Source organism: Neisseria sp. Marseille-Q2251, from assembly GCF_940793045.1.
In the GTDB taxonomy this organism is placed as follows: Bacteria; Pseudomonadota; Gammaproteobacteria; order Burkholderiales; family Neisseriaceae; genus Neisseria.
Genome location: NZ_CALNWV010000019.1, coordinates 1 through 40,958, shown reverse-complemented (window position 1 = coordinate 40,958; position 40,958 = coordinate 1). Strand labels below are relative to the sequence as shown.

The 40,958-nt window shown below is 52.6% G+C and carries 36 protein-coding genes, 1 pseudogene and 1 riboswitch; of the genes and pseudogenes, 20 read left to right on the top strand and 17 right to left on the bottom strand.

The genetic code is table 11. The features are described 5' to 3' along the window. Positions 1-1,457: YadA family autotransporter adhesin (locus AAG834_RS08010; RefSeq protein ID WP_342031813.1), on the top strand; the 1,457-nt coding region annotated here is incomplete at its 5' end. A 609-nt stretch (positions 1,458-2,066) separates the two neighbouring features. Here AAG834_RS08010 and AAG834_RS08005 read toward each other — a convergent pair. Continuing rightward, a complete protein-coding gene (locus AAG834_RS08005) occupies positions 2,067-3,323 on the bottom strand; it encodes an AmpG family muropeptide MFS transporter (protein ID WP_342031816.1) in 1,257 nt (418 codons plus the stop codon). A 455-nt stretch (positions 3,324-3,778) separates the two neighbouring features. Between AAG834_RS08005 and AAG834_RS07995 the strand changes: the two genes are divergently transcribed. Continuing rightward, entirely contained in the window at positions 3,779-4,729 is a 951-nt protein-coding gene (locus tag AAG834_RS07995; RefSeq protein WP_342031812.1) for a bile acid:sodium symporter family protein, read from the top strand. 104 nt (positions 4,730-4,833) lie between these two features. Here AAG834_RS07995 and dapB read toward each other — a convergent pair whose 3' ends face one another. Both dapB and AAG834_RS07985 read right to left on the bottom strand, forming a co-directional pair. Then, positions 4,834-5,643 carry a 4-hydroxy-tetrahydrodipicolinate reductase gene (dapB, locus tag AAG834_RS07990; protein WP_342031811.1) on the bottom strand — a complete coding sequence of 270 codons (810 nt, stop codon included), beginning with the start codon at positions 5,641-5,643 and terminating at the stop codon, positions 4,834-4,836. 15 nt (positions 5,644-5,658) lie between these two features. Then, on the bottom strand, positions 5,659-6,042 hold the full coding sequence (locus tag AAG834_RS07985) for an outer membrane protein assembly factor BamE (RefSeq protein WP_016686935.1): 384 nt from the start codon (positions 6,040-6,042) through the stop codon (positions 5,659-5,661). A 210-nt stretch (positions 6,043-6,252) separates the two neighbouring features. Between AAG834_RS07985 and fur the strand changes: the two genes are divergently transcribed. Together fur and aat are read left to right on the top strand one after the other, a co-directional pair. Further along, positions 6,253-6,687, top strand: a complete 435-nt coding sequence (gene fur / locus AAG834_RS07980; protein WP_003742777.1) for a ferric iron uptake transcriptional regulator — start codon at positions 6,253-6,255, stop codon at positions 6,685-6,687. A gap of 123 nt (positions 6,688-6,810) precedes the next feature. Continuing rightward, entirely contained in the window at positions 6,811-7,536 is a 726-nt protein-coding gene (gene aat / locus AAG834_RS07975) for a leucyl/phenylalanyl-tRNA--protein transferase (protein WP_342031810.1), read from the top strand. A gap of 257 nt (positions 7,537-7,793) precedes the next feature. On the opposite strand, the gene xth is transcribed toward aat, so the two are convergent. Both xth and AAG834_RS07965 read right to left on the bottom strand, forming a co-directional pair. Continuing rightward, positions 7,794-8,564, bottom strand: a complete 771-nt coding sequence (gene xth / locus AAG834_RS07970; protein WP_342031809.1) for an exodeoxyribonuclease III — start codon at positions 8,562-8,564, stop codon at positions 7,794-7,796. Positions 8,565-8,752: 188 nt separating this feature from the next. After that, positions 8,753-9,034 (bottom strand): ArsR/SmtB family transcription factor, encoded by a 282-nt coding sequence (locus tag AAG834_RS07965; protein ID WP_003766347.1) that lies wholly within the window; start codon positions 9,032-9,034, stop codon positions 8,753-8,755. A gap of 797 nt (positions 9,035-9,831) precedes the next feature. On the opposite strand from AAG834_RS07965, the gene AAG834_RS07960 reads away from it, so the two are divergent. Next, positions 9,832-10,452, top strand: a complete 621-nt coding sequence (locus AAG834_RS07960; protein WP_003780289.1) for a nuclease-related domain-containing protein — start codon at positions 9,832-9,834, stop codon at positions 10,450-10,452. Positions 10,453-10,582: 130 nt separating this feature from the next. Here the strand turns inward: AAG834_RS07960 and queA are convergent, their stop codons facing one another. Continuing rightward, positions 10,583-11,614, bottom strand: a complete 1,032-nt coding sequence (gene queA, locus AAG834_RS07955) for a tRNA preQ1(34) S-adenosylmethionine ribosyltransferase-isomerase QueA (protein ID WP_342031808.1) — start codon at positions 11,612-11,614, stop codon at positions 10,583-10,585. Positions 11,615-11,989: 375 nt separating this feature from the next. Here queA and accB point away from each other — a divergent pair, with 375 nt between their 5' ends. The 4 genes and pseudogenes from accB to prmA all read left to right on the top strand — a co-directional run bounded on the left by accB (position 11,990) and on the right by prmA (position 15,308). Then, complete coding sequence (gene accB / locus AAG834_RS07950; protein ID WP_003766308.1) at positions 11,990-12,451, top strand: acetyl-CoA carboxylase biotin carboxyl carrier protein; 462 nt, start codon at positions 11,990-11,992, stop codon at positions 12,449-12,451. 70 nt (positions 12,452-12,521) lie between these two features. Further along, positions 12,522-12,712 (top strand): annotated as a pseudogene (locus tag AAG834_RS07945) (YqaE/Pmp3 family membrane protein). A gap of 35 nt (positions 12,713-12,747) precedes the next feature. Next, positions 12,748-14,109, top strand: coding sequence for an acetyl-CoA carboxylase biotin carboxylase subunit (gene accC, locus AAG834_RS07940; protein WP_003757186.1), 1,362 nt, complete (start codon positions 12,748-12,750; stop codon positions 14,107-14,109). A gap of 311 nt (positions 14,110-14,420) precedes the next feature. Further along, entirely contained in the window at positions 14,421-15,308 is an 888-nt protein-coding gene (prmA, locus tag AAG834_RS07935) for a 50S ribosomal protein L11 methyltransferase (protein WP_070514205.1), read from the top strand. Between the two features lie 76 nt (positions 15,309-15,384). Here prmA and AAG834_RS07930 read toward each other — a convergent pair whose 3' ends face one another. Continuing rightward, positions 15,385-15,726 carry a hypothetical protein gene (locus AAG834_RS07930; protein ID WP_342031815.1) on the bottom strand — a complete coding sequence of 114 codons (342 nt, stop codon included), beginning with the start codon at positions 15,724-15,726 and terminating at the stop codon, positions 15,385-15,387. A gap of 159 nt (positions 15,727-15,885) precedes the next feature. Between AAG834_RS07930 and AAG834_RS07925 the strand changes: the two genes are divergently transcribed. Continuing rightward, positions 15,886-16,206 (top strand): hypothetical protein, encoded by a 321-nt coding sequence (locus AAG834_RS07925; RefSeq protein WP_342031807.1) that lies wholly within the window; start codon positions 15,886-15,888, stop codon positions 16,204-16,206. Between the two features lie 160 nt (positions 16,207-16,366). Here AAG834_RS07925 and AAG834_RS07920 read toward each other — a convergent pair whose 3' ends face one another. The 4 genes from AAG834_RS07920 to AAG834_RS07905 all read right to left on the bottom strand — a co-directional run bounded on the left by AAG834_RS07920 (position 16,367) and on the right by AAG834_RS07905 (position 21,570). Beyond that, positions 16,367-18,640: a Tex family protein gene (locus AAG834_RS07920; RefSeq protein ID WP_342031806.1), complete on the bottom strand. Its 2,274-nt coding sequence runs from the start codon at positions 18,638-18,640 to the stop codon at positions 16,367-16,369. Positions 18,641-18,759: 119 nt separating this feature from the next. Beyond that, a complete protein-coding gene (locus tag AAG834_RS07915; RefSeq protein WP_342031805.1) occupies positions 18,760-19,782 on the bottom strand; it encodes an FRG domain-containing protein in 1,023 nt (340 codons plus the stop codon). Between the two features lie 56 nt (positions 19,783-19,838). Beyond that, positions 19,839-20,816 (bottom strand): virulence RhuM family protein, encoded by a 978-nt coding sequence (locus AAG834_RS07910; protein WP_342031804.1) that lies wholly within the window; start codon positions 20,814-20,816, stop codon positions 19,839-19,841. Positions 20,817-20,865: 49 nt separating this feature from the next. Further along, complete coding sequence (locus AAG834_RS07905; RefSeq protein WP_342031803.1) at positions 20,866-21,570, bottom strand: SMI1/KNR4 family protein; 705 nt, start codon at positions 21,568-21,570, stop codon at positions 20,866-20,868. Between the two features lie 129 nt (positions 21,571-21,699). Between AAG834_RS07905 and recG the strand changes: the two genes are divergently transcribed. Continuing rightward, a complete protein-coding gene (recG, locus tag AAG834_RS07900) occupies positions 21,700-23,742 on the top strand; it encodes an ATP-dependent DNA helicase RecG (protein ID WP_342031802.1) in 2,043 nt (680 codons plus the stop codon). Positions 23,743-24,049: 307 nt separating this feature from the next. Here the strand turns inward: recG and AAG834_RS07895 are convergent, their stop codons facing one another. Beyond that, positions 24,050-25,456 carry a DEAD/DEAH box helicase gene (locus AAG834_RS07895; RefSeq protein ID WP_342031801.1) on the bottom strand — a complete coding sequence of 469 codons (1,407 nt, stop codon included), beginning with the start codon at positions 25,454-25,456 and terminating at the stop codon, positions 24,050-24,052. Between the two features lie 459 nt (positions 25,457-25,915). Between AAG834_RS07895 and AAG834_RS07890 the strand changes: the two genes are divergently transcribed. Next, entirely contained in the window at positions 25,916-26,164 is a 249-nt protein-coding gene (locus AAG834_RS07890) for a hypothetical protein (RefSeq protein WP_003757173.1), read from the top strand. A gap of 185 nt (positions 26,165-26,349) precedes the next feature. Here AAG834_RS07890 and AAG834_RS07885 read toward each other — a convergent pair whose 3' ends face one another. The 3 genes from AAG834_RS07885 to AAG834_RS07875 form a co-directional block, all read right to left on the bottom strand. Then, the gene (locus tag AAG834_RS07885) at positions 26,350-26,991 is read right to left on the bottom strand and encodes a GrxB family glutaredoxin (RefSeq protein WP_342031800.1); all 642 of its coding nucleotides are present in this window, start codon (positions 26,989-26,991) and stop codon (positions 26,350-26,352) included. 106 nt (positions 26,992-27,097) lie between these two features. Next, positions 27,098-28,921 carry a hypothetical protein gene (locus tag AAG834_RS07880; RefSeq protein WP_234396124.1) on the bottom strand — a complete coding sequence of 608 codons (1,824 nt, stop codon included), beginning with the start codon at positions 28,919-28,921 and terminating at the stop codon, positions 27,098-27,100. A 31-nt stretch (positions 28,922-28,952) separates the two neighbouring features. Continuing rightward, entirely contained in the window at positions 28,953-29,702 is a 750-nt protein-coding gene (locus AAG834_RS07875; protein ID WP_342031799.1) for a hypothetical protein, read from the bottom strand. A 221-nt stretch (positions 29,703-29,923) separates the two neighbouring features. Between AAG834_RS07875 and AAG834_RS07870 the strand changes: the two genes are divergently transcribed. Further along, the gene (locus AAG834_RS07870; protein WP_342031798.1) at positions 29,924-32,137 is read left to right on the top strand and encodes a RelA/SpoT family protein; all 2,214 of its coding nucleotides are present in this window, start codon (positions 29,924-29,926) and stop codon (positions 32,135-32,137) included. Positions 32,138-32,501: 364 nt separating this feature from the next. Here AAG834_RS07870 and nqrM read toward each other — a convergent pair whose 3' ends face one another. Both nqrM and AAG834_RS07860 read right to left on the bottom strand, forming a co-directional pair. After that, positions 32,502-32,723, bottom strand: coding sequence for a (Na+)-NQR maturation NqrM (gene nqrM, locus AAG834_RS07865; protein ID WP_003744568.1), 222 nt, complete (start codon positions 32,721-32,723; stop codon positions 32,502-32,504). Positions 32,724-32,761: 38 nt separating this feature from the next. Continuing rightward, positions 32,762-33,811, bottom strand: coding sequence for an FAD:protein FMN transferase (locus AAG834_RS07860; protein ID WP_342031814.1), 1,050 nt, complete (start codon positions 33,809-33,811; stop codon positions 32,762-32,764). 92 nt (positions 33,812-33,903) lie between these two features. Next, positions 33,904-34,013, top strand: a riboswitch (SAM-I-IV-variant riboswitch). A gap of 190 nt (positions 34,014-34,203) precedes the next feature. On the opposite strand from AAG834_RS07860, the gene metK reads away from it, so the two are divergent. From metK to AAG834_RS07825, 7 genes are all read left to right on the top strand, one after another. Further along, complete coding sequence (gene metK, locus AAG834_RS07855) at positions 34,204-35,373, top strand: methionine adenosyltransferase (RefSeq protein WP_342031797.1); 1,170 nt, start codon at positions 34,204-34,206, stop codon at positions 35,371-35,373. A 175-nt stretch (positions 35,374-35,548) separates the two neighbouring features. Continuing rightward, on the top strand, positions 35,549-36,613 hold the full coding sequence (locus tag AAG834_RS07850) for a DUF1176 domain-containing protein (protein ID WP_342031796.1): 1,065 nt from the start codon (positions 35,549-35,551) through the stop codon (positions 36,611-36,613). Between the two features lie 199 nt (positions 36,614-36,812). Next, entirely contained in the window at positions 36,813-37,133 is a 321-nt protein-coding gene (locus AAG834_RS07845; RefSeq protein ID WP_016686683.1) for an accessory factor UbiK family protein, read from the top strand. A gap of 13 nt (positions 37,134-37,146) precedes the next feature. Further along, on the top strand, positions 37,147-38,643 hold the full coding sequence (locus AAG834_RS07840; RefSeq protein WP_342031795.1) for a YifB family Mg chelatase-like AAA ATPase: 1,497 nt from the start codon (positions 37,147-37,149) through the stop codon (positions 38,641-38,643). 302 nt (positions 38,644-38,945) lie between these two features. Continuing rightward, the gene (locus AAG834_RS07835; protein ID WP_342031794.1) at positions 38,946-40,040 is read left to right on the top strand and encodes an SPOR domain-containing protein; all 1,095 of its coding nucleotides are present in this window, start codon (positions 38,946-38,948) and stop codon (positions 40,038-40,040) included. Between the two features lie 10 nt (positions 40,041-40,050). Next, a complete protein-coding gene (locus AAG834_RS07830; RefSeq protein ID WP_342031793.1) occupies positions 40,051-40,695 on the top strand; it encodes a thiol:disulfide interchange protein DsbA/DsbL in 645 nt (214 codons plus the stop codon). Positions 40,696-40,866: 171 nt separating this feature from the next. Beyond that, on the top strand, positions 40,867-40,958 hold a 92-nt coding region (locus tag AAG834_RS07825), incomplete at its 3' end, for an IS630 transposase-related protein (RefSeq protein ID WP_218965968.1).

The window sequence follows — 40,958 nt, the reverse complement described above, 5'->3', positions numbered from 1 at the left end:
TCGGCAGCAACGGCGGCAACGTCAACACCGCACCGCCGTCAGTCGAAGCAGACGGCAAAGCAGGCTTGGGTAATATCAAAAACATTACCCTGGTGGACAACAGCACCAATCCGAACGTGACCAACGTCACGAACGAGACCAAGATTGCCCAGTCCAACGGTTACAGCCTCGTGACCTACAACGTCGAAGACCAAGGCATGTACGTGACCAACAACGTCATCGAAGCCGTAGGCCGTATGAACGAACAAGGTATCAAGTTCTTCCATACCAACGACGGCGAAGTGAACCCCGACGTACAGGCACGCAACGGCGAAGACTCCAGCGCGAGCGGCGCATACGCCACGGCGGTCGGCTACCAGGCCGCTTCCAAAGGCACCAACGCCATCGCCATCGGTAAAGGCGCCAAAGCCAACGCCGAGAACACCATCGCCATCGGTACCGGCAACATCGTCAGCGGCAAAAACTCCGGCGCCATCGGTGACCCGACTGTAGTAAGCGGCAACAGTTCTTACTCCATCGGTAACAACAACAACGTATCCGCCGACAACGCCTACGCACTGGGCAGCAACATCAAAGCCACGGTTAAAGACTCCGTCTACCTCGGCGACCGCGCCCAAACCCAAGGCATCCGCACGGCTGATGCGGCCAAAGGCGAAGCCTACACCTACGGCGGCTTGAACGACAAAGCCGTGGCAGGCAAAGCAGGTTCGGCTGCCGCAGCGAACAAAGTCGCAGGCGTCGTGACCGTCGGCAACGGTACGGACGAGACCCGTCAGGTACAAGGTGTGGCGGCAGGTGTGGTATCGGCGGATTCGACCGATGCGATCAACGGCAGCCAGTTGTATTACACCAATCAGGCGATTGCCAACGTAGCGACACAAGCGACGGCGGCGAAAACCGAAGTTACCGCAGGTAAGAACGTCGTCGTTAACCAAATGACCGGCAACAGCGGTCAGACCGTGTACAACGTTGCTACTACCGATAAACTCGACGTAACCAGCGTGACCGCAGGCGGCGTAACCGTTAACGCGCAAGGTGTCAGCATTGCTGCTCCGACCGCTAACAATCCGGCGAATACCGTCAGCCTCAGCCCGATTGGTCTGAACAACGGCGGACAACGCATCACCAACGTTGCTCCAGCGAAAGAAGGTACCGATGCGGTCAACCTGAACCAGCTTGCCGGCGTGGGTAACGCCCTGCAAAACAACATCGAACGCGTCGGCAAAAAAGCCTACGCAGGTGTAGCGGGTGCGATTGCACAAGGCTCGATTCCGCAAGTAACCCGTCCGGGTGCGACCGGTATCGGCGTGGGTAGCGGCTACTACGGTGGTCAATCCGCCATGGCAATCGGCGTGTCTGCGATGAGCGACGGCGGTAACTGGGTTGTTAAAGGCAACTTCTCTGCCAACACAGACGGCCACGTCGGTGTCGGAGCAGGTGCGTTGTACCAGTGGTAAGCTAACGGCTCTTAGCTGAAGCAAAGGTCGTCTGAAATCCAAAACAGGGTTTCAGACGACCTTATATATTGCGCTCCATCAGGGGCGCATATTTTTAATTCTTTTTATATGAACGAAGGGAGTGTGAAGAAAGCAATTGCGAATAGAGCGGATTCGTATATTGTGGATATAAGACGGCGGGCATCAAGCAAAACTAAAAACTATTTGCAGAAGGGCGGTAGCGTTATGGAGAAAGTTGGGCAAGGGTAAACCGAAGTGGAAATATCTGTGCCAGAAATGGCAGCTCATGGCTTGGCTTGTTTGTATTTGAATCCACGACAGTCCAGCATATCTGCTGTTTGCCGTCTTATATAGTGGATTAACTTTAAATCAGGACAAGGCGACGAAGCCGCAGACAGTACAGATAGTACGGAACCGATTCACTTGGTGCTTCAGCACCTTAGAGAATCGTTCTCTTTGAGCTAAGGCGAGGCAACGCCGTACTGGTTTATAGTTAATCCACTATATTTGCTTGACTGTTTTCTCTATTCTTGATTTGCATCGTTGTAAAAAAGGTCGTCTGAAACCGAATACATTGGTTTCAGACAACCTTTCATTTTGGTGTCGTGTTTAAGCAGATTGTTCTTTTTTATCTCCGTTCCAAGGCGCAACTTTAAACAGCAGCAACATACCCGGAATCCCCAACATAAAACACAGCCAGAAGAAATTGACATAGCCCATCTTTTCAATCAGAAAACCTGCTGACGCATTCATAAACGTACGCGGTACGGCGGATAGGCTGGACAGTAGCGCAAACTGTGTGGCTGTAAATGCAGTATTGGTTTGTTGCGCCATGTACGACACAAATGCCACGGTACCCAAGCCCACGCCCACTGCCTCGGCAGCAATGACGACTGCCAGCATGGTTCGTTCTGATGCGCCCACATGCTCGAAATGCCCGAAACTTGCTAGCCATGCAAAACCTAAAATCGTGACCCATTGCACCAAGCCGAACAGCCACAATGCACGGTTCACCCCCAACTTAGTTACCCAAATACCGCCGATAATCCCGAAAATTACCGCCGGCCACAGTCCCGCGTTTTTCGCAATCAGGCCCATGTCAGTTGGTGAGAAGCCCATATCGATATAAAACGGGTTTGCCAGCGCAGTTGCCATACTGTCACCCAGTTTATACAGCACGATAAAAGCCAAAATAATCAACGCCTGTTTAACGCTTTGACGGGTAAAGAAATCACGGAAAGGCTCGATAACGGTATCTTTCAAGCCTTTTGCACCGATGGGTTGTTGTGCCGGTTCTCGCGCGACAAATAAAGTAGCCAATAAACCCGGAATCATGAATAGAGCGGTAATGACGAATACAGATGACCAAGGCATCCTATCGGCTAAAATCAGACTTAATGAAGCTGGAATCAGCGAGGAAATACGATAGGCATTCACATACAGCGAGTTACCTAAAACCAACTCTTCATCGGACAACACTTCGCGACGGAAAGCATCAATCACAATATCCTGACTGGCAGAAAAAAATGCTACTACCAAAGACAGCCCCAAAATAATCGACAAATGTTCTTGTGGGCGGACAAACGCATAGGCAGCCAAAAGCAGCAAAAGCGCGATCTGCATCACCAACATCCAACCGCGTCGCAAACCTAAAAACGGCAGGCGTACAGAGTCCAGAAGCGGAGACCAGATAAATTTCCAAGTGTAGGGAAAACCAATCAGAGCAAACAGCCCGATGGTTTTCAAATTAACCTCGTTGAGGCGCAGCCACGCAGGAATCAGGCTATATAGGAAATAAAGCGGCAGCCCCGATGTGAAGCCCGTAAAAATACAAATCAGCATATTGCGCGAAAAAATCCGCTGCATCGTGCTTGGTTGGGAATCAGTCATAATGAATGAGCAGTACAAAAAGAAAGGCACATTGTAACAAATCCTGAGAAGCAGGGCGGTATTGCCTACTGTAAGGGTTTAAAAACAAATGAGAGGGCATGAAGTGCCGCAATGTGTGTCAAAGAGCTGCTTGGTATCTGGATGGGGTCGTCTGAAAATTTAGATTCCGTCAGTAAGAGACAAGCGGCAATATAGTGCCGACTATTCATTTATAGTGGATTAACTTTAAACCAGTACGGCGTTGCCTCGCCTTGCCGTACTATCTGTACTGTCTGCGGCTTCGTCGCCTTGTCCTGATTTAAATTTAATCCACTATATTTATTCAATTGCCGATTGTTTCCACTATCGTTGCCAGAGTTGCATAGAAAAGTTAATATCCGTTAAATTATGGCAATCGCCGTCATACATAACAACCTACAAAGGAGCAAACTATGAACTTTCTGACTGCCGTCAGCCGACAAATGACCCGATTCACCGCCCTGATTATCGTCCTTGCCTCTATCGTCGCCTTTATCGAACCCGCTACCTTTTCATGGGTGAAAGGCGACACTCAAGTCGTCGTACTCGGCATCATCATGCTCGGTATGGGCATGACTTTGGGCAAAGAAGACTATCAAATTTTGGCTAAACGTCCGCTCGATATTTTCATCGGTGCAGTCGCCCAATACACCATCATGCCGCTGCTCGCCATCGGTATTGCCAAAGCCTTCAACCTCTCGCCCGGATTGACGCTGGGTCTGGTTTTGGTCGGTACTTGCCCTGGCGGTGTTTCGTCCAACATCATGAGTTTCCTTGCCAAAGGCGATGTTGCCTTCTCAGTCGGCATGACCACCGTCTCCACCGTCCTTGCGCCCGTTATGACCCCGCTGTGGATGACTTACCTTGTCGGACAAACCGTCGAAATGGACGGCTGGGGCATGTTCAAGTTTATGTTGCTCGTTACCCTGTTGCCCGTTGTTATTGGCTCTGCCGCCAATATTTTGCTGCACAAAAAACACTGGTTTGAAGATGTTCGCGCCATCATGCCCGCCGTCGCCGTGGTTGCATTTGCCTGTATCGTTGGCGGTGTTGCCGCCGTTCATGGCCACCGCTTCGCCGAATCGGCCCTCGTTATGGTCCTTGCCATTGCCGCCCACAATATCGGCGGCTATATCCTCGGCTATTACAGCGGCGCACTGGTTGGTATGAACACAGCCAAAAAACGTACCCTCGCCATTGAAGTCGGCGTACAAAACGCCGGTCTCGCCACCGGTCTGAGTGCCAAATTCTTCCCGGGTAACGCCGAATCCGCCGTTGCCACCGCCGTCGCCTGCGTCTGGCACTCCGTATCGGGAACCGTCTTGGGCAATTTGTTCGCTTGGTGGGATAAGCGCAAGCAATAATCTGCGGTATTCGGTTGCAAACCTTACACAATAATCAAAAGGTCGTCTGAAAAACATTTTTCAGACGACCTTTTTGTATCATGCGGATGAAAACGGCTTTAGCTTTAGCTGTTTTTCAATCCCAAGACGTCCTGCATATCGTATAAACCCGTTTTGCCGTTGACCCAAATTGCGGCGCGGACGGCGCCGGCGGCGAAGGTCATGCGACTGCTGGCTTTGTGGGTGATTTCGACGCGTTCGCCGTCGGTGGCGAAGAGGGCGGTGTGGTCGCCGACGATGTCGCCTGCACGGACGGTTGCAAAGCCGATGGTGGACGGATCGCGCGGGCCGGTGTGGCCTTCGCGGCCGTAAACGGCGCATTGTTTGAGGTCGCGGCCGAGTGCGTCGGCGATGACTTCGCCCATGCGCAGGGCGGTACCGCTGGGGGCGTCGACTTTGTGGCGGTGGTGGCCTTCGATGATTTCGATGTCGTAGCCTTCATTGAGGACGCGGGCGACGGTGTCAAGAATGTGGAAGGTAAGGTTGACGCCGATGCTGAAGTTGGCAGCGAAGACAACGCCTGTTTTTTCGCCTGCGGCTTGGATGGCGGCTTTGCCTGCGTCGTCGAAACCGGTGGTGCCGATGATGATGTTGACGCCTTTTTCAACACATTTTTGCAGGTGTTTCAGGGTCGGCTCGGGGCGGGTGAAGTCGATGAGTACGTCGCTTTGGGCGAGGACGGCATCAACGTCGTCTGAAATGGTGATGCCGGTTTTGATGCCGGAGGCGAAACCTGCGTCCAAGCCTAAGACTTCAGAGTCGGAGTGTTCGAGTGCGCCGGAGAGGACGGTGTCGGGATGGTTGTTGACGGCTTCAACCAGTACGCGCCCCATGCGGCCGTTGACGCCGGCGATGGCGATTTTTAATGCGCTCATGCGTTTTCCTTGTGATTATTGTGCGGTTTGGGCTGCTCTTTGTTCGGCTTGCAGGGTTTCGATGGATTTTTGGATGGCATCGCCTTCCGCGCGGACAAGGACGTCGTTTTCAAAATAAACGGTGAGGTTGCTGCGGTCTTTGATGATGCCGTTGCGGCTGGTATTGAAGGTGTAGTCCCAGCGGTCGGCATGGAATGCGTCGCGCAGCAGCGGGGTGCCGAGCAGGAGTTGGACTTGGTCGCGGCTCATGCCTGCTTGGAGGGAGACGACGGCGCGGGGATCAAGTTCGTTGCCTTGGATGACTTTGAGTTTGTAAGAGGGGAACAGGGAAACGCGTTCGGCGCTGCATGCGGAAAGTCCGATGAGGGCGGCGAGGGCAAGACAGAGGGTTTTGTTCACAGATATGCCTTTCTGTTCGAATTCGGGTGGAAGGGTATCATTGCTTGAATATTTCGAAAAAGCAAACGATAATCATCTCTTTGATTATAATTTCAGCCAACTATCGTTTGTATGCAAATAGGACTTGTGGTTTTATTGCAAACCGCTATGGTGTAATGGGCTGAAATTGCGTATTATAACGTCTATTACTTTACAGGGATATTGAATATTATGGAAAAATTCAGCAATATTGCGCAATTGAAAGACAGCGGTTTGAAGGTTACCGGTCCGCGTTTGAAAATCTTGGATTTGTTTGAGTCTCATGCTGAAGAGCATTTGAGTGCTGAAGATGTGTACCGTATTTTGCTGGAAGAGGGTGTGGAAATCGGCGTAGCGACGATTTACCGCGTATTGACCCAGTTCGAGCAGGCAGGCATTTTGCAGCGCCACCATTTTGAAACCGGCAAGGCGGTTTACGAATTGGACAAAGGCGACCACCACGACCATATCGTCTGTGTGAAATGCGGCGAGGTAACGGAATTCCACAATCCCGAAATTGAAGCCTTGCAAGACAAAATCGCGGAAGAAAACGGCTACCGCATCGTTGACCATGCGCTTTATATGTACGGCGTGTGCGGCGAATGCCAAGCGAAGAGCAAACGCTGATTCCCGTTTTAAAAGATGTTTGATGTTCAGGCGACCTCGGATGAGAATTTGGGGTCGTCTGAAATTTTTTGCGGAACATGAATAGCGTACTACTGAGAACTAGAAAATATTTTAGGATTTCCGATGAGTATCCCCTTGCTTTACCCTAATGATTATACTTTTCCCGATCCGTTTTACGCGCTGGAAGAATGCGACGGCGTGGTCGGTATCAGCCGCGATTTGGATACGGGACGGCTGCTGTCGGCGTATCGGCAGGGGATTTTCCCGTGGTTCAGCGAAGACGGCTGGTTTTTTTGGCATACCATAGATCCGCGCGCCGTCATCGTGCCTGAAAATCTGCATATCGGGCGTTCGTTGGCGAAAACCTTGCGCAACAAACCCTATCGGGTAACGGTCAACCAATGTTTCGAAACCGTCATTGCGCATTGCGCCGCCTTTCCGCGCCCCGGTCAGGACGGCACATGGATTGTTCCCGAATTCCAAGCCGCTTATACCGAGCTGCACCGCTTGGGGCACGCGCATTCGTTTGAATGTTTCTATCCCAATGAAACAGGTCGTCTGAAACTGGCGGGCGGCTTTTACGGCGTACAAATCGGACGGGTGTTTTACGGAGAATCCATGTTCGCCCTTGAGTCGGATGCCTCCAAAGTCGCCTTCGCGCGCGCCGTCCCGTTTCTTGCTAAGTTGGGCATCGAGTTGATTGACTGTCAGCAAGATACCCTGCATATGCATCGTTTCGGTTCGGAACCGATACCGTTCGCCGAATTTCAGACGACCTTGCAACGCTTGAACGCTTTGCCTTTGAAGGAAGAACTGGGTGCACGGATAGTAGGTGGAACGTTGGAATAGCGGCAAGATATATAGTGGATTAACTTTAAACCGGTACGGCGTTGCCTCGCCTTAGCTCAAAGAGAACGATTCTCTAAGGTGCTGAAGCACCAAGTGAATCGGTTCCGTACTATCTGTACTGTCTGCGGCTTCGTCGCCTTGTCCTGATTTAAATTTAATCCACTATAGAATCGGCTTCGAGCCAGAAGCGAATAGCAAAAGGTCGTCTGAAAACTCAAAAATGAAGTTTTCAGACGACCTTTTTTAAAGATTACGCCTTACAAAGCAAATTCAGCCACGACCGGCGCATGGTCGCTGGGACGTTCTTGCGCGCGCGCGTCCAAATCGACATAAACGTCTTTCAACACGGCAGACAGGGCGGGGCTGATGAGCTGATGGTCGATGCGCAGTCCGAGTTTGCGTTGAAACATTGCGCCGCGATAGTCAAACCAAGTGTAAAACGCGCCTTCGGGGTGGATTTGGCGTAGGCTGTCGGTCAAGCCTAAATCCAGCAGATTTTTGAACCACTGTCTCTCGATGGATGAGCAGTGGATTTTTTCATGCCATTTTTCGGGGTCGTAGCAGTCGGCATCGGCAGGCGCGATATTGAAGTCGCCGAGCAAGACCAGTTTTTCGTGGCGCGTCATTTCGTCGCGGACAAATTCGGTCAAAGCGGCAAACCATTGTTCTTTATATTGGAATTTTGGGCTGTCGAGGGCTTCGCCGTTGACGCAATAGACATTGATGACGCGCACGCCGTTGACGGTTGCAGCGATGACGCGGCGTTGCGGGTCGTCGGGCAGAGTGGGTAGACCGACGTGCACGTCTTGCGGTTCGCTGCGGCTGATGATGGCGACGCCGTTGTAGGTTTTTTGTCCGCTCCAAACGCTGTGCCAGCCCATCATTTGCAGGGCGGCGGCGGGAAATTTGTCTTGGTCTAGCTTGAGTTCTTGCAAAACAAGGACATCGGGCTGATGGTCAGCAAGCCAGTTTTGCACCTGCGGCAGGCGCACGTTGAGGGAATTGACGTTCCAAGTGGTGATTTTCATGCGGATTCCGTGTGTGAGGGTCGTCTGAAAAGCATTTCGGGCTTATCGGGCAGAATAAGGACAAAACAAAAGCGGTTCATGAAAACCGCTTTGTTGGGTAAACGGGACGCTATTGTATCATCAGGGGATTTCGGCGGCTGCCGGTTTTGAAACAAAAATCCGTTTGAGAAAACAAGGCTCAACAGCCTTTAGGCGGCTTTACGGTTTTCCAAATTGCGCAACGTATCGAGGATGACGGCGGCTTCTTCGGATACCAGCCGGTATTCGATGATGCGGTGGTAGCGGGTGAAATCGATCAGACCTTCGGAACGCAGGCGCGCGAGATGGTTGGAAACGGCGGTCGCAGGCTGTCCGAGCGCTTCGGATAATTCGGCGATGCTGCGTTCGCTGTCCATCAGCATGAACAAAATGGTCATGCGGTCGGGGTTGGCGATGAGTTTGAGAAGGGAAGAGAGACGTTTGGTTTCCATAGTGAGGCTTTCTTTATCAGTAAGATTGGTTTTTAGGGGCTGAAACGGTAGGGCAAAATGAGTTTGATTCTTTTTGCGTTTATCCGTAAATTCAACCGTTTATATCGGGTAAGTATAAAGCAAGCAGCGTGAAAAAGGAGTATGTCCGTTAAAATTTATCGTAAATAATTGTTGTTTCGCCGTCTTTTGAGACAGTAACCGAATCGGGTAAATATGTTTTTGGAATGTGGATAAAGGTTCTTATTTTATTTTTGTGTTTATAAAAACTAAAGAAACTATTTCTATACAAAGTGTTATCGGCGGTGTCGTATTTGGGAACTGTGTTGGGAGGTTGGAAATATTATTGGGGTCGTCTGAAAACAGAGGCAGGGAAGGGCTGTCGGGGAGTGTGATATTTTGCCGACACTTAAAGAGGTGTGGCGGATTGATGTCACAGATTATTTTTGTAGCGGGATTGGGTTTTTGGAGATTTGCGCGTCGGTTTCGGATTAATTTATGATGAATGCTTGAGATTGAATAATCAGGAGATTTTTTGGATTTGGAAAGTGAAGGGATGGAAACGGTCAGGCAATGTCAGTCTGAAGAATGACTGATTCAAAAAATGATAAGCGGTGTAAATTTTATACAAATGGTATTTTTTATTGTAAATAATATAAATTGCGTTATAATCATAAAAAATTACATTAGCATTATAAATAAGCTAATACATTATAAAAAATAACATTTTTGCCGTCTGTATGGGGTATGGGGAGTGCTGTTCATGCAGGAGCGGCAGTATTTGCGGGAAAATATCATTTATGGATACCGACTTTCTGTCTTCGGGCGGTCTTGTGCTGACGGGCTGTGCAGCGGCATTTGTGCTGGCAACCTGCCTGTCTAAAAATACGCCTGTCAAACAATTTATCAGCCGTTTCGCCGTCAATGTCCGTGCGGATTGCAGCTTGGACGAATCTGTCTATCATGAGTTTCGCGGCTTGGATATTTATCGGGACGGGCAGCATGAACAGATTGATTATGTTTATGTGTCCTGTTTCGGGATTTTCGTGGTTGCCACGCCGAATTATCAGGGCAGGATTTGGGGCGACGACGGCAATGGGATGTGGACGCAGAAGTTTCACAAAAGCAAGACGCTGTTCCCGAACCCTTTGTTGAAAAACCAGCAATACATTCGGATTTTGTCCGAGAAGCTCCACCTGCCGACGCGGGCGTTTTCTTCGGTGGTGGTTTTTCCGGGTAATTGCCAATTTCAAACCATGATGCCGGACAACGTTACGGAAGACTCTGATTTTGCGGAATATATTTCACAATATACAGAAGTCGTGCTGATGCCCGAAGAAGTCAAGCAAATCAGGGAAGTGCTGGAAGGCTATGAATTTGATTTGGTTTTCAACCGGCAGAGGTTTGAATCGCATGTATGAACAGGGTGGGGCGGTTTGGACAGATTGGGCATAATCGGTTTTTATGTATTGCAGATTGCCCACTTTATAAACCTTCCCAAAAAAAACGTCGTCTGAATCGTTTTCAGACGACGTTTTTCTTCAGATGTTTTTAAGGTTCCGAACGCCCCAAAACCATCGCGTCCCCGTAGCTGAAAAAACGGTATTCATGTTCGACCGCATGGCGGTATACCGAGCGGATGTGTTCCATGCCCGAAAACGCGCTGACGAGCATCAGAAGCGTGGATTTGGGCAGGTGGAAATTGGTAATCAGGCGGTCGATGACGCGGAAGCGGTAGCCCGGCGTAATGAAAATATCGGTGTCGCCCTGTCCGGCTTTCAGACGGCCTGTCTCGCGCGCGGCGGATTCGAGGGCGCGCATGGAAGTGGTGCCGACTGCCCAAACTTTGTTTCTGCGCGCATGGGCGGCTTCAATGGCGGCGACGGTTTCGGGCGGTACGTCAAACCATTCGCTGTGCATTTTGTGTTCTTCGATTTTGTCCACGCGCACGGGTTGGAACGTTCCCGCGCCGACGTGCAGGGTGACTTCCGCCGTTTCCACGCCTTTGGCTTTCAGACGACCTAAAAGCTCGTCTGTAAAATGCAAACCTGCCGTCGGCGCCGCGACCGCGCCCTGATGTTTGGCATAGACGGTTTGATAGCGCGTGTCGTCATCTGCGCCGGCAGCGCGTTCGATATAGGGCGGCAGCGGCAAATGGCCGTTTTGCTCCAGCAGCTCGTAAACGGTTTGTTCGCCTTCAAAGCGCAGGCAAAACAGTTCGTCCGCACGCTCAACCATGACGGCACAAATATCGCCTTCAAAAATCAGCTTCGTGCCGGGCTTGGGCGATTTGGACGAGCGGATGTGCGCCAGCGCGGTGTGGTTGTCCAAAATGCGCTCTATCAAGGCTTCGATTTTGCCGCCGCTCTCTTTTTGTCCGAACAGCCGCGCTTTCATGACTTTGGTGTTGTTGAACACTAAAACGTCGCCCGCCTCAATATAATCAGGCAAATCGCCGAACACGCGGTCTTGCAGCGGCATATCGGGCAGCGCGACCAAAAGACGGCTGCTGCCGCGCACTTCGGGCGGATGCTGGGCAATTAATCGGTCGGGCAGGGTAAAATCGAAATCGGAAATGTCCATAATCTTATTTTGATGCTTACAAATTTTGTCAGGCGGTCATTATACGCACTTTGGCTTTTTTCAGACGACCTTTTCCCTTCATAAACCAACAAATTAGAATAAACACTCGTTGAAAAAATACGCATTCGGACGAATTTTCCGAATCTGCCCGTTTTGTTCAAAAACCGCCTTTTTTCGAGATTTTGCTAGACATTTGTCGGCAAGTTCGGGAAAATAGTCAAATTCATTTACGGGGTTTCTGCTCCTGCGAATGCCCTTTATGCAACCCAATACCGTCCGGCTTGCGCCGTTGCCGCAGGCCGGTTGTTTTCTGAAATATCACGCAACAAACACGGCCGCTTCACGACATTTGGGCCGTATCGTAAAGGAACGAAAATGGATTTGCGCAAATTAAAAAAACTGATTGATTTAGTAGAAGAATCAGGTATCGCCGAAATCGAAGTGACCGAAGGCGAGGAAAAAGTCCGCATCACCCGCGCCACCGCCGCTCCGGCTCCCGTTTATGCAGCACCCGCCCAAGTTGCGGTGCCTGCCCCTGCACCCGCCGCCGCGCCTGCCGCAGCAGCAGCCCCCGCTCCCGCAGCCCCAGCCGCCCGCGACCTGTCCAACGCGCAAAAATCGCCTATGGTCGGTACGTTCTACCGCGCGCCCGGCCCGAATGCCGCCTCCTTCGTCGAAGTCGGTCAGCAAGTCAAAGCCGGCGATACGCTGTGTATCATCGAAGCGATGAAGTTGATGAACGAAATCGAAGCCGAGAAATCCGGTACGGTTAAAGAAATTCTGGTGGAAAACGGTACGCCTGTGGAGTTTGGCGAGCCGCTCTTCATCATCGAATAATCCGTTTTCAGACGACCTTCCGGATTGCGGAGAGGTCGTCTGAAATGCTTTCCAACTCAGGATTTCCACCATGCGCCTGCTGTTAGCCACTTCCTGTCCTTCGCCGTATTCTTCACCATCGGCCGTCCGATTGCGGGCATCATCTGTCTGATTCTCCAATTCACCTTAATCGGCTGGATTCCTGCCGCCATGTGGGCGGTGTACGCGTTGAGCCAATACAAGACCGATGAAAAAATCCGCAATGCGTTGGGCAAAAGGTAACAAACAGGTCGTCTGAAACCACAGGAAAGGTCATCATGCTGAAAAAAGTATTAATCGCCAACCGAGGCGAAATCGCGCTGCGCGTCCTGCGTGCCTGCCGCGAAATGGGCATCGCCACCGTCGCCGTGCATTCCGAAGCCGACAAAGACAGTCTGCACGTCAAACTTGCCGACGAATCCGTGTGCATCGGCCCTGCCGCTTCCGCACAAAGCTATCTCAATATTCCCGCCATCATTGCCGCAGCAGAAGTTACTGGCGCGGATGCCATCCACCCGGGCTACGGCTTTCTTGCCGAAAACGCCAATTTTGCCGAACAGGTCGAACAATCCGGTTTCATCTTCATCGGCCCCAAAGCCGAAACCATCCGCCTGATGGGCGACAAAGTTTCCGCCAAACACGCGATGATTGAAGCGGGCGTGCCTTGCGTTCCCGGTTCGGACGGCGCCCTGTCCGACGATCCCGCCGAAATCCTCAAAACCGCCGATAAAGTCGGTTATCCCGTGATTATCAAAGCATCGGGCGGCGGCGGCGGACGCGGTATGCGCGTGGTCGAGAAAAAAGAAGACCTCATCAAATCCGTCGAAATGACCAAAGCCGAAGCAGGTGCGGCGTTCGGCAATCCGATGGTCTATATGGAGCGCTACCTGCAACGCCCTCGCCACGTCGAAATTCAAGTGCTTGCCGACGAACACGGCAACGCCATCTACCTTGCCGAGCGCGATTGCTCCATGCAGCGCCGCCACCAAAAAGTCATCGAAGAAGCACCCGCTCCCTTCATCGACGAAAAAGCCCGCGAAAAAATCGGCAAAGCCTGTACCGACGCCTGCAAACGCATCGGCTATCGTGGCGCAGGTACGTTTGAATTCCTGTATGAAAACGGCGAGTTTTTCTTTATCGAAATGAACACCCGCGTCCAAGTCGAACACCCCGTTACCGAGCTGATTACCGGCGTGGACATCGTACAGGAACAAATCCGCATTGCCGGCGGCCTGCCTTTGCAATACAAGCAAAAAGACATCCACATCGAAGGCCATGCTTTCGAGTGCCGCATCAATGCCGAAGACCCGTACAACTTCATCCCCAGCCCCGGCCTGATTGAAAGCTGCCACCTGCCCGGCGGCTTCGGCATCCGCGTGGACAGCCACATTTACCAAGGCTACCGCATCCCGCCGTACTACGACAGCCTGATCGGCAAAGTCTGCGTCATCGGTAAAACCCGCGAGCAGGCAATGGCAAAAATGCGCGTCGCCCTCGCCGAACTTGCCGTAACCGGCATCAAAACCAATACACCGCTGCACCGCGATTTGTTCAGCGACCCCGGTTTTGAAAAAGGCGGCGTCAGCATCCACTATCTGGAACACTGGCTGGAAGAACGCAAAGCCAAACAGGACAAATAAAACCGTCCCGCTTGGATAGTTGAAGGTCGTCTGAAAAACCGCATGGCTTTCAGACGACCTTTTTTCAGACAGATTGCAACCTGACTTCGGGGGTACAGCCGCGATTGCTGGCAAACCTAGAATATGATTGAGTCAACCTATGTGCCGCCATTTCAGCGCAAGAAAAAATCCGTGTTCAGGTAGAAAAACGATTCAATCCAAAGCAAGCAGCACACTGTTACGCCTATAGTCAAAACATACCGCAAACAACCAAAATCACTTATTTGCCCACCATTTCCTAATTTCAGACGACCCCACCGAGAAAGCCCACCATGTCTTATCAACAAATCACCATCAACGTCAACGACGCCGTCGCCGAACGCCTCGCCGACGCCCTGATGGAACACGGCGCACTCTCCGCCGCCATCGAAGATGCCTACGCAGGCACCGAAAACGAACAAGCCATCTTCGGCGAACCTGGCATGCCGACCGAACAAATCTGGCAGCAAAGCAAAGTCATCGCCTTGTTCGGCGAAAACGACGATGCCGCAGCCATGATTCAAACCGCCAGCCAAGAATGCGGACTGAAAGACTTGGCATACACCAGCGAAATCCTCGCCGACCAAGACTGGGTGCGCCTGACCCAAGCCCAGTTCGACCCCATCCAAATCTCCGAACGCCTGTGGATTACCCCCTCTTGGCACGAAGCGCCCAACGGCAACGCCGTCAACCTCCAGCTCGACCCCGGCCTTGCCTTCGGCACCGGCAGCCACCCGACCACACGCCTCTGCCTCAAGTGGCTGGACACACAGCTCAAAGGTGGCGAAAACGTCCTCGACTACGGCTGCGGCTCCGGCATCCTGACCATCGCCGCCCTCAAGCTCGGCGCAGGTTCTGCCGTCGGCGTCGATATTGACGAACAGGCGATCCGCGCCAGCAAAGACAACGCCGCACAAAACAACGTCGATGCACAGTTCTACCTGCCCGACGGTTTACCGCAAGGACAATTCGACATCGTCGTTGCCAACATCCTCGCCAACCCCCTGCGCATGCTCGGCGAAATGCTCGCCGCCCGCACCAAACAAGGCGGACGCATCGTGTTGTCCGGTCTGCTGGACGAACAAGTCGAAGAACTCAGCGGCATTTACCGCCAATGGTTCGACATCGAACCCGCCGAAATCGACGAAGGCTGGGCAAGGCTCAGCGGCGTCAAACGCTGATAGCGATACGCTCAAACAAAAGGTCGTCTGAAAACCGATTCAGGTTTCAGACGACCTTTTTCATGCCAATCCTGCATTAATAATTGGTCGAGCAGAACTGTTCACGCTTGTCCGCATCGGCGGCATAACACGTCAAGCCCATGCCCGCCGCGTTGCTGTTGCTTGCCTTCGCTCCCGGCTTTTTGTTCACCAAAACCTTGCCGTTTTTCCCGATTTCGACGGCTACGCCTTTACCGTTTTTCAGCTTCCATTTCAACACCTGCGCATCGGCATTCTGACACTTGTTGACCGTACAGCCGCCTTCAGCCGCGACATTACCGTTTTTATAAATCACACACTGCTGCTGGCTGTCGGTACAAGCCGAATAGGCAGCAACAGAAAAACAGGAAATCAGCGCGGCAAACAAAACAGGTTTCATGGTTTGGACTCCTTGGATGGTGATGATGAGTTTGCAATATCTCAAACTATACGCCTGTTTATATCGGCAAGCCATCGGTTATGACGACTGGTTGCAATTGCATTGTCATTAAAGCATAATGTCATAATCGATACTGTTGTATGATAAAAGGAATAATAAATGAAGAAGTTGTTTTTGGCTGCCCTTGTTTCCGTTACATTGGCAGGCTGTTTCGGTAATAATTTCAGCTGGACCAACGCCCGGCAAATCAGGCAGGGCATGAGTGAAAGAGAAGTGATTGCATTGATGGGCAAACCGACCAGAATCCAACCCTCTCCGATAGGGCTGGTCTATATATGGGGACACCTCAATGCCGTCACCGGCTCCGTTAAGACGACATCAGTCATCGTCAATGATGCGTTGTGGCTGCCGATCCTATCATTCTGGGTGATCACAGCCTACCGCTCAATATTTATTGATGGTTTAAAAATAACGATATGAACCGCCTGTTTGGGGCGGTTTTTGCATTTTCAGGTCGTCTGAATTGGCGTTTCTCTTTGGCAGAAGGGTTTGAACTTTGGGCATGTTCATCAAATGAATAGGTGAATTCGATTTAAAAAAGAGCCGCAAATCATTTTGCAGCTCTTTTTTGGTACCCGCCTTACCGCTTCAACTTCGCAAACGCATCTGCCATCGCCGAATTGGTTGGGGCGCGGTCGTTGTGCTGGGGTTTGCGGTCGCGGCGTTCCTGATGTCGGGTTTCAGACGACCTGTTGCCTTTGGCTGAGCCGCCCGCCTCGTCATCCAGCCGCATGGTCAGCGCGATGCGTTTTCTGGCGGCATCGACTTCCAGCACTTTCACTTTCACCACGTCGCCGGCTTTCACCACTTCGCGCGGGTCTTGGACGAATTTATTAGACAGGGCGGAGATGTGCACCAAGCCGTCTTGATGGACGCCGATGTCCACGAACGCGCCAAAGTTGGCGACGTTGGAAACTACGCCTTCGAGTATCATGCCGACTTGCAAGTCGCTGATTTCGTGGATGCCTTCGGCGAATGAGGCCGTCTGAAACTCGCCGCGCGGGTCGCGGCCGGGTTTTTCCAGTTCGGACAGGATGTCCAGAATGGTCGGCAGGCCGAAACGTTCGTCGGTGAAGTCGGACGCTTTGATTTGCTTCACGCGCTCACGGTTGCCGATGAGTTCGGCGGCGGTAATGCCTTGTTGCGCCAGCATTTTGGCGACGACGGAATAGGCTTCGGGGTGGACGGCGCTCGCGTCCAGCGGCTCTTTGCCGCCGTTAATCCGCAAAAAGCCGGCCGCTTGCTCGAAGGTTTTTTCGCCCAAGCGCGGCACTTTCAGCAATTTTTTGCGGCTGTCGAACGCGCCGTTTTCATCGCGGTAGGCGACGATGTTTTGGGCAAGGGTTTGATTCAAACCGGAAATCCGCGCCAAGAGCGGGGCGGAAGCGGTGTTCACGTCCACGCCGACGGCGTTCACGCAGTCTTCGACCACTGCGTCCAGCGATTTGGCGAGCTGGCTTTGGTTCACGTCGTGCTGATACTGCCCCACGCCGATGGATTTGGGGTCGATTTTGACCAGTTCGGCGAGCGGGTCTTGCAGCCTGCGGGCGATGGACACCGCGCCGCGCAGGGAAACGTCCAAGTCTGGGAACTCGCGTGCCGCCAGTTCAGACGCGGAATAAATCGATGCGCCGGCTTCGGAAACGACGATTTTGTGCAGCCCCATTTCCGGCATTCCGCGTACCAGTTCGCCCGCGATTTTGTCGGTTTCGCGGCTGGCGGTGCCGTTGCCGATGGCGATGAGTTTCACGCCGTGTTGTTTAATCAGGCGCGACAGTGTTGCCAACATATTGTTTTCTTGATGCAAATAGACGATGACCGTATCCAGCAGCTTGCCCGTGTCGTCCACCACGGCGCATTTCACGCCGTTGCGGTAGCCGGGGTCGAGACCCAAAGTGGTCAGCCGTCCGGCGGGCGCGGCGAGCAGCAAGTCTTTGAGATTGCGGGCAAACACGGTAATCGCGTCGGTGTCGGCGGCTTCTTTCAGACGGCCTAAGGCTTCGAGTTCCAGCGACAAAAAGATTTTCGCGCGCCAAGTCAGGCGCACGGTGTCGCGCAGCCATTTGTGGCCGTCTGAAACCTTGAAACGGCGGGCGATGAGTTGCTCGTATTCGCTTTGCTGCGTAATCGGCGTGTCGTCGGGCTGGTATTTGAGCGCGATGTTCAACACGCCTTCGTTGCGGCCGCGCAAAACCGCCAGCGCGCGGTGGCTGGGTATGGCGCGGACGGGTTCGCGGTGGTCGAAATAATCGCTGAATTTTTCGCCTTCGGTTTCTTTGCCTTCAACGACTTGCGCATGGATTTCGGCTTCGTTCCACAGCTTGTCGCGCAGCGTGCCGATGAGTTCCGCGTCTTCGGCAAACTGCTCCATCAGAATCGCGCGCGCGCCGTCCAGCGCGGCTTTGGTGTCGGGAACGTTTTCGTTCAGGTAGCCTTGCGCGGCGGCTTCCACGTCCTGCGGCTGCTCGGCAAGCAACACGTCCGCCAGCGGCTGCAAACCGTGTTCGCGCGCGATTTGCGCTTTGGTGCGGCGTTTGGGCTTGTAGGGCAGATACAGGTCTTCCAGCGCGGTTTTGTTGTCGGCGTCTTCGATTTGCGCCCTGAGGTCGTCTGAAAGCTTGCCTTGCTCTTCAATGCTTTTTAAAACAACGGCTTTGCGCTCTTCCAACTCGCGCAGGTATTGCAGCCGCTCGGCAAGCTGGCGCAGCTGCGTATCGTCCAGCCCCCCTGTGGCTTCCTTGCGGTAACGGGCGATAAATGGCACAGTCGCGCCGTCGTCCAAAAGCTCGACAGCGGCGGTGATTTGCGCGGCGGTGGCGGAGAGTTCTTGGGAGAGGATTTGGGTGATGTTCATGGGGGTCCTTTTATGGGTGCAGGCTGCCTGAAAGCGTTAGTTTTAACGAAGTTGAAAAGTGCAGGCTGCTTTTGGGGCATAGGTTAGAACGAAATTAAATTTTCAAGTAACCTGAAAGGTTATTTTGGCTTGTATTGCGACATAATTTCTTGAGCTTGGCTTTCCAGTTCGGGGAACAGGGTTTGCCTGCTAATACCGAATGCTTTGAGTTCCTGCATGATTTGAGTTTTGTTTTTGATAATGAATTTTTGGTTGTTTTGAGCTTTTCGCTGCCAGTTATCGGGAAATTTGGCTGGATTGAGTTTTGTGTCGTCAATACCGAAAAGCAGGAAACAGCCTTGTTGTCGGGAAATCCGGGCATTGTTGAGTTTGGCACGAACGCATAGGACACGGGTTAAATCTGTTGGATTAATAGCTGGGCGAAAGCTGGGTTTATCGGTACGAATGGTATGCAGCAACGAAATAATTTCTTTTTGGTTGTTAAAAAATGAATTATTATTATAAATACTAGTATTTTCTCCAAATACAAATTTTATTAATTTCAATCCTTCTTCATATTTCATTTCAGAAGTGTTTTCTAATAAAAAATCGCGTTTAGCTAAAAGTTCATTTTTTCTTTTTTCCGCTTCTAATGGGGCATTTCTTATTGCTTCCATTTGAGCCAATTTACTAATAAGTCCTAATGAAAATATTGATGGTTGCAAAGCTAACGCAGCTAAAATCGATACAGTATCACTATCCCAATATTTCACTTCCGTATCAGGAATATCTAAAATAATCAATTCACCATTTTCATTGTGATAGTTTTCATTGAAGCAGGCAAAATAAAGTGCAACTAATGCGTTAGTTGTTAAATCTAGAAGCCGTGTAGCATAGCCATAGTGCTGCAACTTAACGAGTTTCTCAAATAACGTATCATTTGGTGGAAAATCATCAGGACAGTTGGTCAGTGCGTCTTTAATGATTTTATCTTCGTTTTCAATATAATAAGGTTTATCTTTACGATAAATGTTGGGCAATAATTCCCATTCTTTTGCTTGCCCGCGAAAGAAGCGTGTTTTGCCATGTATTGGCTCGCCCAATTCTTTAAGAATTTGAGTTAAGTCGCTAATACTTTGGATTTCATTGGGTTGATTGGTCATTTGGTGCTTTCTACTAGCAAAAATTTTTAGGATTGGATTTCTCAGGCTACCTGAAACTACCGTTTCAACGCTTCCAATTCGGCAATATCTTCCGCTTCCGCCTGCTGCGCCATGTGTGCCAAACGGTTTTTCCTGAACAGCCCATATTGTTCACCGGCAAACGCTTCCATTTGCTTGTGGCTGCGCGTGCCTTTGCCTTCCAATACGGCGAAGCCGTTGTCGGCGATGATGCTGTCTATGCGGCTTTGCCAAAACGCAAGCGTCAGACCTTGCCGGTTTTTGGCGCGCAGTTCCGCACTTTCCAGAAAGATGACGGTCAGGCGGTTGAGCGTGTCGATTTCGTCGGTATTCAGGTAGTTTTTTGCAATGACGATATCGGCTTTGCGCACGCGTTCGCCGCTCCATGATGTCAGCCCCATATTGGGGGCGTTGCCGTCGGCGCGGCGGCAGACGAGTTCGGCGGCGGTTTGCTGCGTTACGGCGTAAATCAGCTTGTTTTGCGCTTGGGCGAAAAACATCTGCGTGGCTTTGTCGGTGGGGTCGTAATCGGCAGAGAGTTTGAACAGTTCGCGCACTTTTTGATAAAACCGCATTTCGCTGGCGCGGATGTCGCGGATTTTTTCCAGCAGTTCGTCAAAGTAATCCACGCGTCCGTTGGGATTTTTCAGGCGTTTGTTGTCCAGCACGAAGCCTTTCTCCAAATAGCCCGTCAAAACCTCGTTCGCCCAACGGCGAAACTGCACGCCGCGTTTGCTGCGCACGCGGAAGCCGATGGCCAGAATCATTTCCAAAGCATAGTGTTTGACTTGGTATTGCTTGCCGTCTGCGGCAGTTATAAAGAAATCCTTTATAACTGAATTTCCATCTAATTCATTGTCTTCCAATATGTTTTTTATGTGCAGACCGATATTTTGCACGGAGGTGTCAAAAAGTTCGGCCAGTTGGCTTTGGTTGAGCCAAACGGTGTGTTCCTGCGCCAGCAGGTTTACTTGGGTGCGGCCGTCTTCGGTTTGGTAAATCAGGATTTCGGACATGGATTTTCCTTACTTTGTAGGCTGAGGTCGTCTGAAAAATATCGGTGGCTTATTCCTCATCACATTCTTCATCATCTTCATCGTCATAGGAGGTGTAGAGCCAATTGTCCCAGCCGAACAGTTCGAGCAGCGTGTCGAAGCGGTCTTGGTCGGCGGTGCCGATAAATACGCCGTTTGCGTTGCCGTTTTCGTTAAAACAAAGCAGGATGATTTCGTGAAAACCGTCAGTGTAAAAGCGTTGGTTTTCTTGTCGGAGTTCTATGATTTCGGTGCAGTTTTGTTGGATAAACTGTACGGCTTGGGCATCTGTCGATTCTTCGTCCATTATGTTGGCGCAGTAGTGCAGGCCGCCCATAGCGGCGTTGGTGTAAGCCAGTTCCAGCAGTAGGGCGCTGGTTTCGGGCAGGTGCGGCTGCCATTCGTAGCTGTCGGTTTTATCGGTGTAAAAGCCGATATGGACGGGCGGGTTGTCTTGCGCCAAATCGGCTCTGGCAATGCCGCACAGAAACACGCCTTGGTTTTCTTCCATCAGCACCAGATAATTGCCGTCAAAATCTATCTTTTCCAATGGCAACAATCGGTTAAACGATTGATTGACCGCCTCTTTGCCGCCCAATGTACGCAGATATTCGCGCAACATGGCGGGGAAGCGGATGCCTAGGCGTTGTTCGGCAGCGGTGATTTCGGCTTCGGGCAAGCCGCAGGGGAGGTGGTCAAGGTGATAGAGGGTGGCGATATTTTGCAGATAATTCATGGAGTAATCAGGGGCAGGGGTCGTCTGAAAAACACGCTATTATAAAGGATTAACTTGGTGCCGAACGTCCTTTCAGACGACCCCTTCTCACATTTTCAGCTAAAATACGCGCCATTAAAGGACAAAGCCATGATGACGCCCGAAACCCAGAAACAGCTCAAAATTACCGACGTCTCCGCCAAGAAGCTCGACAAACTCAACCTCCATACCGCATGGGATTTGGTTTTGCATCTGCCGCTGCGTTACGAGGACGAGACGCACATCATGCCGATTAAGGATGCGCCGATCGGCGTGCCGTGTCAGGTCGAGGGCGAAGTCATCCATCAGGAAGTCACGTTCAAACCGCGCAAGCAGCTGATTGTCCAAATCGCCGACGATTCCGGCAGCGTCCTTTTTCTGCGCTTCATCCACTTTTACGCCAGCCATCAGAAACAGATGGCGGCCGGCAAACGCATCCGCGCCGTGGGCGAAATCAAACACGGGTTTCACGGCGACGAGATGATTCATCCTAAAATTCGCGATGCGGAGAGCAGCGGTTTGGCGGAAAGCCTCACGCCGATTTATCCGACTGTAAACGGTTTGAACCAACCCACTTTGCGCCGCATCATTCAGACGGCCTTGGACGTTACGCCGCTGCACGACACGCTGCCCGATGCCTTATTGGGTCGTCTGAAACTGCCGCACCTCGCCGAAAGCCTGCGCCTTTTGCATTCGCCGCCGCCGAGTTTCACCATCCATCAGCTTTCCGACGGCGCGCTGCCCGCATGGCAGCGGCTCAAATTCGACGAACTTTTGGCGCAACAGCTTTCCATGCGTTTGGCGCGGCAGAAGCGCGTCAGCGGCACGGCGGCGGCATTGGGCGGCGACGGTACGCTGACCCAAGCCCTGCGCCACGCCTTACCGTTTGCCCTGACCGATGCACAAGAAAGGGTCGTGTCCGAAATCCGCCGCGACATGGCGCAAACCCACCCCATGCACCGTCTGCTGCAAGGCGATGTCGGCAGCGGCAAAACCATCGTCGCCGCCTTGTCCGCGCTGACCGCCATCGAATCCGGCGCGCAGGCGGCCGTGATGGCGCCGACTGAAATCCTTGCCGAACAGCATTTCATCAAGTTCAAACAATGGCTCGAGCCGTTAGGACTCGAAGTCGTCTGGCTCTCCGGCAGCCAGCGCAAAAAAGCCAAAGACGAAGCCAAAGCCAAACTCGCCGACGGCACCGTCAAAATCGCCGTCGGCACGCACGCCCTGTTTTCAGACGACGTCGAGTTCCAAAATTTGGGCTTGGTGATTGTGGACGAACAACACCGCTTCGGCGTCGCCCAACGCCTCGCCCTCAAAAACAAAGGGCGCGACGTCCATCAATTGATGATGTCCGCCACGCCCATCCCGCGCACGCTCGCCATGAGTTTCTTTGCCGACTTGGACGTGTCCGTCATCGACGAATTGCCGCCCGGGCGCACCCCGATTAAAACCCGCCTCGTCAACAACGTCCGCCGCGCCGAAGTCGAAGGCTTCGTCCTCAACATCTGCCGCAAAGGGCAGCAGGCATACTGGGTCTGCCCGCTGATTGAAGAAAGCGAAACCCTGCAACTGCAAACCGCCACCGAAACCCTCGAGCAGCTTCAGGCGGCATTGCCCGAACTCAACATCGGCTTGGTACACGGGCGCATGAAAGCCGCCGAAAAAGCCGAAGTCATGGCAGAGTTTGCCGCAGGCCGTCTGAACGTCTTGGTCGCCACCACCGTCATCGAAGTCGGCGTAGATGTGCCCAACGCCGCCCTGATGGTGATCGAACACGCCGAGCGCATGGGCTTGGCGCAGCTGCACCAATTACGCGGGCGGGTAGGTCGCGGCGCGGCAGAAAGCGTGTGCGTCCTCCTGTTTGCCGAACCTTTAAGCGAACTTGCCAAAGCGCGGCTGAAAGTCATCTACGAACACACCGACGGCTTCGAAATCGCCCGCCAAGACCTCAACATCCGCGGCCCCGGCGAATTTCTCGGCGCGCGCCAAAGCGGCGTCCCCATGCTGCGCTTCGCCAATCTCGAAGAAGATCTGCACCTCTTGGAGCAAGCGCGCGAAATCGCCCCGATTCTGATTGAACAAAACCCTGAAATCGTCGAAGCGCATCTGGCAAGGTGGCTTGCCAGCCGGGAAGGATATTTGGGCGTGTGAGGTCGTCTGAAAAGGCTTTGCCTGCGGATATAGTGGATTAACTATAAACCAGTACGGCGTTGCCTCGCCTTAGCTCAAAGAGAACGATTCTCTAAGGTGCTGAAGCACCAAGTGAATCGGTTCCGTACTATCTGTACTGTCTGCGGCTTCGTCGCCTTGTCCTGATTTTTGTTAATCCACTATAATGAACAAGGGACGTATGATCGCGCCCCTTGTTGTGCGTTTGAAGGAAAGGGAGATGGTTCAACACAAAAAGGTCGTCTGAAAACTTTTTCAGACGACCTTTTAGACTTTATAGAGAACAGATTTATTTCGTGCCGTAATTGGGTTGCAGCAGGGCGCAGGGTTGGCGTTCCCTGCGGCTGCGGCGGCTGCGTCCGGCGATGGTGCTGCAGGCGGCGCCGGGATCGGTTTTGTCGGCTTTTTGGGGTTTGTCGCCGCGCTCGTTACGTTCATTGCGTTCGCTGCGGTTGTTCCGTTCGGAACGGTTTCTGTCGCTGCCGCGGCTGCGTGTTGGGGCAGCTTGGGTGTCTGCGGCGGTATCGCCGTCGGCGTCCGCGCCCCACCAGTTCGGCTCGAAACCTTCGATGCGTTCGACTGCCAAGTCGTTGCCGGTCAGCTCTTTGATGGCTTCAAACATTTTCTGTTCGGTTTTGTCCATCAGGGAAATGGCGACGCCGTCCGCGCCTGCCCTGCCGGTGCGTCCGATACGGTGGACGTAGTCTTCGGGCTGGGTTGGCAGTTCGTAGTTGATAACGAAGGGCAGCTCGGCGATGTCCAGTCCGCGTGCGGCGACGTCGGTGGCGACGAGGACGCGCAGGCTGCCTTCTTTGAAGGCGTTGAGTGTTTCGAGGCGGCTTTGCTGGGATTTGTCGCCGTGGATGGATTGGGCGGCGAGGTTGCGGCGCACGAGGTCGCGGGTCACTTGGTCGACGCTTTGTTTGGTTTTGCAGAATACGATGACTTGGTTCATCTGCAAATCGACAATCAGCCGCTCTAAAAGATTGCGTTTTTTGAGTGCGTCAACGGCGATGATGTGCTGCTCGACATTGGCGCTGGTGGTGTTTTGCGCGGCGACTTCGACGATTTCGGGCGCGTTCATGAAGTCTTTGGCGAGTTTGCGGATGGCAGGTGCAAAGGTTGCGGAAAAGAGCAGGGTTTGGCGTGGCTTGGGCAGCATCTGCATGATTTTGCGGATGTCGTCGATGAAACCCATATCCAGCATACGGTCGGCTTCGTCGAGGACGACGATTTCGACTTTGTTGAGGTTGATGTTTTTCTGTTTGACGTGGTCAAGCAGCCTGCCGACGGTGGCGACGACGATTTCGCAGCCGGCGCGCAGGTCGGCGGTTTGTTTGTCCATGTTGACGCCGCCGAAGAGGACGGTATGCCGCAACGGCAGGTTTTTGATGTAACCCTGCACGTTTTGGTCGATTTGGTCGGCAAGTTCGCGCGTCGGGGTTAACACCAGCATACGCACGGGGTGCATCGCGGGCGAGGTGCTGGAAGTGGCGTAGCGTTTGAGGCGTTCTAGGCTGGGCAGCATAAAGGCGGCGGTTTTGCCTGTGCCGGTTTGGGCGGCGGCGAGCAAGTCGTGGCCGGCGAGTGCTTTGGGGATGGCGGCGGCTTGGATGGGCGTCGGGTTTTCGTAACCTTGTTCGGTCAGCGCGGAAACGATTTCGCTGCCAAGCCCGAGTGAGGCGAATGGATTCATGACGGTATCTTTCTGTCCAGACGGGATGCGGAATGCCGCGAGGGGTCGTCTGAAACGGGAGGATGTTTTGATTGTGTGTTCGGTAGGATGCCGCCGGCAAAGTGTGCGGCCGGTTTACGGCAAACCGCAGAAGTGGGGATGTGGTCTCTGCGGCATGGAAAGGTAAGCGGGATTATGCCATAAAACCCTTGCGCCGCCCAACGGCAGGCGGTCGGGGCGTTGGGATTGGGCGGTGTCGCCGGGGTGGAAGGGGGATTTTTTACATTGCCATGCCGGCGGCGTTTATGTCCCTTAAATTTTTGAAACCGCTTATCATTTCCTGACGGCATTTACTGTCATAGTTCAAACTTATCGAAACCTTTCATATGTAAATGAAACTAAATCGTACTAATGGGACTCTGTTTTGGGACAGACGCAAATTTGCGCTGTAAACCATCAATCACAATAGGAATATACGACATGAAAACTTTATTGATCGCCGTTGCCGCTGCAAGCCTGATGCTGGGTGCCTGCTCTAGCAGCAAAACTACTGAAGAAGCTAAAACCCCTAGCGTAAGCGTTGAAGAGGCAATCGCTCAATGTCAACAAGCTTCCGGTGCAAACCAAGACCGCGCCGTGTTCGATGCATGTATGAAAGACAAAGGCTACCAACGCAGCGCCGCTGAAGGCGCAGCCGCAGCTGCTGCTTCTGCACCTGCCGCACAATAAGCACAGCTAGGAATTATTGATGTATCACCCGATCTGTTCGGGGTCATACATCAACAATTTCTCGCCATGCTTGTTCCGCCTGATTCCATTCACTCCCGGAAGGTAGGGCGGGCGCAAACGGAAAGGTCGTCTGAAAACTGTTTTCAGACGACCTTTCCGTTTGTTTTATCCGGCGGATTCGGTTATTACAAGGCGCGGTCGAAATACAGCGGCACGCCCGATGCTTCGCTCATGCGCAACAGATAATCCATAATCTTTTGCGGCCACTCGACGCCGCGCACGACGGTCAGGTTGCGCAATATCGGGAACACCAATATGTCTTCCATGCCGATTTCGCCGTTCAAACCTGCGCCGCCTTCTGCCATCAGCGTTTCCAGTTCCGCCAAATCCCCGTTCAGCCGTTGCACATACTGACCGGTTTTCTCCAAATTGGCGGCGAAGCTGCCGATGCTTTTCTCTTTTTTGTCCGTGAAATATTTCACCGCTTCCGGCGTTTCAAATTCGGGCAGTCCGAGTTTGATCACGCGCGGCTGGACGAGTTTCAGGTTGTATTCGCCCACTTTGTCCAACCATGCCTGGATTTCGGGGCGGGTTTCATCTTTCAGACGACCCTCGCGGTCAAGATAGCGGACAACGTCCAAACTCTCGCCCATAAACGAACCGTCTTCTTTTTGCAGGATGGGCACTTGTTTCGCGCCGATCATGCTGATCGGCGTCGCCTCGTCGTCGTTTGCCAGCACGACGTCTTCAACGTCCGCGCCCAACAGCCCCGCCGCTATCCGCGCCCGCACGCAAAACGGGCAATGGTCATAGTAATACAGTTTCATTAAAAATCCTCCGAAAATGGGTTTGATTGGGCAAAGGCCGTCTGAATGCCTCACGCAAAAGGATTATCCTGCCAAATATCTTTGGAAGCCATATCTGATAACGTGTTTATACGGCCGGGATATATGCAGTATTTTCTCCGGGCAGTATAACCGATGTTGAAATTTCCGTCGGATACACGACATCAGCGGCTGTCTCTGCTGAAATTTCACCTGCCAACTCATTGTAAATTCCTTTGTCGTTTTGGAAATCAATATCGGCAACCTTGCGCCTTTCCCCGTTTTCCAAAACCACTTCTGATTCAAATAATATTTTATTATCGGTTTCATCTTTCAGATTGATTTCTGCAAAATCCAAAGAGATCGACTGGATATTCCAGTCGGACAATAGAGAAAGCTCTCCTTCCTCCGTTTTCCCGTTACTGTTTTCGTCATGCCAGATTCTTAGCTCGCCCCACAATTCATCATATTGATTAATGATATTATTATTGTCGCTGTCCAAATCTTTCAAAGCTTCTACGCCGTTTTCTGCGCGCTTGCCGTCAGACATAACTGTTGCCTCACCAAACATCTCCGTTCCGTCGTTTACCATGCCGTCTCCATTTTTATCCCAAACCAAAAAACCGCTGCCTTTTTTGAGCCAAGCCGTCTGTTCGGCCATCCCGTCGCCATCCATATCAAAACTCACTCCATCCTCTACCGAAGTCGTGAGCAACTCTTCTCCATACAGCTCGATAGCAAGAGGAGTATGGTAATTTTTGGCAATTTGGTCAAAATTCTGCTGAAGATTATCCACTCCGCCCTGCAAATCAAGTGAAATATTGGCTTTGTTCAGTAAATCCTGCAAAGCTTTCAAAGCTTCGTTTTCATTATGAATTTCTTTGCCTTTTCCTGATGCCTGTTCGGATTTTTGCTGTTCGACCAAAGCAGCCAAGCGGTTCACTGCATTGGAATGAAGCCTGCTGGCTGAAGTAATCAGTGCCGCATACGCACTTTTTGAGTAATTTACTAAATTATCGTTGAAGCTGACACTCTTGCCCGCGCTGCCGATACCGAATTCAATCGCCCCCTGCTTTCCGCCTGAAGAATAATATAACGCTGTTCTTGCAGCCGTCGTTACCGTACCGTCTGCCAAACGGCTGTTGGCAGGTACAAATACCACCATCAGCGTAGGATTTCCACGCGCCATCATCGGCATCAGACTAAGCGGCATATTCGGATCGGTTTTCTGAAAGCGAACCCGCTCGTCACCTACGCCAAACAGTCTGCTGGGATGGTCAGGCGCTGCTTCATCCATTCCTGATTGCAGGATTTTTTGCTTTTCGGCCGGAGTTTTACCGTTTAGCAGGTTTGGATTGATTTTCTTAAGGAATATTGATTTCGCCAATGTCCAATAAGTATCGCCGGGCTGGCCGCTGGGGTTTTGGGTTTTCATTTTATGGGCAAAATAATCAACAGCCTGTTGTTGATTCATCGCCTTGATTGCTGCCGTATCCGATCCGTATTTGGTTTCTTTGGGATTATTCCGCAGATCAAACTGAAAACGGTTGTATTCGGCTTTTCCTTCCTCATAAACAAATCTTCGTGCATATTCATTCGCTGTTGTATTACGATTTCCATCAATATCAAGATCAAGCTTGGACATTGTTTTTGAAAGCCCATGCCCTATTTCATGCGCCCAATCAGAAGCAGTCAGATATCTTTTGTCTGCCGTACCGAATACAATGCTTCTATTTTCTTTGTTATTAACTAGTTCACTTTTAAAAAATATACCGGAATATTCGGGATCCGCTCGAACGCTCCCTAATCCCCACTGACTAATAAAATTACGAGTTTGTCCCATTAAAATCGGATCCCGAATAATCTGATTTACCTCTGAAACAGGCATCCCTAATTTTAAAAAATGCTGCCGGATTTGTGCTGTTGTAGCCATACCATATACCTTTAAAATTAAATACTATCGACTATCTGATAAGAAAGATGCTGGAAATATCATTAATGCATTTGTCTGTTGGATGCTGAAATAATATTCCTGCACCTTTCCCCTCCCTTATAATCAAATGTCTATCACTCCCGATCAAACGGTTGTCTTCATCTACTGCTACTTGATTTACTACCGTATACCTGGGGAAATTCTTTCTTGTTCCGTCGTTAAAGCATACGCTGACCGGGCTTAGGATATGAGATGAAACATAGGGTTTCGGCAAATCATCAGGATAACGGTCGTCAGGAAACAGCGAACGGTAATGCTTTAAATAATCAGGCGTTGCTTCGATTTCTAAAAAAGTGCTGCCGTCGTAGTCGGTCTGATGCACTACCGTAAAGCCGTCGGTCGGCCGTTTTAGCTTACGCCACCTGTGTTTGAGCCATTTCTGCCGCTCTGCCTTGTCTTTCCATCTGAGTACCGCCTGTTTTTCTCCGTCAGGCCGCAAACGGCCAGAAAGCCGCAGATAGCGCCGGTACACGGGAATCTGCCACTTTTTCGCTAAATCTTCAGGCGGCATATCAAGCAAACAGGCACTATGCACCGTGCCTGCTATCTGCCTGAACAAACTCTCGAAGCTATTTACAGGATAAAGCTGCTCGCAGCCCGTTGCGTCATCCGCATATGCTTGAGAAACAGAGACCGTCTGAATGCTGCCGCTATCAGCATGAGACAAAATGGGCAGCAACATGGCCGGCCACAACAAAGCAGCTAAAAATTTCACACCCATCTCCTTCTTGATAAAAATTATTACTTACATTGATATTATTCCCAATATTTTTTCACTGCAAGCACATTTACACGCTAATTGTTTGTTTTATTTTGATGTTTATATGTTATTGCAAGTTGGGTAGCCCAGGCCGTCTGAAACATGCTTTGTCGCAAAATACGGGCAAGCTGCTACAATACAGCCGCTATGTCGAAACAAAACAAACGGAGAAACGGCACGCCATGAGCAACACACGACAAACACCGGAAATCCCCGCCGCACCGATGCAAGAATCCCGCGCGTGGTTTGACGCGCACACCGCCGGTTTGCCCGAACCTGCGCAAAAGCTGCTTCAGACGGCCTTGTCGCTGGCCGAGACGCATTATCCTGCCGATGCGGCCACGCCTGCGGGCGAGCCGCTTTTGGCGCACCTTTTGGGTGCGGCGCGTATGGTGAACGAATTGGATTTACTGCCCGATGCGGTGGCCGCCACGCTTTTGGCCGACATCGTGCGTTTTGTGCCCGACTGGCGCGAGCTGCTCACGGAACGCTGCAACAGCACCGTCGCCGAGCTGGTCAAAGGTGTGGACGAAGTGCAGAAGCTCACCCACTTCGCCCGTGTGGACAGCCTTGCCACGCCTGAAGAGCGCGCCCAACAGGCGGAAACCATGCGTAAAATGCTGCTGGCGATGGTTACCGACATCCGCGTCGTGTTGATCAAGCTCGCCATGCGTACCCGCACCATGCAGTTTCTCAGCAATATCCCCGACAGCCCCGAAAAACGCGCCGTCGCCAAAGAAACCCTCGACATCTTCGCCCCGCTCGCCAACCGTCTGGGCGTATGGCAGCTCAAATGGCAGCTCGAAGACCTCGGCTTCCGCCATCAAGAACCCGAAAAATACCGTGAAATCGCGCTGCTTTTGGACGAAAAACGCACCGAACGCCTCGAATACATCGAAAACTTCCTCAACATCCTGCGCGCGGAGCTTAAAAAATACAACGTCCACTTTGAAGTCGCCGGCCGCCCGAAACACATCTACTCCATTTACAAAAAAATGGTGAAGAAAAAACTCAGCTTCGACGGGCTGTTCGACATCCGCGCCGTGCGGATTCTGGTCGATACCGTCCCCGAGTGTTACACCACGCTGGGTATCGTCCACAGCCTCTGGCAGCCCATCCCGGGCGAGTTCGACGACTACATCGCCAACCCCAAAGGCAACGGCTATAAAAGCTTGCACACCGTCATCGTCGGCCCGGAAGACAAGGGCGTGGAAGTACAAATCCGCACCTTCGATATGCACCAATTCAACGAATTCGGTGTCGCCGCGCACTGGCGTTATAAAGAGGGCGGCAAGGGCGATTCCGCCTACGAACAGAAAATCGCCTGGTTGCGCCAACTCTTGGACTGGCGCGAAAACATGGCGGAAAGTGGCAAGGAAGACCTCGCCGCCGCCTTCAAAACCGAGCTTTTCAACGACACGATTTACGTCCTGACCCCGCATGGCAAAGTCCTCTCCCTGCCTACGGGTGCGACCCCCATCGACTTCGCCTACGCCCTGCACAGCAGCATCGGCGACCGCTGCCGCGGCGCGAAAGTCGAAGGGCAAATCGTGCCGCTGTCCACCCCGCTTGAAAACGGACAGCGCGTCGAAATCATTACCGCCAAAGAAGGGCATCCTTCCGTCAACTGGCTCTACGAAGGCTGGGTCAAATCCAGCAAGGCAATCGGCAAAATCCGCGCCTATATCCGTCAGCAAAACGCCGACACCGTGCGCGAAGAAGGCCGCGTCCAACTCGACAAGCAGCTTGCCAAACTCACGCCCAAGCCCAACCTGCAAGAGCTTGCCGAAAACCTCGGCTACAAAAAACTCGACGACCTCTACACCGCCGTCGGACAAGGCGAAATTTCCAACCGCGCCATCCAGAAAGCCTGCGGCACGCTGAACGAACCGCCGCCCGTACCTGTCAGCGAAACCACCATCGTCAAACAGTCCAAAATCAAAAAAGGCGGCAAAACAGGTGTACTCATCGATGGCGAAGACGGTTTGATGACCACGCTTGCCAAATGCTGCAAACCCGCGCCGCCCGACGATATTGTCGGCTTCGTTACCCGCGAGCGCGGCATTTCCGTACACCGCAAAACCTGCCCCTCTTTCCAACACCTCGCCGAACAAGCGCCTGAAAAAGTGCTGGACGCAAGCTGGGCGGCGTTGCAGGAAGGACAAGTGTTCGCCGTCGATGTCGAAATCCGCGCCCAAGACCGCTCAGGGCTTTTACGCGACGTATCCGATGCACTTGCCCGCCACAAACTCAACGTTACCGCCGTGCAAACCCAGTCCCGCGACTTGGAAGCCAGCATGAGGTTCACGCTTGAAGTCAAACAAGTCAACGACCTCCCGCGCGTCCTCGCCAGCCTCGGCGACGTCAAAGGCGTGTTGAGCGTCACGCGCTTGTAAGGTGGAACAAAAGGTCGTCTGAAAAACGGATTTCAGGTTTTTCAGACGACCTTTTTGTCTGTATCGTCAATCGACATTGGAACTATCTGTTCTGTCCTTCCTGCCTGCGCGGAGACGGGCTGCGACGGAAATCCGGAAGTTCGGGCTTACGGCAATCTTTAAGTGCCTCTGAAAAGCAGAAGGCTGGATTCCCGCCTGCGAAGGAATGGCGGTAATTGGAGCAGCTTCGATAAATCGCTATCTGCCTTTTAAAAACAGCCACATCTTCAAATCAAAGGTCGTCTGAAAACTGCAATATGCGGTTTTCAGACGACCTTTTGTGTTGCCAAGTTCAAAGCAAGGCTGAACCTGAATCGGGAAAGGTTCAGTGATCGACGGTGATGCCTTTGTTTTCCTGTTGTTTCTGTTCGTCCAGTTTCTTTTGCAGCGTGTCGCACGGGGTGTCACAGTCGCAGACTTTTTTCATGCCCAGCGAGGAAATGCCGCCGCAACTGCCTTTGATGGTGCGTTTGGAGAAAATATAGCCGACCGCCATGCCGAGGATGACGAGTAGGAAGAGGCCGAAGGTGAGGAGTAGGGTTTTCATGATGGTGTTCCTGTGGGATGGATATGAGTGTGTAGATATTAATGGAGTAGTTTTTTAAACGCGCCGGACATTTCGGTGCGGTAGCCGTTTTGGTCGCGGATAATCAGGAAAACGGCGAGGTTTTGCTGTTCGGCGAGTTTGAGGGCTTCGGTCTCGCCGAGTACGAAAAGTCCGGTGGACAGGCCGTCGGCGGTGGTGGCGTTGTCGGCGACGACGCTGATGGAGGCGAGGCGGTGCGACAGCGGGCGGCGGGTTTTGGGGTCGATGATGTGGGACAGCCGCCTGCCTTGCGGGTCAACGTGGAAAATGCGGTAGTCGCCGGAGGTGGCGAGGGAGCGGTTGTCGAGGGGGATGACGATTTGGGTGTTGCCGCCTTGGACGATGTTGGGCTGTTCGATGCCGATGCGCCAAGGCTCGCCTTTAGCGTTGCGGCCTTTGCCGTGCAATTCGCCGCCGATTTCAACAAGGTAGTTGTTGATGCCGAGTTTTTCAAGTTCGCCTGCCACTTTGTCCACGCCGAAGCCTTTGGCGATGGAGGAAAAGTCGAGATAGGTTTCGGGCTGGGTTTTGGCGAGCGTGGCTTGTTTGCCGTTTTGCGTCAGGATGATTTTGTCGGTGCCGGTTTGGGCGGCGGCTTTGTCGATTTCGGCTTGGGTGGGTTCGCGGGTGATTTCTTTGTTCGGTCCGAAGCCCCAAAGGTTGACGAGCGGGCCGACGGTTACGTCGAGTGCGCCTTGTGTGAGGCGGTTGAGGCGTAAGGCTTCGGCGGTAACGGCGGCGAAATCGGCGGAAACGGGCATGGGTTTGCGGGTTTCACGCATTTGGTTGAAGCGGCTGATTTCGGAGTCTTCGCGGTAGGTGGACATTTGGCGGTTGACTTCTTCGAGCGCGCCGTCAATCTGTTTTTTCACGGCTTCGGGCGCGGGCGGGTTGGAGAGGTCGTCTGAAAGGTATTTGACGGTATAGGTCGTCCCCATCGTTTCGCCCTGAAGTACGGTTTGTTCGGATGTTTTTTTGCCGCACGCACCCAGTGGTAAGGTAAGGACGAGGGCGGTGGCAAGGGCGGGAATGGCGGAGGGCAGGTGCATGATAGGGTGTTCGGGTGTTTTCAGACGACGTATTGTAACGTAAAACGCAGGGGCGCGCGGCTTGCGGGAGAGGGGCTTTTCTGCTAACATCCGCGCTGCATTAAGAGTTGGGAATTCCATGCCAACCTGCTTTTCAGACGGAAAGGTAAGGTGGACGGCTGCAAAGCCGATGTGGTCCGAGAGGGCAATTCAAATCCCCCCGCTTGATGCGGGAATTTTTTTGCCTGTATGTTTTGTGCAGGCAGGATTCCTAACCTTTTATCCAAGTAGGAATATTTATCATTTGGATGGAGCGCAGGTGGAAATTTTGTTATGATTTCCGTTGTGGGATATATGATGAAACAACAGGTCGTCTGAAAGCAGACGGCTTGTTTTTGAAGGAAAATATTGAAATGAGCGAATATCTGTTTACTTCCGAATCGGTTTCCGAAGGCCATCCGGACAAAGTAGCCGACCAAGTGTCCGATGCGATTTTGGATGCGGTTTTGGCGCAAGACCCCAAAGCGCGCGTCGCGGCGGAAACTCTGGTAAACACCGGTTTGTGCGTGTTGGCGGGCGAAATCACCACCACCGCCCATGTGGACTACATCAAAGTCGCACGCGAAACCATCAAACGCATCGGCTACAACTCGTCCGAGTTGGGCTTTGACGCCAACGGCTGCGCGGTCGGCGTGTACTACGACCAGCAATCCCCCGACATCGCCCAAGGCGTGAACGAAGGCGAAGGCATCGACCTGAACCAAGGCGCAGGCGACCAAGGCTTGATGTTCGGCTACGCCTGCGACGAAACCCCGACCCTGATGCCATTTGCCATCTATTACAGCCACCGCCTGATGCAGCGTCAAAGCGAATTGCGCAAAGACGGTCGCCTGCCTTGGCTGCGTCCCGACGCAAAAGCGCAGCTGACCGTGGTTTACGACAGCGAAACCGGCAAAGTAAAACGCATCGACACCGTCGTCCTGTCCACCCAGCACGACCCTGCAATCAGCCATGAAGAACTGAGCAACGCCGTTATCGAGCAGATTATCAAGCCCGTTCTACCGCCCGAAATGCTGACTGCCGAAACCAAATATCTGATCAACCCGACCGGCCGCTTCGTTATTGGCGGCCCGCAAGGCGACTGCGGTCTGACCGGCCGTAAAATCATCGTTGATACCTACGGCGGCGCGGCTCCGCACGGCGGTGGCGCGTTCTCCGGCAAAGACCCGTCCAAAGTGGACCGCTCTGCTGCCTACGCCTGCCGATATGTCGCGAAAAACATCGTCGCCGCCGGTTTGGCGACCCAATGTCAGATTCAGGTTTCCTACGCCATCGGCGTTGCCGAACCGACTTCGATTTCCATCGACACTTTCGGCACCGGCAAAATCAGCGAAGAAAAACTGATTGCCTTAGTTCGCGAACATTTCGACCTGCGCCCCAAAGGCATCGTCCAAATGCTCGACCTCTTGCGCCCGATTTACAGCAAATCCGCCGCATACGGCCATTTCGGCCGCGAAGAGCCTGAGTTTACTTGGGAGCGCACCGACAAAGCAGCCGCATTGAAAGCAGCCGCAGGCGTATAAAAAGCTATAAAGGTCGTCTGAAAGGGAGTTTCAGACGACCTTTGCCGTCCCGAGTCAAAAACTTTTTGGCAAACGACGTATCATATGTTTTACAAAAAAACAGCACGGCGCTGTGTTTCCTTGCCGCGCTGTCTTTTACCCGTCCACCAATAAAATAAAACTGAAGGAATACATCATGAAAAAATGGCTGCTGGCTGTTTTGCCCGCCACCGCGCTTGCCGCTCCGCCTCAAGGCTTTTATCAAAATTACCAAGACTGGGACATCGCTTGCGACAATACCGGCACCTGCCGTCTTGCCGGATATCAGGCGGATGAAACAGAAACGCCGGTTTCCATCTTATTTACCCGAAAAGCGGGGGCGAACGCCGCCGTTGCCGGCGAAGTTTCCCTGCTGCCGTTTAACGACGATGAGCGACAACTCGCCCGCGTGGCAGCCCGCAGCGAATTGATGCTGAACGGCAAATCACTGGGCAAATTGGCGTTGAACAAAAAAGGCAAAGGCAAATTGAGCAGTGCGCAAACCAACGCCTTGCTCGAAGCATTGAAAAAAGAAAGCAAAATCAGCATCCGTGCCGGAAAATATGAATGGCACTTGTCCGACAAAGGCGCAGCGGCGGCAATGTTGAAAGCGGACGAATTCCAAGGTCGTCTGAATACGCCTTCCGCGCTGATTCGCAAAGGCGACAGCAGTCAGGCAGTCCTCAGCCCGCAGCCCAAACCCGTCATCCGCGCCGTTACCGTACCGAAAACAGCAGGCGATATACTGGAGCAAGACACACCGCGCCACAGCGCCGTCATGAAGCTGCTGCGCAACAGCAACCGCGTTTCCGAAGGCGACGATAATTACTGTTACGCCCTGCATAATAAAGAGCAAATGGGTTGGAACCGCAGCCTGTATGTCCATCCGCTCAACGATCGTCAGGTGTTGATTTCGGCCATCTGTATCGGCGGTGCTTATCAAACCAGCGGCTACTATGCCATTGCCGATAAAGAGTTGACCAAAATCGAACAAGTGTTGCCGCCGATGGTATACGGCGGGCACGGCGGATTCGACGAGAAAACAGCCACCCTCAGCGGCAGCTTCAAAGGCCGCGGCATAGGCGACTGCTGGACAAGCAATACGGCGGTGTGGGACGGCAAGAGCTTCGTCCGCAGCGAGGAACATACTACCGGCTCGTGTAAAGGCTTTACCGGCGGTGCGTGGTGGCTGCCGATTTTTGATGCCCGCGTCGAGCGTTAAAATACGCCGAATATCGAAACAGACGGAAAAAGCCGTTTCAAAAATGCCCGCAAGATTGAGCGATTTTGCGGGCATTTGCTACACTTGGGCGATGTTTGGAAAGGAAAAGGCGCAGCAGCAGAATGCCCGTTTTCAGACGACCTTTTTCCTTATACAATACGCTTGGATTTTATATATTCTGATATAAAGGATACGGATTATGTTCGGCAAACAACTCTTTGAAGAAGTCAGCGCAAAAATCAGCGAAACCATCGCCAACAGCCCCGCCAAAGACATGGAGAAAAACGTCAAAGCCATGCTCGGCAGCGCGTTCAACCGCATGGATTTGGTTACGCGCGAAGAATTCGATATCCAGCAGCAGGTTTTGATTAAAACCCGCACCAAACTGGTCGAGCTGGAAGAGCGTCTGGCAAAACTTGAAGCCGCGCAAGAGCCTGAGCAGACTGCATTGGAAGCCGCGCAAGCCGCAGCCCAAGAAGCCGTCGAAGAAATCAAACAGCAAACCGAAGCCGGCGAATAAGGTCGTCTGAAACATGTCGCTTGCCTTGGTTTACAGCCGCGCCTTGAGCGGCATGAATGCGCCGTTGGTCGAAGTGGAAGCCCACCTCGCTAACGGCCTGCCTCATTTCAACATCGTCGGATTGCCCGATACCGAAGTCAAAGAAAGCCGCGATCGTGTGCGCGCCGCCATCATCCAAAGCGGTTTCGACTTCCCCGCCAAAAAAATCACCGTCAACCTCGCCCCTGCCGACCTGCCCAAAGAATCGGGACGTTTCGACCTGCCGATTGCGCTGGGCATCCTCGCCGCATCCGGACAAATCGCGCTCGAAAAGCTCGCGCAGTACGAGTTTGCCGGCGAATTGGCACTTTCCGGTATGTTGCGCCCTGTGCGCGGCGCGTTGGCGATGGCGTGGCAGGGCATGCAGGCGGGACGCTCTTTCGTCCTGCCGCAGGAAAACGCAGAACAAGCCGCCGTGATGCGCGGCATTACCGTTTACGGTGCGCGTTCGTTAGGTGAAGTCGCCGCCCATTTGAACGGCATCGAACCTTTGGCGCAAACCGACTGCCAAGTCCCGCAGAGGTCGTCTGAAAACGCCAAACTGCCCGATCTCATCGATGTCAAAGGCCAACATACTGCCCGCCTTGCTTTGGAAATCGCTGCCGCGGGCGGACACAGCCTCTTGATGATGGGCCCGCCGGGAACGGGCAAGTCCATGCTTTCCCAGCGGTTGCCCGGCATTCTGCCGCCTTTGACCGAAGACGAATTGGTCGAAGTATGGGCGTTGCGTTCGCTCCTGCCCAACCACCAGCAACAACTCGACAGCAACCGTCCTTTCCGCAGCCCGCACCATAGCGCCAGCTCGGCAGCCATGGTCGGCGGCGGTTCTGATCCGCGTCCGGGCGAAATTTCATTGGCGCATCACGGCGTTTTATTTTTGGACGAGCTGCCCGAGTTTGACCGCAAAGTTTTGGAAGTTTTGCGCGAACCTTTGGAAAACGGCGAAATCCACATTTCCCGCGCGGCGCGCCAAGCCGTCTATCCCGCCAAATTCCAGCTCGTCGCCGCCATGAACCCCTGTCCGTGCGGTTATCTCGGACATCCCGTCAAACCCTGCCGCTGCACGCCCGAAAGCGTCGCGCGTTACCGCAGCAAGATTTCCGGCCCGCTGCTCGACCGCATCGATTTGACCATCGAAGTTCCGAGCCTGTCCGCCGCCGAACTGATGCAGCAGGAAGCAGGGGAAAGCAGCGCCTGTGTGTTGGAACGCGTGATCGCCGCCCGCGACAAACAATACGCGCGGCAAGGCAAAGTGAATGCCGCCTTGAGTGTCAGTGAACTCGATACGTCCGCCCGCATCCAAAAAGAAGCGCAGGAAGCCTTGGGCAGCCTGTTGGAAAAACTCTCCCTCTCCGCCCGCAGCTTCCACCGCATCATGCGCGTGGCGCGTACGCTGGCGGATTTAGCGGGCGATGAAGAAGTCGGCAGAAGCCACGTTTTGAAAGCCGTCAGCTTTCGCCGCGCGTTGTAAGATTTTTCAGACGACCTTGAATGCTGAAAACGGAAGATTCAAGATAAAAAACCGAAACAGGTTGGGTATCTTGCTGGTGTTTTAAGTGAGGAATGTACTGTTTTATCAGGAAATTCCGTTGTCGGCGAACTGTCAGCACGTCCTAACATCACGGCGGTTTTCGTAAAAACCATGTAAACAAACAGCGCATTTTTGCCCAATATAAAGGATATTGATAAAATGACCCGTCCCTGCCGATGGCAGCAGCAGATTCATCTGCCGCCAAAAGGTTGTCTGAACGGCATCATCAATATAGGTATCTTATGAATAAGAACACTCAATACGGCAAAGGCCTTTTCGGCTTTTTCTTCGGCCTCCTCCTCGCTACCGGCGTGATCGGGGGCATCCTGTATTTTCTGAATCAAGACACGCCGAACGCCTTCAAAGGCGCGACCGAGCCGCAAAAACAGCAAACCGAGCCTGAAATCCTCAAGCCGCAGGAAAAATCCAAACCTGAATCCAAGCCTGAGACTGAAGAGCAGCCTGTCGTCGTTCCCGTAGAGAAAGAGCGTCCGGCAGAAGAAGCTAAGCCCGAACAGAAACGCAGCGAAGCCGACGACGATGCGGCAGCCAAAGAAAAAGAACGCGCCGAGAAAGAAGCGCAAGAAAAGGCTGATAAAGCCAAAGCCGAGAAAGAACGCGCGGACAAAGAAAAAGCGGAAAAAGAACGTGCCGTCCATGAAGCGGAAGACGAAGCCCGCGAAGCAGAAAAAGCCCTACGCGAAGCTGAAAAAGAAGACAAAGACGCTGCCGAACGCGAGTTGAAACAAAAACTTGCCGAGAAAAAAGCAGAACTTGCGAAAAAACGCGCAGAAAAAGCCAAAGCCGACAAAGAAGCCGCCGATAAAGCCCAAAAGGCAGCCGAGTTGACGGACAAACAAAAAGCGCGCGCCGAGCGCAAACTTGCCGAGAAAAAAGCGGCAGAGAAGAAAGCCGCCGAAGCCAAGAAAACTGAAACGGCCAAAACCAACAAACCGACTCCCGAACAAATCCTGAACAGCGGCAGCATCGAAAAAGCCCGTCAGGAAGCGAATAAAGGTGCGGCGAAAGAAGTGAAGAAAGCTGATGCGGACAAACAAACCGCCAAAGCCGACAACGCCAAAGCCGAAGCCAAAACTGCGGAAGGCGGTAAGAAAGTCATCCTGCAAATGGGTTCGTACGCCGACCGCAACAGCGCCGACGCGCAACGTGCCAAACTCGCCATGCTGGGCATTTCGTCCAAAGTAGTCGAACGCACAAACGGCGACAAAACCGTTTACCGCGTACAAAGCAACAGCATGTCGTCTGAAACCGCAAAAAATGTTCAAAAAGACTTGCAAAAACACAATATCAACAGCCTGATGCGTTCGGCACAATAAGGAGGCGGCAATGAAACGGACAAGCAAACCAGCAGCCGTCCTCCTCAGCCTCGCGCTTGCCTTTTCCGCAAGCGCGCAGGCTGCGGTCGAAGGCGTGGATTACACGGTTTTGAACAAACCGATTCCGCAACAAGACGCATCCAAAATCGAAGTTTTGGAATTTTTCGGCTATTTCTGCGTACATTGCCAAAACTTTGATCCCGTCTTGCTGTCATACAGCAAAACTTTCCCGAAAGACGTTTACCTGCGTACCGAACACGTCGTCTGGATGCCTGAAATGTTGGGCTTGGCGCGGGTTGCCGCGGCGGTTAACGCTTCGGGTTTGAAGTATCAGGCAAACCCCGCTATTTTCAAAGCCGTACACGAACAGAAAATCAATTTGGCGGATGCCGCCACTTTCAAAAGCTGGGCGGCGGCACAAAAAAGCTTTGACAGCAAAAAACTGATTGCCGCATACGACGCACCCGCCAGCCTTGCAGCCGCTAAAAAAATGCAAAGCCTGACCGAGACTTACCGTATCGAAGGCACGCCGGACGTCATCGTCGGAGGCAAATATCGGGTCATATTCAGCAGCGATTGGGCGAATGGGCAGAAAACCATAGGCGAGCTGATTAACAAAGTCCGCCAAGAGCGTTCCGGCAAAGCCGCGCGCTGACGGAATTTATCCAGACAGTTTCGGAATGACCGCAAAAGATAAGGCGGTTTCCGAACTGTCTGTTTGTTTTGGGCGGCGTAAAATCCATAAAAACGAATACTGCTGAGGGATGGGGTAAATATAGTCAATTAAAAATAAAATAGTACAATACTCAACTTTTAAGGTCTAACCATGGCATACTCTGCGGACTTAAGAAACAAAGCTTTAAACTATTACGAACAATGCAAAAACATCAGCCAAACCGCAGCGACGTTTAACTTGTC

What these genes read in the sequence shown, in the direction of transcription:
- AAG834_RS08005 (WP_342031816.1), bottom strand. Translation starts at nt 3,323, where the DNA reads ATGCAGCGGATTTTTTCGCGCAATATGCTGATTTGTATTTTTACGGGC.
- AAG834_RS07995 (WP_342031812.1), top strand. Translation starts at nt 3,779, where the DNA reads ATGAACTTTCTGACTGCCGTCAGCCGACAAATGACCCGATTCACCGCC.
- dapB (WP_342031811.1), bottom strand. Translation starts at nt 5,643, where the DNA reads ATGAGCGCATTAAAAATCGCCATCGCCGGCGTCAACGGCCGCATGGGG.
- fur (WP_003742777.1), top strand. Translation starts at nt 6,253, where the DNA reads ATGGAAAAATTCAGCAATATTGCGCAATTGAAAGACAGCGGTTTGAAG.
- aat (WP_342031810.1), top strand. Translation starts at nt 6,811, where the DNA reads ATGAGTATCCCCTTGCTTTACCCTAATGATTATACTTTTCCCGATCCG.
- xth (WP_342031809.1), bottom strand. Translation starts at nt 8,564, where the DNA reads ATGAAAATCACCACTTGGAACGTCAATTCCCTCAACGTGCGCCTGCCG.
- AAG834_RS07965 (WP_003766347.1), bottom strand. Translation starts at nt 9,034, where the DNA reads ATGGAAACCAAACGTCTCTCTTCCCTTCTCAAACTCATCGCCAACCCC.
- AAG834_RS07960 (WP_003780289.1), top strand. Translation starts at nt 9,832, where the DNA reads ATGGATACCGACTTTCTGTCTTCGGGCGGTCTTGTGCTGACGGGCTGT.
- queA (WP_342031808.1), bottom strand. Translation starts at nt 11,614, where the DNA reads ATGGACATTTCCGATTTCGATTTTACCCTGCCCGACCGATTAATTGCC.
- accB (WP_003766308.1), top strand. Translation starts at nt 11,990, where the DNA reads ATGGATTTGCGCAAATTAAAAAAACTGATTGATTTAGTAGAAGAATCA.
- accC (WP_003757186.1), top strand. Translation starts at nt 12,748, where the DNA reads ATGCTGAAAAAAGTATTAATCGCCAACCGAGGCGAAATCGCGCTGCGC.
- prmA (WP_070514205.1), top strand. Translation starts at nt 14,421, where the DNA reads ATGTCTTATCAACAAATCACCATCAACGTCAACGACGCCGTCGCCGAA.
- AAG834_RS07930 (WP_342031815.1), bottom strand. Translation starts at nt 15,726, where the DNA reads ATGAAACCTGTTTTGTTTGCCGCGCTGATTTCCTGTTTTTCTGTTGCT.
- AAG834_RS07925 (WP_342031807.1), top strand. Translation starts at nt 15,886, where the DNA reads ATGAAGAAGTTGTTTTTGGCTGCCCTTGTTTCCGTTACATTGGCAGGC.
- AAG834_RS07920 (WP_342031806.1), bottom strand. Translation starts at nt 18,640, where the DNA reads ATGAACATCACCCAAATCCTCTCCCAAGAACTCTCCGCCACCGCCGCG.
- AAG834_RS07915 (WP_342031805.1), bottom strand. Translation starts at nt 19,782, where the DNA reads ATGACCAATCAACCCAATGAAATCCAAAGTATTAGCGACTTAACTCAA.
- AAG834_RS07910 (WP_342031804.1), bottom strand. Translation starts at nt 20,816, where the DNA reads ATGTCCGAAATCCTGATTTACCAAACCGAAGACGGCCGCACCCAAGTA.
- AAG834_RS07905 (WP_342031803.1), bottom strand. Translation starts at nt 21,570, where the DNA reads ATGAATTATCTGCAAAATATCGCCACCCTCTATCACCTTGACCACCTC.
- recG (WP_342031802.1), top strand. Translation starts at nt 21,700, where the DNA reads ATGATGACGCCCGAAACCCAGAAACAGCTCAAAATTACCGACGTCTCC.
- AAG834_RS07895 (WP_342031801.1), bottom strand. Translation starts at nt 25,456, where the DNA reads ATGAATCCATTCGCCTCACTCGGGCTTGGCAGCGAAATCGTTTCCGCG.
- AAG834_RS07890 (WP_003757173.1), top strand. Translation starts at nt 25,916, where the DNA reads ATGAAAACTTTATTGATCGCCGTTGCCGCTGCAAGCCTGATGCTGGGT.
- AAG834_RS07885 (WP_342031800.1), bottom strand. Translation starts at nt 26,991, where the DNA reads ATGAAACTGTATTACTATGACCATTGCCCGTTTTGCGTGCGGGCGCGG.
- AAG834_RS07880 (WP_234396124.1), bottom strand. Translation starts at nt 28,921, where the DNA reads ATGGCTACAACAGCACAAATCCGGCAGCATTTTTTAAAATTAGGGATG.
- AAG834_RS07875 (WP_342031799.1), bottom strand. Translation starts at nt 29,702, where the DNA reads ATGGGTGTGAAATTTTTAGCTGCTTTGTTGTGGCCGGCCATGTTGCTG.
- AAG834_RS07870 (WP_342031798.1), top strand. Translation starts at nt 29,924, where the DNA reads ATGAGCAACACACGACAAACACCGGAAATCCCCGCCGCACCGATGCAA.
- nqrM (WP_003744568.1), bottom strand. Translation starts at nt 32,723, where the DNA reads ATGAAAACCCTACTCCTCACCTTCGGCCTCTTCCTACTCGTCATCCTC.
- AAG834_RS07860 (WP_342031814.1), bottom strand. Translation starts at nt 33,811, where the DNA reads ATGCACCTGCCCTCCGCCATTCCCGCCCTTGCCACCGCCCTCGTCCTT.
- metK (WP_342031797.1), top strand. Translation starts at nt 34,204, where the DNA reads ATGAGCGAATATCTGTTTACTTCCGAATCGGTTTCCGAAGGCCATCCG.
- AAG834_RS07850 (WP_342031796.1), top strand. Translation starts at nt 35,549, where the DNA reads ATGAAAAAATGGCTGCTGGCTGTTTTGCCCGCCACCGCGCTTGCCGCT.
- AAG834_RS07845 (WP_016686683.1), top strand. Translation starts at nt 36,813, where the DNA reads ATGTTCGGCAAACAACTCTTTGAAGAAGTCAGCGCAAAAATCAGCGAA.
- AAG834_RS07840 (WP_342031795.1), top strand. Translation starts at nt 37,147, where the DNA reads ATGTCGCTTGCCTTGGTTTACAGCCGCGCCTTGAGCGGCATGAATGCG.
- AAG834_RS07835 (WP_342031794.1), top strand. Translation starts at nt 38,946, where the DNA reads ATGAATAAGAACACTCAATACGGCAAAGGCCTTTTCGGCTTTTTCTTC.
- AAG834_RS07830 (WP_342031793.1), top strand. Translation starts at nt 40,051, where the DNA reads ATGAAACGGACAAGCAAACCAGCAGCCGTCCTCCTCAGCCTCGCGCTT.